Annotated in this window: 59 protein-coding genes and 10 pseudogenes (1 of these 69 running past the window's edge); 60 read left to right on the top strand and 9 right to left on the bottom strand. The window is 38.3% G+C overall.

From position 1 onward, the window contains the following. From DXA55_RS06100 to DXA55_RS06045, 12 genes and pseudogenes are all read left to right on the top strand, one after another. A protein-coding gene (locus tag DXA55_RS06100; protein ID WP_242998379.1) for a helicase-related protein crosses the window boundary here: on the top strand, window positions 1–1,950 show its 3' end. 4,512 nt of this gene lie to the left of the window's left edge; the window shows 1,950 of its 6,462 coding nt (coding positions 4,513–6,462); its start codon lies off the left edge, out of view; it ends in the stop codon at window positions 1,948–1,950. Window positions 1,951–1,963: 13 nt separating this feature from the next. After that, entirely contained in the window at window positions 1,964–2,581 is a 618-nt protein-coding gene (locus tag DXA55_RS06095; RefSeq protein ID WP_117477952.1) for a class D sortase, read from the top strand. Beyond that, the gene (locus DXA55_RS06090) at window positions 2,574–2,972 is read left to right on the top strand and encodes a hypothetical protein (RefSeq protein ID WP_117477953.1); all 399 of its coding nucleotides are present in this window, start codon (window positions 2,574–2,576) and stop codon (window positions 2,970–2,972) included. The genes DXA55_RS06095 and DXA55_RS06090 overlap by 8 nt, the downstream gene beginning before the upstream one ends. A gap of 3 nt (window positions 2,973–2,975) precedes the next feature. Further along, window positions 2,976–3,665, top strand: a complete 690-nt coding sequence (locus tag DXA55_RS06085) for a SpoVG family protein (protein ID WP_117477954.1) — start codon at window positions 2,976–2,978, stop codon at window positions 3,663–3,665. Between the two features lie 60 nt (window positions 3,666–3,725). After that, window positions 3,726–3,962: pseudogene (locus tag DXA55_RS06080) on the top strand (DUF6674 family protein); the annotation flags it as partial. Between the two features lie 303 nt (window positions 3,963–4,265). Beyond that, window positions 4,266–6,184, top strand: a pseudogene (gene tet(O), locus DXA55_RS06075) (tetracycline resistance ribosomal protection protein Tet(O)). Window positions 6,185–6,235: 51 nt separating this feature from the next. Then, window positions 6,236–6,409, top strand: a complete 174-nt coding sequence (locus DXA55_RS06070) for a cysteine-rich KTR domain-containing protein (protein ID WP_002779755.1) — start codon at window positions 6,236–6,238, stop codon at window positions 6,407–6,409. An 82-nt stretch (window positions 6,410–6,491) separates the two neighbouring features. Further along, a complete protein-coding gene (locus DXA55_RS06065; RefSeq protein WP_158550875.1) occupies window positions 6,492–6,926 on the top strand; it encodes a MarR family winged helix-turn-helix transcriptional regulator in 435 nt (144 codons plus the stop codon). 47 nt (window positions 6,927–6,973) lie between these two features. Continuing rightward, window positions 6,974–8,719 (top strand): ABC transporter ATP-binding protein, encoded by a 1,746-nt coding sequence (locus tag DXA55_RS06060; protein ID WP_117813350.1) that lies wholly within the window; start codon window positions 6,974–6,976, stop codon window positions 8,717–8,719. A gap of 18 nt (window positions 8,720–8,737) precedes the next feature. Beyond that, window positions 8,738–10,624, top strand: coding sequence for an ABC transporter ATP-binding protein (locus DXA55_RS06055; RefSeq protein ID WP_117813348.1), 1,887 nt, complete (start codon window positions 8,738–8,740; stop codon window positions 10,622–10,624). A gap of 54 nt (window positions 10,625–10,678) precedes the next feature. Next, a complete protein-coding gene (locus DXA55_RS06050; RefSeq protein WP_117529001.1) occupies window positions 10,679–11,959 on the top strand; it encodes an amidohydrolase family protein in 1,281 nt (426 codons plus the stop codon). Window positions 11,960–12,190: 231 nt separating this feature from the next. Further along, window positions 12,191–13,312, top strand: coding sequence for an IS1249 family transposase (locus tag DXA55_RS06045; protein WP_117582137.1), 1,122 nt, complete (start codon window positions 12,191–12,193; stop codon window positions 13,310–13,312). Here DXA55_RS06045 and DXA55_RS06040 read toward each other — a convergent pair. From DXA55_RS06040 to DXA55_RS06030, 3 genes are all read right to left on the bottom strand, one after another. After that, entirely contained in the window at window positions 13,274–14,035 is a 762-nt protein-coding gene (locus tag DXA55_RS06040; RefSeq protein ID WP_199412692.1) for a MerR family transcriptional regulator, read from the bottom strand. The genes DXA55_RS06045 and DXA55_RS06040 overlap by 39 nt on opposite strands. Before the next feature lie 150 nt (window positions 14,036–14,185). After that, window positions 14,186–14,386, bottom strand: coding sequence for a helix-turn-helix transcriptional regulator (locus DXA55_RS06035; RefSeq protein WP_004611564.1), 201 nt, complete (start codon window positions 14,384–14,386; stop codon window positions 14,186–14,188). Between the two features lie 84 nt (window positions 14,387–14,470). Continuing rightward, entirely contained in the window at window positions 14,471–15,205 is a 735-nt protein-coding gene (locus tag DXA55_RS06030) for a helix-turn-helix domain-containing protein (RefSeq protein WP_117482444.1), read from the bottom strand. A 238-nt stretch (window positions 15,206–15,443) separates the two neighbouring features. Here DXA55_RS06030 and dinB point away from each other — a divergent pair, with 238 nt between their 5' ends. From dinB to DXA55_RS05885, 28 genes and pseudogenes are all read left to right on the top strand, one after another. Next, on the top strand, window positions 15,444–16,691 hold the full coding sequence (gene dinB / locus DXA55_RS06025) for a DNA polymerase IV (RefSeq protein WP_117529002.1): 1,248 nt from the start codon (window positions 15,444–15,446) through the stop codon (window positions 16,689–16,691). 15 nt (window positions 16,692–16,706) lie between these two features. Beyond that, a complete protein-coding gene (locus DXA55_RS06020; protein ID WP_004611567.1) occupies window positions 16,707–16,949 on the top strand; it encodes a LexA family protein in 243 nt (80 codons plus the stop codon). 14 nt (window positions 16,950–16,963) lie between these two features. Further along, window positions 16,964–17,209 (top strand): hypothetical protein, encoded by a 246-nt coding sequence (locus DXA55_RS06015; RefSeq protein ID WP_154266625.1) that lies wholly within the window; start codon window positions 16,964–16,966, stop codon window positions 17,207–17,209. A gap of 666 nt (window positions 17,210–17,875) precedes the next feature. Continuing rightward, on the top strand, window positions 17,876–18,187 hold the full coding sequence (locus DXA55_RS06005) for a helix-turn-helix domain-containing protein (protein ID WP_158565043.1): 312 nt from the start codon (window positions 17,876–17,878) through the stop codon (window positions 18,185–18,187). A 129-nt stretch (window positions 18,188–18,316) separates the two neighbouring features. Continuing rightward, the gene (locus DXA55_RS06000) at window positions 18,317–19,186 is read left to right on the top strand and encodes a hypothetical protein (protein WP_117529004.1); all 870 of its coding nucleotides are present in this window, start codon (window positions 18,317–18,319) and stop codon (window positions 19,184–19,186) included. Between the two features lie 16 nt (window positions 19,187–19,202). Next, complete coding sequence (locus DXA55_RS17045) at window positions 19,203–19,352, top strand: hypothetical protein (RefSeq protein WP_156454676.1); 150 nt, start codon at window positions 19,203–19,205, stop codon at window positions 19,350–19,352. A 103-nt stretch (window positions 19,353–19,455) separates the two neighbouring features. After that, the gene (locus tag DXA55_RS05995) at window positions 19,456–19,809 is read left to right on the top strand and encodes a helix-turn-helix domain-containing protein (protein ID WP_118589283.1); all 354 of its coding nucleotides are present in this window, start codon (window positions 19,456–19,458) and stop codon (window positions 19,807–19,809) included. 122 nt (window positions 19,810–19,931) lie between these two features. Then, window positions 19,932–20,339, top strand: coding sequence for a recombinase family protein (locus DXA55_RS05990; RefSeq protein ID WP_117761249.1), 408 nt, complete (start codon window positions 19,932–19,934; stop codon window positions 20,337–20,339). Between the two features lie 204 nt (window positions 20,340–20,543). Further along, a complete protein-coding gene (locus tag DXA55_RS05980) occupies window positions 20,544–20,870 on the top strand; it encodes a helix-turn-helix domain-containing protein (RefSeq protein ID WP_117813344.1) in 327 nt (108 codons plus the stop codon). 11 nt (window positions 20,871–20,881) lie between these two features. Then, entirely contained in the window at window positions 20,882–21,244 is a 363-nt protein-coding gene (locus DXA55_RS05975; RefSeq protein ID WP_242998378.1) for a resolvase, read from the top strand. 19 nt (window positions 21,245–21,263) lie between these two features. After that, window positions 21,264–21,695, top strand: coding sequence for a type II toxin-antitoxin system PemK/MazF family toxin (locus tag DXA55_RS05970; protein ID WP_117813342.1), 432 nt, complete (start codon window positions 21,264–21,266; stop codon window positions 21,693–21,695). Next, window positions 21,670–21,882 carry a DUF6462 family protein gene (locus DXA55_RS05965; RefSeq protein WP_117813341.1) on the top strand — a complete coding sequence of 71 codons (213 nt, stop codon included), beginning with the start codon at window positions 21,670–21,672 and terminating at the stop codon, window positions 21,880–21,882. Before DXA55_RS05970 ends, DXA55_RS05965 begins: the two co-directional genes overlap by 26 nt. A gap of 88 nt (window positions 21,883–21,970) precedes the next feature. Then, window positions 21,971–22,141 (top strand): DUF6290 family protein, encoded by a 171-nt coding sequence (locus DXA55_RS05960; protein WP_117788085.1) that lies wholly within the window; start codon window positions 21,971–21,973, stop codon window positions 22,139–22,141. Between the two features lie 38 nt (window positions 22,142–22,179). Further along, window positions 22,180–23,415 (top strand): tyrosine-type recombinase/integrase, encoded by a 1,236-nt coding sequence (locus DXA55_RS05955; RefSeq protein ID WP_117813441.1) that lies wholly within the window; start codon window positions 22,180–22,182, stop codon window positions 23,413–23,415. Window positions 23,416–23,592: 177 nt separating this feature from the next. Then, window positions 23,593–24,075, top strand: a pseudogene (locus tag DXA55_RS05950) (lysine--tRNA ligase); the annotation flags it as partial. Window positions 24,076–24,338: 263 nt separating this feature from the next. Further along, complete coding sequence (locus DXA55_RS05945) at window positions 24,339–25,223, top strand: MerR family transcriptional regulator (RefSeq protein ID WP_117813339.1); 885 nt, start codon at window positions 24,339–24,341, stop codon at window positions 25,221–25,223. Between the two features lie 364 nt (window positions 25,224–25,587). After that, on the top strand, window positions 25,588–25,977 hold the full coding sequence (locus tag DXA55_RS18080; protein ID WP_004842237.1) for a helix-turn-helix domain-containing protein: 390 nt from the start codon (window positions 25,588–25,590) through the stop codon (window positions 25,975–25,977). Between the two features lie 202 nt (window positions 25,978–26,179). Further along, complete coding sequence (locus DXA55_RS05930) at window positions 26,180–27,832, top strand: PucR family transcriptional regulator (protein ID WP_117813337.1); 1,653 nt, start codon at window positions 26,180–26,182, stop codon at window positions 27,830–27,832. 196 nt (window positions 27,833–28,028) lie between these two features. Continuing rightward, window positions 28,029–28,580 (top strand): signal peptidase I, encoded by a 552-nt coding sequence (lepB, locus tag DXA55_RS05925; RefSeq protein ID WP_117813335.1) that lies wholly within the window; start codon window positions 28,029–28,031, stop codon window positions 28,578–28,580. 63 nt (window positions 28,581–28,643) lie between these two features. Further along, entirely contained in the window at window positions 28,644–29,786 is a 1,143-nt protein-coding gene (locus tag DXA55_RS05920; RefSeq protein WP_117813333.1) for a DUF7601 domain-containing protein, read from the top strand. A gap of 142 nt (window positions 29,787–29,928) precedes the next feature. After that, window positions 29,929–30,849, top strand: a complete 921-nt coding sequence (srtB, locus tag DXA55_RS05915; protein ID WP_117813331.1) for a class B sortase — start codon at window positions 29,929–29,931, stop codon at window positions 30,847–30,849. After that, window positions 30,846–31,526, top strand: coding sequence for a Spy0128 family protein (locus tag DXA55_RS05910; RefSeq protein WP_117813329.1), 681 nt, complete (start codon window positions 30,846–30,848; stop codon window positions 31,524–31,526). The genes srtB and DXA55_RS05910 overlap by 4 nt, the downstream gene beginning before the upstream one ends. Continuing rightward, window positions 31,516–32,691 carry a hypothetical protein gene (locus DXA55_RS05905; protein ID WP_242998376.1) on the top strand — a complete coding sequence of 392 codons (1,176 nt, stop codon included), beginning with the start codon at window positions 31,516–31,518 and terminating at the stop codon, window positions 32,689–32,691. Before DXA55_RS05910 ends, DXA55_RS05905 begins: the two co-directional genes overlap by 11 nt. Continuing rightward, window positions 32,634–34,082 carry an Rrf2 family transcriptional regulator gene (locus DXA55_RS05900; RefSeq protein WP_117813327.1) on the top strand — a complete coding sequence of 483 codons (1,449 nt, stop codon included), beginning with the start codon at window positions 32,634–32,636 and terminating at the stop codon, window positions 34,080–34,082. Before DXA55_RS05905 ends, DXA55_RS05900 begins: the two co-directional genes overlap by 58 nt. Window positions 34,083–34,209: 127 nt before the next feature. After that, window positions 34,210–40,224: a Cna B-type domain-containing protein gene (locus DXA55_RS05895; RefSeq protein ID WP_242998375.1), complete on the top strand. Its 6,015-nt coding sequence runs from the start codon at window positions 34,210–34,212 to the stop codon at window positions 40,222–40,224. 669 nt (window positions 40,225–40,893) lie between these two features. Beyond that, window positions 40,894–41,277: pseudogene (locus DXA55_RS19540) on the top strand (reverse transcriptase domain-containing protein); the annotation flags it as partial. A gap of 18 nt (window positions 41,278–41,295) precedes the next feature. Beyond that, window positions 41,296–41,790 carry a class C sortase gene (locus tag DXA55_RS19535; protein WP_372554997.1) on the top strand — a complete coding sequence of 165 codons (495 nt, stop codon included), beginning with the start codon at window positions 41,296–41,298 and terminating at the stop codon, window positions 41,788–41,790. After that, entirely contained in the window at window positions 41,775–42,029 is a 255-nt protein-coding gene (locus DXA55_RS05885; RefSeq protein WP_117813323.1) for an LPXTG cell wall anchor domain-containing protein, read from the top strand. Before DXA55_RS19535 ends, DXA55_RS05885 begins: the two co-directional genes overlap by 16 nt. A 76-nt stretch (window positions 42,030–42,105) precedes the next feature. Here DXA55_RS05885 and DXA55_RS05880 read toward each other — a convergent pair whose 3' ends face one another. Further along, window positions 42,106–42,423 (bottom strand): hypothetical protein, encoded by a 318-nt coding sequence (locus tag DXA55_RS05880; protein WP_242998374.1) that lies wholly within the window; start codon window positions 42,421–42,423, stop codon window positions 42,106–42,108. 109 nt (window positions 42,424–42,532) lie between these two features. Between DXA55_RS05880 and DXA55_RS17265 the strand changes: the two genes are divergently transcribed. Continuing rightward, window positions 42,533–42,817 carry a hypothetical protein gene (locus tag DXA55_RS17265; RefSeq protein WP_199605753.1) on the top strand — a complete coding sequence of 95 codons (285 nt, stop codon included), beginning with the start codon at window positions 42,533–42,535 and terminating at the stop codon, window positions 42,815–42,817. Between the two features lie 45 nt (window positions 42,818–42,862). Here the strand turns inward: DXA55_RS17265 and DXA55_RS05875 are convergent, their stop codons facing one another. The 4 genes and pseudogenes from DXA55_RS05875 to DXA55_RS05860 all read right to left on the bottom strand — a co-directional run bounded on the left by DXA55_RS05875 (window position 42,863) and on the right by DXA55_RS05860 (window position 43,851). Beyond that, window positions 42,863–43,141, bottom strand: a complete 279-nt coding sequence (locus DXA55_RS05875; protein WP_092072478.1) for a helix-turn-helix domain-containing protein — start codon at window positions 43,139–43,141, stop codon at window positions 42,863–42,865. 4 nt (window positions 43,142–43,145) lie between these two features. Then, window positions 43,146–43,319: pseudogene (locus tag DXA55_RS05870) on the bottom strand (dUTP diphosphatase); the annotation flags it as partial. Window positions 43,320–43,327: 8 nt separating this feature from the next. Then, a complete protein-coding gene (locus DXA55_RS05865; RefSeq protein ID WP_029471619.1) occupies window positions 43,328–43,654 on the bottom strand; it encodes a hypothetical protein in 327 nt (108 codons plus the stop codon). A 29-nt stretch (window positions 43,655–43,683) separates the two neighbouring features. After that, on the bottom strand, window positions 43,684–43,851 hold the full coding sequence (locus DXA55_RS05860) for a hypothetical protein (protein WP_242998373.1): 168 nt from the start codon (window positions 43,849–43,851) through the stop codon (window positions 43,684–43,686). 189 nt (window positions 43,852–44,040) lie between these two features. Between DXA55_RS05860 and DXA55_RS05855 the strand changes: the two genes are divergently transcribed. From DXA55_RS05855 to DXA55_RS05805, 12 genes and pseudogenes are all read left to right on the top strand, one after another. Beyond that, complete coding sequence (locus DXA55_RS05855; protein WP_117813321.1) at window positions 44,041–44,643, top strand: Type 1 glutamine amidotransferase-like domain-containing protein; 603 nt, start codon at window positions 44,041–44,043, stop codon at window positions 44,641–44,643. Between the two features lie 122 nt (window positions 44,644–44,765). Next, the gene (locus tag DXA55_RS05850; RefSeq protein ID WP_117813319.1) at window positions 44,766–45,203 is read left to right on the top strand and encodes a radical SAM mobile pair system MarR family transcriptional regulator; all 438 of its coding nucleotides are present in this window, start codon (window positions 44,766–44,768) and stop codon (window positions 45,201–45,203) included. Further along, window positions 45,200–45,889, top strand: a complete 690-nt coding sequence (locus DXA55_RS05845) for a radical SAM mobile pair protein A (protein ID WP_117813317.1) — start codon at window positions 45,200–45,202, stop codon at window positions 45,887–45,889. The genes DXA55_RS05850 and DXA55_RS05845 overlap by 4 nt, the downstream gene beginning before the upstream one ends. Further along, window positions 45,877–46,785: a radical SAM mobile pair protein B gene (locus DXA55_RS05840; protein ID WP_117813315.1), complete on the top strand. Its 909-nt coding sequence runs from the start codon at window positions 45,877–45,879 to the stop codon at window positions 46,783–46,785. The genes DXA55_RS05845 and DXA55_RS05840 overlap by 13 nt, the downstream gene beginning before the upstream one ends. Window positions 46,786–47,211: 426 nt before the next feature. After that, entirely contained in the window at window positions 47,212–47,925 is a 714-nt protein-coding gene (locus DXA55_RS05835; RefSeq protein ID WP_055225704.1) for a lantibiotic protection ABC transporter ATP-binding protein, read from the top strand. Further along, a pseudogene (locus tag DXA55_RS05830) lies at window positions 47,918–48,648 on the top strand (lantibiotic immunity ABC transporter MutE/EpiE family permease subunit). Before DXA55_RS05835 ends, DXA55_RS05830 begins: the two are co-directional and overlap by 8 nt. Before the next feature lies 1 nt (window position 48,649). Next, on the top strand, window positions 48,650–49,390 hold the full coding sequence (locus tag DXA55_RS05825) for a lantibiotic immunity ABC transporter MutG family permease subunit (protein WP_005330844.1): 741 nt from the start codon (window positions 48,650–48,652) through the stop codon (window positions 49,388–49,390). 14 nt (window positions 49,391–49,404) lie between these two features. Beyond that, window positions 49,405–50,067, top strand: a complete 663-nt coding sequence (locus DXA55_RS05820) for a response regulator transcription factor (protein WP_015512795.1) — start codon at window positions 49,405–49,407, stop codon at window positions 50,065–50,067. Continuing rightward, window positions 50,055–51,430: pseudogene (locus DXA55_RS05815) on the top strand (sensor histidine kinase). Before DXA55_RS05820 ends, DXA55_RS05815 begins: the two are co-directional and overlap by 13 nt. Window positions 51,431–51,542: 112 nt before the next feature. After that, window positions 51,543–51,638: pseudogene (locus DXA55_RS17590) on the top strand (DUF6462 family protein); the annotation flags it as partial. 308 nt (window positions 51,639–51,946) lie between these two features. Continuing rightward, window positions 51,947–52,162, top strand: coding sequence for a hypothetical protein (locus DXA55_RS05810; RefSeq protein WP_055221652.1), 216 nt, complete (start codon window positions 51,947–51,949; stop codon window positions 52,160–52,162). A gap of 22 nt (window positions 52,163–52,184) precedes the next feature. Next, window positions 52,185–52,601 carry a hypothetical protein gene (locus DXA55_RS05805; protein ID WP_055225697.1) on the top strand — a complete coding sequence of 139 codons (417 nt, stop codon included), beginning with the start codon at window positions 52,185–52,187 and terminating at the stop codon, window positions 52,599–52,601. Window positions 52,602–52,652: 51 nt separating this feature from the next. Here the strand turns inward: DXA55_RS05805 and DXA55_RS05800 are convergent, their stop codons facing one another. Beyond that, the gene (locus DXA55_RS05800) at window positions 52,653–53,168 is read right to left on the bottom strand and encodes a helix-turn-helix domain-containing protein (protein WP_055182202.1); all 516 of its coding nucleotides are present in this window, start codon (window positions 53,166–53,168) and stop codon (window positions 52,653–52,655) included. A 192-nt stretch (window positions 53,169–53,360) separates the two neighbouring features. On the opposite strand from DXA55_RS05800, the gene DXA55_RS05795 reads away from it, so the two are divergent. From DXA55_RS05795 to DXA55_RS05760, 7 genes and pseudogenes are all read left to right on the top strand, one after another. Further along, window positions 53,361–54,017 (top strand): hypothetical protein, encoded by a 657-nt coding sequence (locus tag DXA55_RS05795; protein WP_172680796.1) that lies wholly within the window; start codon window positions 53,361–53,363, stop codon window positions 54,015–54,017. A gap of 735 nt (window positions 54,018–54,752) precedes the next feature. Further along, window positions 54,753–54,962 (top strand): DUF6219 family protein, encoded by a 210-nt coding sequence (locus DXA55_RS17585; protein WP_021737557.1) that lies wholly within the window; start codon window positions 54,753–54,755, stop codon window positions 54,960–54,962. Between the two features lie 3 nt (window positions 54,963–54,965). Continuing rightward, complete coding sequence (bcp, locus tag DXA55_RS05780) at window positions 54,966–55,421, top strand: thioredoxin-dependent thiol peroxidase (RefSeq protein ID WP_021737556.1); 456 nt, start codon at window positions 54,966–54,968, stop codon at window positions 55,419–55,421. Further along, entirely contained in the window at window positions 55,421–56,170 is a 750-nt protein-coding gene (gene yaaA, locus DXA55_RS05775; protein ID WP_055267392.1) for a peroxide stress protein YaaA, read from the top strand. Before bcp ends, yaaA begins: the two co-directional genes overlap by 1 nt. A 127-nt stretch (window positions 56,171–56,297) precedes the next feature. Continuing rightward, complete coding sequence (locus DXA55_RS05770; protein WP_055225693.1) at window positions 56,298–56,705, top strand: Fur family transcriptional regulator; 408 nt, start codon at window positions 56,298–56,300, stop codon at window positions 56,703–56,705. After that, window positions 56,698–57,318, top strand: a pseudogene (locus DXA55_RS18070) (flavin reductase); the annotation flags it as partial. The gene DXA55_RS05770 and the pseudogene DXA55_RS18070, both read left to right, overlap by 8 nt. Before the next feature lie 160 nt (window positions 57,319–57,478). After that, window positions 57,479–57,671 (top strand): annotated as a pseudogene (locus DXA55_RS05760) (metallophosphoesterase); the annotation flags it as partial.

Below are 57,671 nucleotides of genomic sequence, written 5' to 3'. Positions count from 1 at the left end.
CTTGCGATTTTTTCCAAGATGAATAATGTGTCAGGTATCAGCAGTAGCGGAGCTAAGAAGTCAACGGATATGCAGCTTAAATGCCAGTATTTGTCTGAGATAAATGATGGCAGGGGTATTGTGTTTGCAACAGGTACACCAATATCCAATACCATGTGTGAGATGTATGTCATGCAGCTTTACTTACAGAAAGCGGCACTTGAAGAGATGGGGATTTATCACTTTGATTCTTGGGCAGCAAACTTTGGTGAAGTGACAACAGCACTTGAGCTTACTGTAGAGGGAAGCGGATTTCGTTTTAAGAGCAGATTTAATAAGTTTACGAATCTGCCGGAGCTTATGAATATCTTCCGTGAGGTAGCAGATGTGCAGACCGCAGACATGCTTGACCTTGATGTGCCAGCTCTCCGTGGCGGCAAGCCTATTATAGTGGAGTCGGAGCCTGACTGGTATGTGAAGCAGGTCATGGAAGACTTTGTTGTGAGGGCAGAGCGTATCAGAGGCGGTGGAGTTGATCCAAGCGTGGATAACTTTCTAAAGATTACCCATGAGGCAAGACTTCTTGGAACGGATGCCAGACTGATTGATAAGGATGCGCCGAACAATCCGGATGGAAAACTCAATAAGGTAGCGGAGAATGTATGGAAAGAATATGAGAAAGGAAATGCTGATGGTCATATAGGCTGCCAGCTTATTTTTTCGGACATCGGCACACCGGGACCAGATAAGGACTTTACCATCTACGATTATCTGAAAGAAACACTGATCCAGTATGGTATTCCGGCAGATGAGATAGCTTTTATTCATGATGCCAAGACGGATGCACAAAGGGACGCACTTTTTAAGGAGATGAGGACAGGTAAAAAGAAGGTTCTTATCGGTTCAACGGACAAGTGTGGAACAGGTGTCAATGTGCAGACACACCTTGTTGCAATGCATCATGTGGATTGCCCTTGGAAGCCTTCTTCTATTGAACAGAGGGAAGGACGAGGCATACGACAGGGTAATGAAAATGAAGAGGTGGCAATCTACAGATATGTCACCAAAGGGACATTTGATGCATACAACTGGTCGCTTGTTGAAAATAAGCAGCGATTCATCAGTCAGGTCATGACAAGCAAGGCTGTAAGCCGAAGCTGTGAGGATATCGACGAGGCAACACTTTCCTATGCAGAGATTAAAGCGGTTGCCACAGGCAATCCTTTAATCAAGGAAAAGATGGAGATTGACAATGATGTCCAGAGATTAAAGCTCTTAAAGGCATCCTATGACAATCAGAGATATGGCTTGCAGGATAACTTTATGATTAAGTATCCGAAGCTGATTAAGACAGCAACAGAAAAGCTTGCCAATGTAAGAGAGGATGTAAAGGCAAGGGATAAAGAGCTGATTGATAATCCGGAATTTGCCATTACCATAGGCAAAGTAACTTACACAGAGCGTGTGGATGGCGGAACGATGATGCTTGAAGCAATCAGTAAATGTAAGACCGGAGAGACAACTGTAATCGGTAAATTCCACGGATTTGAGCTGCTTGTGGAAAAGAACTTCCTTGGCATCAATTATATGGTGCTTCGTGGAAAGACAGAGTATAAAGCAGAGCTTTCCACAAGTCCTGTCGGCAGCATGGTGAAGCTGGAAAACCTGTTCAATGGACTCCATGAGAACATTGATTTCTTTGAAAAGAAGATTGAGCAGTACCAGAATGACCTTGAAGCATCAAAGGCAGAGTATGACAAGCCATTTGCGTACAGCAAGGAACTGGAAGAAAAGCTGGCTAGGCAGTGTAAACTGAATGCCCAGCTTGACCTTGAGAACGCAAAGGCTGTGGATGCAGACCTGAGCGGACCGGAGGAAGAAAGAGAAGCTGATGACAGAATGGAATCTGCAGCAATTGTAGCAGAGGATAAAGGTGCTTATCCAGCCGACAGAGAGGGCAGAACACGATAGGAGAGTGAATAATATGAGCATAAGAAAAGTGGTCGCAGGACTACTGATTGCAGCAGGGATTGCCATTATGGCAGTCCCTTTTTTCTGGCGGACAACCGGAGAAAAACAGACAGAACAGCTCATAAGTGAATTTGAGCAGACATTGGAGGATGATTACGATGAAGAAACAGATGTGGAGGAAGAGCAAACCTCCATTAGTAAAGAGGATGAAGCCATTCTTAAAGAAGGCGGTGTTATCGGCATCATTGAGATACCGGGCTTAGATATCAGGTATCCGGTAATGGAAGGAACCACAAGTAAAGTGCTTAATGCAGGGATTGGTCATATAGAAGAGACTGCAGGAATCGGAGAAAGTGGCAACTGTGTATTGTGCGGTCATAATGGCAGCAGATATGGCACATTTTTTACACCACTAAGTCAGATATCCATAGGTGATGAAGTAATGATAACCGACAAAAATGGGCTGAAGCATATCTATGAGGTAATAGAGACAGAGGTAGTAAATCCGTATGATAACAGCATCAAGACACAGGGTACAGAAAAAGAATTAACTCTTTTTACCTGTTCCCAGAAAGGAACCATGCGTTTTGTGGTCAGGTGCATTTATAAGGAGGCGGTGATGGATGAATAAGAGATACCGATTAGGTGAGATAGAAGAGGCAGTAGCAGAAATGGAAGAGCTAATTGACATCGAGGATGATATTGCTGAGATTGATGATGACTTTCAGATAGTCGTAAGCGGCTGGTCTGTGTATGTCGAAAGCCTGAATCTGACACTCAGACAGGGAATAGCCTGTGTATGGGATGCAGAGGAAGGATTATTTATGCCTGATTTTGATGTGACTATCGTGTATGAGGGGAACATTGAAACACAGGAGTGGCTCTATTACGAGCAGGATGGAATGGTCGTTACACTTGGCAACTGGCTTAATGGCAGATTGTCTTGTGAACAGATAGAACAGCTTTGGTGTGAGCTTATCATACCGGAGCAAAACAAAGAACAAAAAGAAAGCGAGGAATAGCATATGAAGTATTCAATTAAAGTAAACGAAGTAAGAGCAAAAGAGGGCAGCAACATCAAAGGATTTGCAACAGTAGTATTTGGTGATTCATTTAAGATTACCAATATTGCAATCCTTGAGAATAAGGATAAGGGAGAGCTTTTTGTATCAATGCCAAGATACCGCTCCAATGAGCGTGATGAAAGCAACGGTGTGATCTATAAGGATGTGTGCAATCCTATCACAGCAGAGTTTCGAGAGGAACTCTATACCAATATCCTTGATGCCTATGCAAGAATTAAGGAACCGGAGAAAGAGGAGACACAGAAGCAGGAGCGTACACAGGAAATGCCGGAGTTTTCCGTAACTGTAACACCTTATGAGAGGGAAGGTAGTAACATCAAGGGACTTGCACGCATTTATTTTGAAAACAGTTTCATCGTAAATAACATCAATATCGTGCAGGGCAAAGAGAAAATCTTTGTATCAATGCCTTCTTATAAGACAAAGCAGGTGGACGAGCAGGGCAAGCCAATCTACCAGGATGTCTGCTATCCGGTCACAAAGGATTTCAGGGAAAAACTCTATAATGAGATTATCTCTGAATATGAGAAAGCAAAGGATAAGAGCAACGAAAATGCAAGAGAGAGTGCAGAGAAACATCATGGCAATCCCGATAAAGAGAAGGACAAAGAGGCGACGCCCTTTCGATAATCAGTAATCAGAGTACAGGGGCGGCCAAGGCTGCCCCATTTACAGAATGGAGGAAACAGAATGGATATGGAAGCAGGAAAAACACTTACCAATGAGGAGGTCATAAGAGAACTTCTCGACTTATTAAAGAAAAATGCCATGAAAGAGCAGGCAAACGATGTATTTGAGATATGCAGCTATGTGGATGGACTGGAGAAAAAGATTGATTCCATGACGGAAGAACTCACCAATATGCAGAACCAGATCAAAGAAATGCAGGAAGATACTCTTGTCAATAATGCTAAAAAGGGCTTGACAAATAAAGGGTTAAGGAATATAATTAGATTCAGTTTTATACAAGGAGTTAATAAATATGCGGCAAGGTATTCTTAAATAAACTGTCAATTTGATAGTGGGAACAAAAAGTAGCAGTCCCGTTTCACTTTTAATATGGGGCTTAGTTTTTTGTACCCAGTTTAAGAATACTTTTATCATGTAATTTTATATGCCCGAAAACATATAAGTGTTTTGGGGCTATTGGAGTTATTTACCCAGTGATAGGAGTATTTATCACTGGGTATTTTTATGCCCTTTTTTGGGTGTTGATAGGAGGAAAATCACATGAAAATAATTAACTTAGGCATTCTGGCTCACGTTGACGCAGGAAAGACAACATTAACGGAAAGTTATTATATACCAGTGGTGCAATTGCAGAACTAGGGAGCGTAGATGAAGGCACAACAAGGACAGATACAATGAATTTGGAGCGTCAAAGGGGAATCACTATCCAGACAGCAGTGACATCTTTTCAGTGGGAGGATGTAAAAGTCAACATTATAGATACGCCAGGCCATATGGATTTTTTGGCGGAAGTATACCGTTCTTTATCCGTTTTAGACGGAGCAGTATTATTAGTTTCTGCAAAGGATGGCATACAGGCACAGACCCGTATACTGTTTCATGCACTACAGACAATGAAGATTCCGACAATCTTTTTCATCAATAAAATTGACCAAGAGGGGATTGATTTGCCAATGGTATATCGGGAAATGAAAGCAAAGCTTTCTTCGGAAATTATAGTGAAGCAAAAGGTTGGGCAGCATCCCCATATAAATGTAACGGACAATGACGATATGGAACAGTGGGATGCGGTAATTATGGGAAACGATGAACTATTAGAGAAATATATGTCAGGGAAACCGTTTAAAATGTCAGAACTGGAACAGGAAGAAAACAGGAGATTCCAAAACGGAACGTTATTTCCCGTTTATCACGGAAGCGCTAAAAACAATCTGGGGATTCGGCAGCTTATAGAAGTAATTGCCAGTAAATTTTATTCATCAACGCCTGAAGGTCAATCTGAACTATGCGGGCAGGTTTTTAAGATTGAATATTCAGAGAAAAGGCGGCGTTTTGTTTATGTGCGTATATATAGCGGAACATTGCATTTGAGGGATGTTATTAGAATATCTGAAAAAGAGAAAATAACAATCACAGAGATGTGTGTTCCGACAAACGGTGAAATCGTCCCGGCTGACCATGCCTGTCCGGGAGAAATTGTTATTTTAGCTGATGATACTTTGAAACTGAACGATATCCTGGGAAATGAAAAACTCCTGCCTCACAAAACACGGATTGATAATCCCATGCCATTACTTCGGACAACGGTAGAGCCGCAAAAGCCGGAGCAAAGGGAAGCCCTGTTAAATGCCCTCGCAGAGATTGCTGATACAGACCCTCTTTTGCATTTTGACATTGATACTGTTACCCATGAGATTATGTTATCTTTTTTGGGGAATGTGCAGATGGAAGTCATTTGTGCCATCCTTGAGGAAAAATATCATGTGGAGGCAGAAATAAAAGAGCCTACTGTTATATATATGGAAAGACCGCTTAGAAAAGCAGAATATACCATCCACATAGAAGTCCCGCCAAATCCTTTCTGGGCTTCTGTCGGGTTGTCCATAGAGCCGCTCCCTATTGGAAGCGGAGTGCAGTATGAAAGCAGAGTTTCACTTGGATATTTAAATCAATCGTTCCAAAATGCGGTTATGGAGGGGGTTCTTTATGGCTGCGAGCAGGGGCTGTATGGATGGAAAGTGACAGACTGTAAAATCTGTTTTGAATATGGATTGTATTATAGTCCTGTAAGTACCCCCGCAGACTTTCGGCTGCTTTCCCCTATCGTATTGGAGCAGGCTTTAAAAAAAGCAGGGACAGAACTATTAGAGCCATATCTCCACTTTGAAATTTATGCACCGCAGGAATATCTCTCACGGGCGTATCATGATGCTCCAAGGTATTGTGCAGATATTGTAAGTACTCAGATAAAGAATGACGAGGTCATTCTGAAAGGAGAAATCCCTGCTAGATGTATTCAAGAATACAGGAACGATTTAACTTATTTCACAAATGGGCAGGGAGTCTGCTTGACAGAGTTAAAAGGATACCAGCCAGCTATTGGTAAATTTATTTGCCAACCCCGCCGCCCGAATAGCCGTATAGATAAGGTTCGGCATATGTTCCACAAGTTAGCTTAACAGCTTGCAAAAGTCATATAAAATGAGATTTGAAAGGATTAGAGACTAATTATGATGAAATGCGAATGGATATTGTGTCCTGTTTGTGGGAGCAAAACCCGTAATAAAATTAGGAAGGACACTGTTTTGGAGAATTATCCCCTTTATTGTCCAAAATGCAGACAAGAAAGATTGATTAAAGTTGACAACTTGAAGATAACTGTCATCAAAGAGCCAGACGCTTAAGACGCAGAGCCGATTATTTTTGTAATATATTAGAGCATCTAGAAGAAACTATTTATCAAATTTTATGAAAAGGAATGAGCATATGTTTGGAGAAACATTGCATTGCGGTGAACTTATAAAGAGACTTAACGATGCACTTGGAAGAAAGGCTAATAATACGTTGATGTGCAATGATGTCACCCTTTCGCAGATTAAGGTCCTCGCAACTATCAGCGAGGCAGCCGATGAGACGATAACGCTAAAAGAACTTGAAAAGCATTTTGAAGTTAAACAGGCAACGATGGCAGGAATTGCTGCACGTCTGGAAAAAAATGGGATGATAGAGGGGTTTTATGATTCAAATGATAAAAGAATCAAACATGTAAAGCTCACGGCAAAAGGTGAGGAGATATGCAAGACGGCAAGAGCTTCAATGGATGAAAATGAGAGGGAACTTTTAAAGGCACTTAATGATGATGAAAAAGGACAGCTTAGAAATCTTTTGCAGAAAGTATATGACAGTATCAAGTCATGCTGACTGTAGACTTATAAGGTGAATTTAATCGAAGGGAGAATGATAAAAATATGATAAAAACATTAGCAAAATGTATGGGCAAATATAAAAAAGAATCAATTATAACGACAATATTTACTGCAGTTGAAGTTTTTTTGGAAATTCTTATTCCATTTATAACAGCCTCAATAATTGATAAAGGAATACAGGCCGGAGATATGAGAAAGGTTGGTATTTATGGTGGAATAATGCTTATTATAGCATTTTTGAGCCTTTTTTGTGGTATACAGGCAGGAAAGTATGGGGCGGCAGCATCAACAGGATTTGCGTGTAATCTGAGAGAGAAAATGTATGAAAATATACAGACATTTTCATTTTCTAATATTGATAAATTCAGTACAGCAGGTCTTGTAACACGTATGACAACTGATGTAACTAATGTACAGAATGCTTATCAGATGATAATAAGGAGTGTTGTGAGAGCACCTCTCATGATGATTTGCAGTATTACAATGTGTGTAATAATAAGTCCGAGATTAAGTATTATATTTCTTGTTGCACTTATATTTTTAGGATTTGTACTTTTCTTTATTATATATAAAGTAACACCGGTTTTTACATCAGGTTTTGAAAAATATGATGAACTCAATGCGAGCGTTCAGGAGAATATTTCAGGAATCCGTGTTGTTAAGGCATTTGTACGTGAGGAGCATGAAAATAAAAAGTTTAATAAAGCGGCAGATAATCTTTATAAAACATTTGTTAAAGCCGAGTCATTTCTTGCATTTAACAATCCGACTATGATGCTTGTTGTATATGGATGTATTGTTGCATTGTCATGGTTTGCTTCACATTTTATTGTGTCGGGTTCAATTACAACTGGTAATCTTACATCAATGTTCAGTTACGTAATGAACATGCTTATGGCACTTATGATACTTTCAATGATATTTGTAATGGTTTCAATGAGTGCGGCAAGTGCAAGGCGTATTTCAGAAGTTCTTAATGAAAAAGCGGACCTTGCCAATCCGGAAAAACCTTATGAAGAAGTGGAAGACGGAAGAATCGATTTTAATCATGTTAATTTTTCATACAGAAAAAACAGTACAGAGGATACTTTACATGATATTGATATTCATATTAATGCAGGTGAGACAATTGGTATTATTGGTGGTACAGGATGCGGAAAATCAAGTTTTGTGAGCCTTATAAGCCGTCTTTATGATGTTACTGAAGGTTCTGTATGTGTTGGCGGAAAAGATGTAAGAACTTATGATATGGATGCACTCCGTAATCAGGTGGCTGTAGTATTACAGAAAAATGTCCTGTTTTCAGGAACAATACTTGACAATCTCAGATGGGGTGATGACAATGCTTCATATGAAGATTGTGTTGAGGCATGTAAACAGGCATGTGCTGATGAATTTATCGAGAGAATGCCTAAGAAGTATGATACATGGATAGAACAGGGCGGTACTAATGTTTCAGGTGGTCAGAGACAGAGACTCTGTATTGCGAGAGCATTGCTTAAAAAACCAAAGGTTCTTATTCTTGATGATTCGACAAGTGCTGTAGATACTGCAACAGACGCAAAAATCAAACAGGCATTTGCCCAGAAAATTCCGGGAACAACAAAGCTTATAGTTTCGCAGAGAATTTCAAGTATTCAGGATGCCGACAGAATTATTGTTCTTGAAGATGGAAAAGTCAGTGGCTTTGATACACATGAGAATCTTATGGAAAATAACAAAGTTTACCGCGAAATCTGTGAAGTTCAGATGCAGGGCGGCGGCGATTTCGACGAATCGGCAGAATAGTGAGAATAGGAGGAAGACATGAAAAATAAAAATGAGAACAAAGAGAAGAATCCGCTTTTATTATTAAAAAGACTTCTTTCTTATATAGTAAAAAATTATAAATTGGCATGTTTCATGGTGGTCGTTTGCATATTGGTTTCGGCACTTACGACATTATGTGGAACTTTATTTATACAGAAACTTATTGATAATTACATTGTGCCTCTTACCCAGATGGCAGTTCCTGATTATTCACCGCTTGCACAGGCTCTTTTAAAACTTGTAGCAATATTTGCAGTGGGTGTTTTATGTTCCTACGGATATAACAGAATTATGGTAAATGTTGGTCAGGGTACTATGAAAAAGCTCCGTACAGAGATGTTTACTAACATGGAATCACTTCCAATCAGATATTTTGATACACATGCACATGGAGATATAATGTCGGTATATACAAATGATATTGATACATTAAGACAGCTTATAAGCCAGAGTATTCCACAGGTTCTTAATTCACTTATAACACTTGTATCAACATTTGTAAGTATGATAGTTCTTGATATACCACTTACAATTGTATCTGTTATTATGGTTGCAATTATGCTTTTTGTGACATCAAAGCTTTCCGCTGCATCTGGCAGATATTTCATTGAACAGCAGAAAGATATCGGTAAAGTAAATGCTTATATTGAGGAAATGATGGAAGGGCAGAAGGTTGTTAAGGTATTCTGTCATGAGCAGGAAAGTCTTGAACAGTTTAAGCAGATTAATAACAAGTTAAGAGAAAGTGCCAACAATGCTAATAAAATTGCAAATAGTACAATGCCTATCAATGAAAATATAGGAAATATAAGTTATGTTTTGTGTGCACTTGTAGGTGGTGTGCTTGCATTAAGCGGCTTTTCAGGACTTACAATTGGTACACTTGTAGCATTTCTTTCATTAAACAAGAGTTTCGCACAGCCTGTAACAGAGATAAGCCAGCAGGTAAGCAGTATTGTAATGGCTATGGCAGGTGCCGGCAGGGTATTTGACCTTTGTGATGAAGTACCAGAGACAGATGAAGGTGATGTTGAACTTGTAAATATATGTTATGATTCAAATGGTGAAATCCATGAAACTGAAGAACTGACAGAGATGTGGGCATGGAAAAAACCAAATGCTGCAAACAAAGATGAAATGTATACAAGACTTCAGGGTGATGTTACATTTGATGGAGTTGATTTTGGATATAATCCTGACAAAATCGTGCTTCACGATATAAAAATGTTCGCAAAACCTGGTCAGAAGCTTGCGTTTGTAGGTTCTACCGGTGCCGGAAAGACAACAATTACCAACCTTATTAACAGGTTTTATGATATACAGGATGGTAAAATCCGTTATGATGGAATTAATATTAATCATATTAAAAAAGACGATTTACGCCGAAGCCTGGGCATTGTTTTACAGGATACCAACCTTTTTACAGGCACGATTATGGACAATATCAGATATGGAAGACTCAATGCAGCTGATGAAGAATGTATAGCTGCCGCAAAGCTTGCTAATGCTGATGGATTTATAAAAAGACTTCCTGATGGTTATAACACAGTGCTTACCGGCGGTGGTGCGAACCTTAGTCAGGGACAGCGTCAGCTTCTTGCAATAGCGAGGGCGGCAGTTGCAGATCCTCCTGTTCTTATTCTTGATGAGGCGACTTCTTCTATTGATACACGTACAGAAAAACTTGTACAGCGTGGTATGGATGCACTTATGACAGGAAGAACTTCATTTGTTATCGCTCATCGTCTTTCTACGGTACGGAATGCAGACTGTATTATGGTTATGGAACAGGGAAGAATTATTGAGCGTGGTACACATGACCAGCTTATGGAAGAAAAAGGCAGATACTATCAGCTTTACACAGGAAAGTCAATCAGTGCGTAAGATTTTGATTAATTGGTATTAAATAAACATTTCAAAAACACGGGGCATAAAAATATGAAATATGCTTATATTAACGGAAAAATACTTGACGGAACCAAAGATATGCAGGTAAAAGAGGGCTTCGTCATACTTACGGACAATGATAAAATTGAGGATATTGTCAAGGCAGGCACGGATTTGAATGGATATGAAAAAGTTGATTTAAAACGCAGATATATTATGCCCGGTCTTATAAATATGCATGTTCACCTTGCAGGTAATGGCAAGCCGCAGAAAAAACAGCGTGATAATGAGAAACTTGTAAAAATACTTATGGGAAATGCACTTATGCGTTCAATTGCATACGGTATGGTTGCCGGATTTGCAAAAACAGAGCTTATGAGCGGTGTGACAACAATAAGAACGGTTGGCGGACTTGGAAGTTTTGATACAAAATTAAGAGATGAGATTAATGCAGGAACAAAGATGGGACCTAGAATACTTGCCGCTAATGAAGGGATTTCCGTGCCTGGCGGACATATGGCTGGCTCTGTTGCTGTTGCGGCGGACAGTATAGATACAGCCTTAAAACATCTGGAGCAATCGGAAAAAGAAAAGGTTGATTTGATAAAGCTTATGATTACTGGCGGCGTAATGGACGCAAAAGAAAAAGGTGTTCCGGGTGAACTGAAAATGTCTCCGGAAATGGTAAAGGTAGTCTGTGACAAGGCACATGAAAATGGCTATTTAGTTGCTGCACATGTCGAATCTCCGCAGGGGGTGCGTGTTGCTCTTGAAAATGGTGTTGACTCAATTGAACACGGTGCAAAAATTGATGATGATACAATTAAGTTATTCAAGGAAAGAAAAGCATTTCTTTGCACAACAATTTCGCCTGCACTTCCGTATGCATTGTTTGATCGTTCGATTACCAACGCAACTGAAGTTGAACAGTTTAACGGAAATGTTGTGTTTGAGGGAATAATTGCATGTGCGAAAGCGGCACTTGAAAATGATATACCTGTCGTTCTTGGCAATGATGTCGGATGTCCGTGGATTACACAGTATGATTTCTGGAGAGAATTGTATTATTTCCACAAATATACGGGCGTTTCCAATGCGTTTGCACTGTATACGGCAACCGCAAGAGCTGCCGAAATGGCGGGAATCGGTGATATTACCGGTACGCTCGAAAAAGATAAATGTGCAGATATGATTGTAACCGAGGAAAACCCACTCGATGACCTCAGAGCATTACGACATGTAAAAATGGTTGTCGCAAGAGGAACGATTATGGAAAATCCTAAAGTTAAAATAAATAAGCGTGTCGAGACTGAACTTGATAAATTCCTATAAAAAAACCCCGCTGCGGCGGGGCTTTTTTATTCATATAGACCTATAGGACAAAATGTGTTGATAGAAACCGCCTTCAGCCCTTGAATTTCAAGGCTGGGGGCGGTTCAATCTTTTTTGAAACAACTTTGAGGGTGGACAAAACGTGTTGATAAAAACACCTGCATCCCTTGCAAATAAAGGGAAAAACAAGGTTTAATCTTCCTTGAAACAGCAACAACGGAGGAAGATTAAATGAATCAAGTAAATTGTCCTGTATGTGGAAATAAATGTATTAAAGCTGGAAAGACAAAAGCAGGGTCACAACGTTGGCTTTGCAGGAAATGCAATTCATCAGTTACACACAAAATAGACAACTCTGCCAAAGAACTGCAAATCTTCTTGGATTGGTTGTTTGGAAAGGAATCCCAGTCATCAATGCCCGGAGATGGAAGAACATTCAGACGCAAAACCGCTAAATATTGGAATATATGGCCTATGCCGCCTAAAGTCGAGGACAGCAGGGATGTCTTGTATCTTGATGGTATTTATCTGGGAAGAAAAGCGTGCATTTTAATCTGTTGTGATGATAAATATGTCCTTGGCTGGTATTTATGCAGATATGAATATGCCGCTGCATGGACGGCTTTAATGAAACGTATAGCGGAACCTAGAATGGTTGTATCTGACGGTGGAACAGGGTTTGCAAAGGCACTCAAAAAAGTATGGCCGGGTGCAAAACACCAAAGATGCGTTTTCCATGTATTCTGCCAGGTAAGGCGTTACACGACATCAAGACCTAATTCAATGGCAGGTAAAGAGCTATATAACATGGCAAAAGAACTCTTGAAAATAAACACAAAAGAAGAAGCGGATTTATGGATAAAAAGATTTATTGAATGGATAAATAAGTATGAGGATTTCCTGAATGAAATGACAGTTGATGAAAATGGAAACAGGCGTCCTACACATGAACGGATACTGAAAGCAGAAAAGTCATTAATTAAACTTATCAGGGAAAACACGCTGTTTACTTATCTGGACAAAGAATTAAGGGACAAATTTAACACACCTTCTACCAATAACAGAATTGAAGGCAGTGTCAATTCCAGACTTAGGGAAATGCTTAGAAATCATAGAGGATTATCTGTTGAAAGAAGAATAAAAGCGGTTTACTGGTGGTGCTATATGCACTCGCCTGAACCGCTTTCATTGTCTGAAATAATAAATGTTATGCCAACCGATAAAAGCATTGCGGCAATATATCAAAAAATGAATGAAAAGAATAAACTTGAAAAAAGTCTTTCTAGTTGGGGCGATGCCATTGTATGGAGTGATTTACATAATTATGACAGAACGTTTGTTGAATGGGATTAACCCATCAACACGTTTTGTCCTATAACCCATAAAACACATATAATTTGTCAAATACTCTGTTATAATTTCTCCATAATAATTGTTCATCTGCAATTTCGCATAGATAAAAGGTTTTAATAAATAACGGATTATGATACATATAACAGGACAAATAAAAATCCAGTTTTTATTAACTAGGGATGTTGCCACTCCTTTACTCCATTGTACTGGAATTTCTGTCGGCAACTTAGAATAAGACAAAGCCCCAATAATCAAGCATAGTGCGGTAATCATAGTCCAGGTAAGCATACTTCCCCATATATACAAAAAGCTGACTGAATCCAGTTTGAAAACAGTTCGATTATCTTTCCAATAGTCATGAAAATCTGTTACATACTGTTCTACCTGTAATTTTTCATAACTAATACTTCCTTCATCCAGCATTTTTTCGCACATGAGTTTCGCCTTATTCAAATCAGTAATCTGATTTTTTAATACTTCCTTTTGCTTCTCAAGCATTTCCTGCAATGTTACTTTTTCGGATATAATATTTCGTATATCTTCAATAGAAATTCCCAATGTACGTAGATATGCAATCTTCTTTATATTTTCCACATCATTTTTAGAATAATCTCTATAACCATTACTTTCATTTCTCGAAGGCTCAATAAGTTTTTCCTTTTCATAAAAACGGATATTAGAACGGGATAAACCTGTTCGCTCTTCTACGTCTTTTATAGTCATATTATGCCCTCCTTTCGAGCAACTCTATTTTACTTAATAATAAGCTATAAACAAGGTTTACAGTCAAGCATTTATCAAAAAAACTATAGTTGTTGATAAGGACATGAAAAGCTGTCCAAAATAGAAGGTGAACCGGATTGCTGCTCCGACTCAATCTTCCACATGGAATACATCTTCCACCAGCATATTAAAGTACTTTGATATCCGCAGCATAAATTCGGCAGATGGGGTGCTGTCCCCACGCTCTATCCTGCCGACAGTTTTGGTGCTGTATCCAATAGCAGCGGCAAGGTCATCCTGGTAAATGCCTCGCTGTTCACGTATTTCTCTTATATTATTGGTAACCGCCATAAAAATCCCTTCTTTCAGTTCTATAGATATTTTCTTATTGTCAATTATGCAAAATAATGTGTCCGATAAAAATGACTTGCAATTTTATCGGCAATGTCCTGTAATAGCACAAGCATCAGATTTTCCAAGAACTTTTCCAAATATGTCTAAGCGGTCATTTTCACTAACCTTGATAGGTGCATACTTTTCATTGAGTGAGATAAGGAAAATTCCTTCTTTATCGTTTTGTAATTTCTTAATATAGGCTTCTCCGTTTAGAGCGAAGATGCCGATTTCTCCATTAGCAACAGATTCCTGCTGTAATATCCATGCAATCTGACCATCGTGGAATTCTGGTTCCATACTGTCACCACTAATACGGACACCGAAAGTAGTATCTTCTGGCAGGATAGATTCATCTATGCGTACAGTCTCTTTCGGTCCATCTACAAGGAAGTTACCGGTTCCGGCTGATACAGCATTTTCAAAAATATCAATGCTACGGAATGGAATTATCTTAGCAGTCTGCTTTTCATACATTCCGGATGCGTGGAGCAGATTGATATAATCCATAGCTTTTTCCCTGCCTTCATCAGTTAGTGATGAGAAAGGATCGGCAGGATTTACTCCAAAATATGCCTCATACATGTTAGTAATACCAAGGATTCTACACACTTTGTAAAATATGGTAACGCTTGGTTCAGCAAGATTTCTCTCCCAGTTGGATATGGCTTTATAGGAAATGGTAATGCCTTCCTTTGCCAGTTCATCAGCGAGATCCTGTTGGAGCAAGCCTTTCTTTTTTCTATATGTTGAAATGATTTCTCCGATTGAGTACATACATACGCCTCTTTTCTTTCATTTTGTTGATTTCAAATGTCTCTTTTCACTCCATAGTATATAGCAATAGTGCCAATTATTCAAGTTAAAAATCCAATATAATGAGAAAAAGGACACATGTGTCCGTTGACGGTCGATTATTCTTGGGGTTATACTATGCCCTGTAAGGAACATTACTCATATACTTGGACTAAAGGTTATGGTAGTGACAGATTAAATGCAGCAGGAGGTTATGCAGATGGGAGACAGGGTAATACTTCATTCAGATATCAACTGTTGCTATGCTTCGATTGAGCATCTGCATCATCCGGAGCTTGCAGGAAAGCCACTGGCAGTAGGCGGTGACCCGGAGGCAAGACATGGGATTGTCTTAACAGCCGACTATATTGCCAAGAAGTACGGTGTGAAAACAGGAATGGCACTCTGGCAGGCAAAGCAGGTCTGTCCTGACATAACGTTTGTTTCACCAAGAATGGACTTATATCTTCGATTCTCAAGAATGGCACATGAGATATATGCAGAATATACGGACAGGCAGGAGCCATATGGAATTGATGAGTGCTGGCTTGATGTGACAGGGAGCAGCTCCCTTAAAGGGGATGGATTGCTCATTGCACAGGAAATCAGCAGGAGAATGAAGTCAGAGCTTGGCATCACAGTAAGTGTTGGTGTTTCTTTCAATAAGATATTTGCAAAGCTTGGTTCAGACTATAAGAAACCTGATGCAATCACAACTATGTATAAGAGTGAGTTTAAGCAGAAGGCATGGTCACTTCCGGTGGCAGATCTTCTATACGTTGGCAAAAGTACGAACAGAAAGCTTGCATTATTTGGTATTAAAACCATAGGTGATCTTGCAAGAGCAGATGAAGATGTGCTTAACAGTCACCTTGGAAAGATGGGCAGTATCTTATGGTCATTTGCGAATGGCTATGATGATTCACCTGTCAAGCTAGAGAATACCCACGCTCCAATCAAATCGGTGGGAAACAGCACAACGACTCCAAAGGATTTAGTATGTGATGAGGATGTAAAGATTGTTCTTTATATTCTGGCTGAGAGTGTTGCAGCAAGACTTCGTGAGAATGGATTCCGGTGCAGAGTGGTTGAGATAAGTGTCAGGGATAATGAGTTATTCTCTTTTATTCGTCAGAAAAAGATTGACCATGCAACGAATATCACCGGAGAGATAGCTGCATATGCTTATCAGATATTTAAGGAAAACTATAACTGGAGCAAGCCGATCCGCAGTGTTGGTGTCCGAGGTGCAGACTTAGTAACAGATAATTATTGGGAACAGATTGATTTGTTCTCAAGTGTGGAGAAGCGTGAAAAGCAGATGAAGATGGATTCAGCGGTGGATGAGATACGCAGAAGATTTGGATTTTACAGTATCCAGAGGGGACTCATGTACCGGGACAGGATTCTGTCGGCAGTCAATGCAAAAGAAGAACACACAGTACATCCACATGGGTATTTTGGATAAAGAGGGAGGCGGAACATGAGCGAAGCAGCAAGAATTGATCTGGTAGACAGAGCACCATTGACGGAGAAGCAGCAGAATGTGTATGAAAGCATTATGCAATATCAGCGTGTGAATGGTTATGCTCCTACTATCAGGGAGATATGCAAGATGGTAGGGGTGGCATCGACTTCAAGTGTTTATGCACATCTGAAAATATTAGAAGAAAAAGGCTATATAGCAAGGAAGATGGATGCTTCCAGAGCAATAGCAATCTTGTAAGGAAGGTGATTACATTGAGCAATAAGGTATATGTTGATGTACTTGCAGAGTTTTCAAAGGACGGACTGCTCATTCCCAAAGAGATAACATGGGAAGATGGCAGAAAGTATGAGATTACACGAGTAAAAGACAAGCGCAGAGCAGCCAGTACAAGGGCTGGCGGCGTTGGAGAGCGTTATACCTGTGTGGTAGATGGAAAGGAAATATTCCTTTTCTATGAAGATAACAATATGTGGTTTATGGAAAGAGCCGGAGCCTGATGTGATTGTGTGCTGACAGCACAATTCATATCAGTTGGCTTTAGATCAGCAAAGCCGGGGAATGTGCAGACATTCATCGGAACTCCCGGCAACAGGCTTGCAAAGGTGATTTCCCTTTCCTTTACGAGTACAGAATTGTAGATTGATGATTTTGTATGAATAAGGAGCGAACTGAATTGAACAAAGAGTTAAAAGTTATAGATTTTTATTGTAAGAAGTGCAAAAAGAGTATGAAAGTTTCATACATGGTTACAGGTAACAGAAATTATCCGGTACTGCCGAGAGTAATGATGAAATGTCACCATTGTGGCAGAGTAATGACCTTGAAGAATTTCAAGGAAGGTGAACTGTTAGATAAAGTAGAGCAGGATAAGTATTATATCTGATACATACAGTCAGACATCAGATGGTGCGGCAGATATTTGGTCGCAACAGGACAAGACAATTAAATTAGTGGTCATCATGATATGGGAGACACTTGCAATAAGCGTAAGCTGATGATACGCAAAGGTGCCATCCTAAGGACGCATGAAAAATTAGAAACCAGTTTGAGGACTGGGACTGTTTTTCATGTGTCCTTTTTTATTTGCTGAAAATTACATATCTAGGGAGTTATTGTCCGTCCTCAAACGAGTTAACGGTAACAAGTTTTAAAGGATGGACAATATGAACAAGGAAATAAGAGAATATGATAAGAATGTACAATTTGAAATAGGGCAGAGAATACAGGAAATGCGACTAGACAAAAATATGAAAAGCATTGAGTTGGCAACGGAATTGGGAATAACAAGGAACCAAATGTCACGGATTGAAAATGGTAGAGCAAATTGCACTATACAGCAGTTATATATAATGTCACAGATATTTGAGCACAGTATGGATTATATCATATCGGGCAAAAGGGGCAGACAGGAAAATAAGATAACATTTGCCCAGAGAGAGGCAATTGATAAAATGTTGAGGGCATTTGATAAATAAACAGTACTTTGCATAAATATCTTTTCATGCAAAAAATAGAAAGTTTTTGCTTTGATATGCAAATGTTGTGCAAAGATTTGACTACACGCAAAATCTATGGTATCCTTTGTGAAAGGAGGAAGCAAATTAATGAAAAGAGATTTATCAATTCTATCAGAATATGTAAGAATAAGTACTCCGGATAAGGATAGATTGGCAGAATTAGTTGTGAGAGCAAAAGGTCCAGAGCTTAGTATGTCACAGTTCGCAAAAAAGTGTGAGGTTAATCCGTCTACGCTTTCAAGAATTGTAAACAAAAAAACAACGGGCAAAAATTCAGATGCTTTAATATTTAATATTGCGGAGAATGCAGATCCAAATAGTGGAGTTACCTTTGAAATGCTTATGTCTGCTCATGGCATGAAAAAGCGTAATTTAAATGGAAAAGTGGATACAGAAGAATACAGAGCATTTGAAAAAAATGCAGCTGACTTAGTACTGTCGGAGATTATGAAGAGGGGGTATAAAGTTCAGGTCCCAATGACACCTCAGGTTTACAATGCTTTAAATTATCATTATAGACCTGATTGGGAAATTGCTACTGATGCCGTTACTTCTGATAACACTATGGGACAATGGCTATTTGAGTTTTGGACAATGCTCGGTACGGAACAGCAAGCCATTCGTAAACAGACAATAAAACTAAGACAGAAATTATTGATGGTTTTAGGACTATATTATATGGATGAAGTCAAAGCAGATAAATTATCGTTTGTGGTTTTTAATAGAAAATTCTATAAATTACTTAAAGATACCTTGGAGGGGATTTGTGTAAAACCATGGATTACAATTATGCTATTTGATATGGAGCAAGCACAATTTATAGAAGAATTCACTTTTTTATCGCCTGATGGAAGTGTTCGTGATAGTAATATGAAAATTTCTATGAATGAAGAATGCGATGATTATACAGACGATTTGTTTGAAGATATAAATGGTCGTAATCAATTTATGGATTAGTCTATAGGAGGTGCTTATGGAAGAAGATAAAACAGTTTTATTATTTCGTCAGATACAGGCAGCAACTAAAAATGGTCATGATGCAGAAGTGCGCAGAGATAAAGATGGAAATTTTGTGGTTTATTCCGTAAAAAAACAGCGGGCAGATAAAATACAAGTTAAATAATACATCAGCTGAATTGGCAGTTGATAAGGGCAAAAGGGAGCCGATATCGTTCAATATTTGAATGATAGAGGCTCCTTATTTTTTTGTAAGGGAGGTGAGCAGAGTGATCCAAGAGATAAAAGAATATGATTCTGATACTTGTTCGAAAATTGGTATACGAATTCAAGATATACGAGAATCAAGACATATGAAAGCTATAGAGTTGGCAAGCTATCTTGGTATTGGTAAGAACCAAATGTCTCGAATTGAAAGTGGAAAAGCAAATTGTACAATACCACAATTGTATTGTATTGCACAAATCTTGGATTGCTCTGCTGATTTTTTGTTGTTTGGAGAAGAACACATGAATTATTCGCCGGAGATGGTGGAATTAGTAAACAATTTAAAAATGGTGACTGGAAGAATAGAGGGAGAAATTAAAAATAGTCTTTTAAAGACTACAAATCAGAAAAGATAGTCTTTAGAGTGGGCGCATAGGTTTTCTTAATAGAGTACCATAAACATGTGCTAAGGAACAGCACACCACGAGAGTGGAGGCGCCAAAACTCTCCAATACGAAATCGTAAAGGAGATAACAAAATGAATAAAAGAGATTTTAACGTAGTGGGAAACGAAGGTACAGATAATCAGGAGCTTGCTAAGGGAATTGCATTTATAAAGTCCCGCAGAGCAGAACTCAATGTAGTCCAGATGGTCGAGAATATGCGTGATCAGGCAATGCCTAACGGAGTAATAATTAACGATGCATATTGTGACCGCTCGATAACAAGAGACTATGACAGAGAAGCACTGAATGCTTTCTTTGCAACACTTAAAGAGGAAGATTTTGAGGTTGTAGTAGTCAGAAGCCTGAATGAGATCACCGATGACATTTATGATTTGGAAGAATTTGTTAAGACCATCACAGATATGGGCATATGGCTCTATTCTCTTGAAGTCGGTCCGGTGCCAATTATTGTATCTCATGCAGAGGACTTTGGATGCTAACGGAGTTCTTTGGTAGAGCGACAACAGAAAATCATTCCGGTCGGGACAAACAAGTCCCGGCTGTGAAGGATTGCAGATTTACACAGACTGCATTCGGAACAGTTGTACATGATTCAAGTGGGAAGTGGCTTGGTCAGTATGAGACAGAAGATGCAGCTGTAGAGATGTTAAGAGAAATGGCAAAGGTCGATGGAGGATATAGCGATGAAATATGATGGTTATGTAGTTGGACCGATACTCCGTAAGCTGCGTGAAGATAGAGGGTATTCCTTGACACGGTTATCAGAAGTAACAGGATTAAGCGTTTCCACATTGATTCAGATGGAACAGGGTGGAAGAAATCTCAGTATGAAAAGTCTTTATGTGTTAATGGAACTTTATAAAGTTGATGCAAATACAATTCTTGGGATAAATAAACGGGAGGATTGTAAATCCATCGATACAAGGCTTGCCAAAATGGAAAAAGAGAAGCGAGCGTATTTTACAGCTTCCTTTCTCTTTATGCTGGAAAATGCGGAAGCGATAGTTTAGGAGATGAATGTATGGCAAATAAAAACAAAGTAATTCGTAAGACAATAGAATGCATAGAGTATTTATCAGTCGAAGCACCACTTAGGAAAGTAGATTATCTGGAAGATAAGCAGAGCAAATATATCCATGAGTATGTGAAAAACAAGGAGTATTGCATTGTTGGAACAATGAGAAGACATGGATTTTCTCAAAGAGATGTTGACAGGCAATGGAGCGATATTGTGGATAAAATCCGAAGAAAAAAGGTTGATGGTGTAGTAATTGCCAATATGGCAGCAGTATCAGTCAATCTTCTGGATGCGTATGTGAAGGTTTGTGAAGTTGTAGAGGCTGGAGGCATAATCGTCACAGTGATGAGGGTAGACTTGGACTGAATATTAAGGAGGCGTTCTGATGAAAAGAAGATATGAGAAATATAGAAAATATGATGTTGTATATGTCGATTTTGGAAATAATCCGCATGGAGTTCAAAGCGGTATCAGACCGGGAGTAATAGTTTCGTGTGATAGAAGTAACCATGAGTATGCACCACAGGTATGCATTGTCCCATTAAGCACGAAACTCAAAGACAATCCTGTGCATGTGAAACTTAATCCAGAAGATGTAAAGGGATATAAACTGAAAGCGAAGTCGGATTTTATACCAGAAGACATGCAGACTGTTTCTAAAGGGAAGATCAGAGGAAAAACAGGTTATATTCCGAAGAATTCACCGGTGCGTGATGATATAGACAGAAGTTTGATATTACAGTTGGATCTTTTATCTGCAGCAAGAAAAATGATTATGGAGGAAGTAGAAAATGGATGCGAAAACGAGGAAAACTAATAATAAAAGATTTGTCCGTTATTCAGAAGGTGCTGAGATGTATTCAATGGGAAAGACAAAATTTCAGGAATTAGCTAAGGATGCGAAAGCCTGTTATAAGGTCAATCAGTTGGTACTGGTGAATTTAGACATTTTGGACGCTTATCTGGAGACATTCCGTATAACAGATGAAGATTTCTATAAGTAAATTCAAAGATATATGGAGAAACTTGCACGAATACACTTGACTTATTGGCAGACAAAAAGTATAATATCTATATGAGGAGGTGCATAGGATGGCAAAGATGGGAAGACCTAAGAGTGAAAAGCCGTTAGATAAAAGAGTTACTATAAGGCTTAACGAAGAGGAATTTACTATTTTAGTCGAGTATGCGCAGAATCATGATATTACAGTAACGCAAGCTGTTAAGTCATGTATTCAGGAGAAAATCCTGAATAGGTGTTAGGTGCAAAGGACTCCTTCGTATTAGAAAGGAGGAGTACATTGGCAACAAGAAAGGATGGAAAAGGAAGAGCCTTGAGAAAAGGCGAACACTATCGAAAAAGTGATGGGAGATATTCCTATTCATATAACGATGTGTTTGGAAATCGAAAATTCATATACTCAAATAATCTTGCAAAATTAAGAGAACGTGAAGAACAGTTAGTAAGGGATCAGCTGGATGGATTAGATGTATATGTAGCAGGAAGTGCAGATTTGAATTTTGTATTTGACCGCTATATTTCAACTAAATCTGAGCTGAGAAGCACTACTCGTTCAAACTATCTTTACACATGGAATCATTTCATTAGAGATGGATTCGGTAAGAAGAAAATTGGAGATATAAAATATTCAGATGTTTTGTATTTCTACAACTATCTTATAACTGAGAAGAAATTGCAGATTAGTTCGATAGAAAGTATAAATACGGTGTTACATCCTACGTTTCAGTTGGCTGTTAGGGATGATATAATAAGAAAAAATCCTACCGATGGAGCGTATGCTGAAATAAAGAAGCGAAATGGCGGAACTAAAAAAACAAGGCACGCTTTAAGCGTAGAGCAGCAGAGGTCATTTATGAATTATGTTGCTGATAGTCCTATCTTTTACACATGGTATCCGTTATTTGCATTTCTATTAGGAACTGGATGTCGAATTGGAGAAGCAATTGGCTTGAGATGGGATGATGTAAATCTTGAGAATCGAATGATTGATATTAATCATAGTTTGACATATTATCCAAGGCGAGAAAAAACTTATGTATGTGAGTTTCGAGTATCATTGCCCAAAACCGAGGCAGGAAAAAGAGTCATTCCGATGATGGAACCTATATATAATGTTTTAAAATCGGAATACGAAAGACAGCAAGAAGAAGGCTTCTGCGATACAGTAGTTGATGGCATGACAAACTTCATCTTTACTAACCGATTTGGTAATCCACATAATCCGGCATCAATCAATAGAGCTATTAAGAGAATCGTGGATGCTCATAATGCTGAAGAGGAAGTAGAAGCAAAGAAGGAAAAGCGTAAGCCTATTATGTTACCAAGATTTTCGTGTCATATATTTAGACATACTTTTGCTTCAAGAATATGTGAGAATGAAACGAATGTAAAAATTATTCAGCAGTTAATGGGACACGCAGATGTATCGACAACCATGAATATCTACGCAGAAGTAAATGCAGAAAGTACCAGAGAATCTATTGAAAATCTGGCAAAAAATTTAGATGTTTTTTAGAAGAGAGTCCATATTAAATGGGACTTTCAGGTAGGACAACAAAATAGGATGGATGACAACAATCTGACAACAAAAAGACGTAAAAAGTTGCATAAATCCGAACAAAAATGAACTTATTAAAAAATGAATTATAAATGGATGCAAATCAGTTTGGAGAAATATAAAGTGCAAACAAATGTTCTCCCGACAATGAAGTCCTTAGATGGTGTAAATAAGAAAAATGATGTAAATAATACAGCTTCTGAAGCACCTGAAAAAAATGTAAAAACTGAGTCTGAAAAGATTGATTTTTCTAAGGTAAAGGTAGAGCCTTTATTTGAGGAATTTGTTGATTTTGATACATTCAGTAAGTCAGATTTCCGTGCAGTAAAGGTTAAAGAGTGTGTTGCAGTACCGAAGTCAAAGAAACTGTTACAGTTTACTCTTGATGACGGAACAGGCACAGACAGAACCATTTTAAGCGGTATTCATAGCTTTTATGAGCCTGAAGAACTGGTTGGAAAGACGCTTATCGCTATCACAAATCTTCCACCGAGAGCTATGATGGGCATTGACTCTTGCGGTATGCTCCTCAGTGCTATCCACGAAGAAGAAGGCGAAGAAAAGCTCCATCTTCTGATGGTTGATGACCATATTCCAGCAGGTGCAAAGCTCTATTAAGATGATGTAAAGATGTACCGTTTTACCGAATAGACGGGACGTACTTCATTTGATAAAAAACTAAAAAAACAGCGATTTACATCAAACTTACATCAATTGATGCAGAAATCGGTGCAAGCAAGAAAAAATCGCATAATTGGCAGAATGAATGGGCAGTCCTGAAATCGGGATTGCCCATTTTTAGAAGAAAGACGAAAAACTCTTGACCTGCACGCAGCGTATACGCTTATACTATCAACATAAATCATAAGGAGGTGCATCGGATGTTATTAAATGAAATTATAAATGAGGTTGGAATGACAAAGCGTGCAGTTAAGTATTATGAAGAAAAAGGATTGCTGTCAGTGGATAAAGATAACAATGGTTATCGTAACTATACTGCACAAGATGTTGAAACTTTAAAAAAGATTTCAGTATATAGAAAACTCGGTATTAGTATTAAAGACATACAGAGCCTTTTGGAAACTGGCGACAAAAGTATTCTTCTTCGTATTTATCAAGAAAAAGTGCAGGAAAAAGTTTTAAAAGACTCAGAACTTGAAGCTTTGAAGCAATTTATAGATGATGGTGACGCGGACAAAGCAAATGAGGCACTTGATTATCAAACCGTTGAAAATGCAATTGAGTCTTTGCTACCGGGAAAAGAATGGGGAGATTATTTTAAAAGTCATTTCAAACCATTTCTTAATGTAAGGTTGAAGACTCTGGAACAGAAGCAGGCACTACAGAATATATTAGAATATTGCGATGAAACGACATTGAAAGTTCCTTTTATTATGGGAATAGGTGCGAAGATGATAGGTGGGATTGCACAAGAAACCAGAAGCGCAGATGAGATGATAGCCTATTATCGTGATATGAGTGAAAGTGAATATGAAAGACTAAAAGAAAAAGTATGGATAGGTGCTAAAATGAAAAACGGTATAATGAAATACCATCCAGCATTTATTGCACAGAGAAAAATGCAGAAAGAGTTACAAAATAAAGGATATAACGATATATTCATTCCTAATTTAATGGTTCTGTCTCCAACGTATGCAGAATATAAGAAAGCGTCAGATAATGTGAACGATAGAATGTGTAGAGAACTTGGACTGTATTATGATAGCAATTATAACTTAGTTATTAAAAAAGATAATTCTAAGTAAAAGTTAAACTACCCTTTGGGAGAGGAGAAATCCTTTTCTCAAAGGGCTTTTTCTATTTATACGGATATTCGCAAACTACAAGATAAAGCCAAAACTTCATATATACTGACAATATCAACAGAAGCCGGAGAGAGGAGCTGATCGTGGTGTAAGATAAAATTCCCATCCTGATAGGTAACTGCATAGATAAAGTTATCTATCAGGATTTTTTGAGTTATAATATCATTTTTTAACAACATGTATTTGACAGATTTCCTCGTAGAAAGTATCATAAATATATGCAACAACTGAATATCGTGGACTGTCCAGCTATATTTTTTTACTTGAATAGTCTTGCGTACAAGAGTATATAATCAATAAATAAATGTCTAATAAATCTTCTGGTCAACAGGTACAATATTGGTATCATAGACTAGAAGAGAGGTGTATATACTTGTGTGTGGAAGAGTATATTCCGTTAAGAATTGCGGAACTATGCCGGAAGCGAGGATATACAAAATATAGGTTAGCTCAGCTTACAGGAATAACGCAGACGGCTCTGGGAAATATGCTGAATCAGAAGAGTATGCCGACGATGGCTAATCTGGAAAAAATATGTGATGCATTTGAAATTACAATCGCACAATTTTTTTCAGATGATGAAAGCAGATTGGATCTGACAAAAGAGCAAAAAGAAATACTTGAGATTTGGGATGGCTTGGATGAGAAGGAAAGAGAAATTTTTATGACTTTTATCCGCAGCCTGAAGAAGTAATGGACAGTTCGACAAAGATGCGAGCTGTCTTTTTTATTTGAATCTATATAAAATATGCATTTTATACGCATGAAGAAATTGACAGAAAATTTCGGGGGGGGGGTATAATTACACTGTATACTTATGCCACTTTTGAAAACACAACATCAGATGCTGGTACAACCAAAGTAGACAACAAAAGACGAATTTGACGAGGTGCTGAATGGCTTATACGGTAAAACAATTATTAGAATCGAAACAATTTCCTGATATGAGATTAGTGACATGTAAAGAAAATCTGAATCAGGAAATTAAAGGTATACGAATTATCGAAATAGAAGATATGGAAAGATATCTGACTGGAGGAGAGCTTCTTCTTACAAATATGAAAGTGTATTTCGGAGAAACGGACAGAGAGTTTCGGAAACATTTGAATGAACTGGAGAAGAAACAGGTCAGTGGATTTATTATAAAGCAGCATCCGGACATGGTACAGAAAGTCAATTATTATGATATTTTATTAAAGTTTTGTTCGGAACGTAATATTCCAGTGATAGAAATTTCGGAAGATGAGTATTATTGGGGTATTATAAAATATGTTATTCTGCAGATCTATGATGAAAATATCGCACGGTTGATTTATTTCAAATTGACACACGACAATATTTCTAACATGTTATTGGATGGAGAGGATTTTGAAGATCCAACTAAAAATATTTTGTTTCTATTGTCTTCCATGATTGATAATCCGGTAGCGTTATATTATAGTAACTTAACTTGCTGTGCGTCCACAACGCAGGATCTGTCTGATTTTGTATTTGAGAAAAATGTTGAGAAATATAAACCGGATATTGTTACCAGATTTGAATACAAAAAACAGAGAAAAGAGCATACGCAATATATTACAAAAATACATGTGTTAGGCCGAACAGAAATTTATTTGGTAGTCACGGAAGTGAATATGCCATTAACAATACTGGACTATATGGCATTGGAAAATGCTGTTATTACTTTACAGTATAGTTTTATGGAAACATATGCTAAAAATGAGATAGAAAAAAAATATCAACGAGATATTGAATATAGCTTGCTTAATGGTTTATTAACGGGCGATGAATTGAGTAAAGCTGCAAGAATGCTAAAATTGAAAGATACAGCTCAATATTGTGTGGTAAGTTTTCATACGATTTCAAGCAATAGCGAAGATTATTATACAAAAGAAGAATTAGAAGAAATCGGAGTGATAGAAGGCGAGATTCAGAGATTACTTCCGGATGAACATATTTACCGGAATCTGAATCAGATTGTGTGTATTCATGAAATTAAGCCTGGGGAAACACAAGCAGGATTCCGGGAAGAAATGGAAAAATTATATCAGACAGTACAGAAGCAGATTTTTCACAGAAATAAGGCAACGGATTTTCAGATTGGTATTGGAAGTATTGTTAATGGATATGGAGATTTGAAAAAATCTTTTAAGGATTCAAAGAAAATCATAGACTATATGGATATGCTCAGATATCTCTATGGTGATAAGAATATATCGGTAGCCGATTTTTCTAAGCTCGGTTTTTTCCAGATTTTTGAAAAAATCAAAAATCGTGATGAACTGATGGAATATGTGCCAGAGTCACTTGTGAAATTATATTGGTATGATAAAGAACATGATGGAGAACTGATTGAAACGTTGCAGGCGTATCTGGACTGTGATAAGAGTGCGAATAAAGCAGCTGAAAAACTCTATGTAAATTATCGTACTCTTTCAGGGCGATTGAAAAAAATAAAAGATATTTCCGGCATTGATTTCAAGAATTCTGCTGAGATGCTGGCTGTTAGAAATGGAATCGTTTTATTCAAAATGGCAGAAACACTGTAATTCAAAGAGAAACTATATCTCTATGGTATGGTTTCTTTTTTTTGCGAAAAACCGATAACTACAAATTTTTTGTAGCAAAACGTGAAAATATCTTCCTATTCTCTGTATTATTTTTGCAAAAAACAAGTGCTATACTTTAACCAGTACATAAAAGGATACCTTGATTATCTAAGTTGATATGAAGCAGGAATGAAACATGAAAAAGAAACAGGTTGAGAAAGAACAGAATAATGAGAAACAGCTTCCCAGACAGGAAACGACACTGGGAGAAGATATCTTTCAACTGTTATTGAAGATTGTTCTTATCATTTTGGCGGTCATCCTTGTTTTTACATTTATGTACGGGATGGCGAGAATCAATGACGTATCTATGAAACCAGCAATAAAAGATGGTGATCTGGTCATGTATTATCGACTGGACAAGCGTTTTGTGTCCGGTGATATTGCAGTATTTAAGAAAGATGGCAGAACAACCACAGGCAGGGTTGTAGCAGTAGCAGGTGATACCGTGGATATTACAAAAGACGGTTTGATGATTAACGGTGCTACGCAGATTTCACAGGATATATACTTTGATACTACACAGTTTCAAAATGGAGTTGACTTCCCAATCACCGTTGGAGAAGGTCAGATATTTGTACTGGGTGATAACAGACCGGAAGCGTCAGATGGCAGAATTTATGGTTGTATCAATGTCAAAGACGTCAAAGGAAAAGCGATTGCGGTTATTCGGACCAGAGGACTCTAATCCCCTCCTCCGTTAATCAAATAGAAAACAAACAATATTATTATCTACAAGGGAGGAATCACTATGGGCATGAATAAAATGTTCAAAAAAGTGCTCGCAGTTGTTGCTGCTGGTGCCATGACGATGGGAATGGCAATGCCAACATTTGCGGCAGATGAGGGCAAGACAACGGAGGCTTGGATTACTAAGACCTACAATACAGAGGTCGGAAAGGCTGAATCATTTAGCTTTACAGCAACACAGAAAACAGGTGATGGTTTAATAAGTACAACAGCTGACGTTAAAATGCCAACAATTTCGTTTACAGCTGATCAAACGGGAACGAATTCTGAAAGAGGTCAGATTACATTTCCGAAATATCCAGAAGCAGGAAAGTATGAGTATACTGTAACAGAGACACAGACAGTAAATCCAGCAGTAGTCAACGATGAGCATAAAAAAATGATCATGTCAAACGCTGAGTATACAATGGATGTATATGTTACAGATGGTGCAACTGGTACAGAAATTTCTAATATCGTTGTAAATAAAGTGAAAAATGATGAAGGCCAGTCAGAAGCTGGTAAAGTAGATATTGGAAATACCGGTACTAATAGTTTCAACTTTACTAACACTTATGTACAGGAAGCTGGTAAAGATCCAGATCCTTCAAATCCAGATCCGACATATAATGATAATGGCTCTTTGAAGGTATCTAAAGCAGTTGTTAATGCAAATGGCACGACAACAACTCCTGATGCAGAGTTCGAATTTACAGCAACGTTTGCATTCCCGACTGGAACAGATGCAAGCACACTTGGCGGAATCAAAGATGCTAATGGAGGTGATTTTACACTTGTTGAGGGCGGAACATACAAATTCCATTTGAAAGCAAATGAAAGCATGAAGCTCACTGGTGTTCCAGTAGGAACAACAATTACTGTAAAAGAGTCTGCAGCTAAAAACTATAAAGGTAGTGCTGAAATCACTATCAATGGTAATAAGCTGACTTCTGTTGCTGAAACATCATACAACAGAGAACTTATAGCAGTAAATAGTCAGAAATTAGGTCAGAAACAGAATACCGTTGATGTAACCAATACATACAACGATGTACCTGTAACTGGTATCATCATGAACACTCTTCCATACGTTCTGATGATTGCACTTTGCGGTGTAGCACTGATCGCTTTTGTAGGATTCAAACGCAGAAGATTACAGAAATAATAAAATATAGCAACCAGGAAAGAGGATGTGTGCGGCGTTGCTCCGCCGCATCCCTTTTTGCTAATTTTGCGAGCAAATTGGTCAGATGAACCAGTTTTGATAAATATAAAAGAAACAGAAATGGTGAAAGGAACTTGTACATATGCTTCGGATGAAGAAAGTGCTGAAAGGAATTATCAGAGGATTAGACCATATTGTAAACTTCACAGCCTTATCACTGATTCTTGCAGCTATGTTTCTCTCCGGTTATATGTTGTGGGATTCCCATCAGGTATATCAGACTGCAGATGCAAAAAATTATGAAGCATATATTCCTACTGAAAAGAGTACGAAATCTTTTGAAGAATTACAGAAAATCAATCCGGATGTGATTGGATGGATACGAGTGAATGACACAAATATCAATTATCCATTGGTGCAGACGGACAATGATGATACTTATATGAATACAGATGCGGAAGGAAACTATTCCTTAAGCGGAGCAATCTTTTTACATTGTGCAAATAAGCCGGATTTTTCGGATTTTGATAATATTATATATGGCCACCATATGGAAAAACACATGATGTTTGGAGATATCGGTGAATTTACAAAAGAACAGTATTTCAACGAACATCCATATGGAAATCTGTTCTTTGACGGAAAAGATCATGGAATCGAATTCTATGCATTGATGCAGGTAGATGCCTATAATGAAACGATTTTCAATGTGTGTCTGGACACACCAGAAGCGAAACAGGAGTATCTGCAGGAAATCGAGAACAATGTTTTATATAAAAGAGATATGAATATAACGGAAGATGATCATCTGGTTTTACTGACCACCTGTACATCGGATATGACAAATGGAAGAAATATCTTGGTGGGACGCTTAACAGATCAGATATATCCGGAAAAAGAAAAAGCCAAAAACGTAGGTACAGGAATTGATGAACTGAAAAATGCAGTAGGAAAAGTGCCAGTTATTGTATGGTTTATCCTGATTGTCCTTGTACTGATTCTGATAGCAAGACAGATAGAAAAGAAAAGAAACAAGAAGAAAGAAGGAGAGGGAGAAGCATGAGAACAGCACGTTTAACAAAAATAGCCATGGTTATATTCCTGTCCATGATATTCTTTCTGGGTGTTCAAAAACCAGTACTGGCAGCTGGCAAAAACACAACAGTGAAAATACCAGTGGAACAGATATTTGAAGTAAACAATTCTGCAGATGCTGACAAAACAGGCTCTTATGTTTTAATAGCAGATCAGATACAAAATCCAATGCCGGAGGGAAGCAATAGAAGAACATTTACCTGGAATATGAGTGGTAATTCTTCTACAGAGCTGATTATGAATGTCGGACAGGCAGGAGAATATCATTACAAGCTGTACCAGGCAACAGAGAATAAAGAAAATTATACATATGATTCAAAAACCTATGATGTAACGATTGAAGGATTCTTTGATTCCAATAATGAACTGATGGCGGTAACAGTGGTCAAAAATGAAAATGGAGATAAAGTATCGAAGGTTTCATTCAAAAACTCGTATACCGGTCAAACTGGTAAAAATCAAAACCCGGTTCCATCTTCCCCAAGATCAAAGGATATTATTCATAATGGTTCGCCGGTAAAGACAGGCGATGATAGTCCGGTTGCAGGCTATTTGTTCTTATTCTTTGGCTCAGTTATCTGCCTTTGCGGATTACTCATGGAGAAGCAGAAGAACAGGAAGGAAGATGCGAAAAATGAGGCATAAGAATTGGAAAACATATTTGAAAATAGCATGTTCCTGGCTTCTAATCTTTTCTATTTGTTTTATGAATCTGGAAACCGTAAGTGCATCAGAAGATGAAACATCAGTGGTTACAGAGCAGGAAGAAACACAAGATACAGAAGCATTTACAAGTGAGACAGATGCACAACAGACAGAAACCGAGCAAACTTCGGAGCAATTTACATCAGAAACAGAAACTGAGACATCGGCAGAAACTGAGGAACAGATTCCGGACAGCATAGAAGTGGAGAAGCTGGAGAAAGAAATACAGGAAGCAACTTCAAATGGTCAGGTACCGACCACAAAATTGGTGGAATATGTAGATGAATCCGGCAATGCGATTGAAGGAGCACCAGAGACCATTGAGCTTGGAAAAATATCAGATCATTCAGAGTTAAATATTTCTGACAAAGATTATGAATTTAAGAGTGCAAAAGTAAATGATGCAGACTGTTCCTTTATAGGAGTATATAAAGATACGGTTTATTGGAGTTCCGATAATATCAATGCCAATAAGTTTGCAGATGGACAAAAACTGACTATGACTTATGCATTGAAAGAAAAGGAAAAAGAGTCAGAAATATCGAAGACAGAAGACCTGGAGCAAGAAAAAGATACTACAGAAACTAAAGAATCTGAAACAGAAATATCAGAGAAGTCTTCAGAGCAGATTATTGACAATGAAAAATCTACAGAACAGGCAAGTGATGAGCAGCTTCCAGATACGATATCTGTACAGAGTTTTAATATCGCAATGCAGAGAAGTGTTACGAATGGTAATGAACAGACGACTAATCGTGTGGAATATGTAGATGTCAATGGAAATCCAATTACAGGAGCACCTTCTGTCATTCAATTTGGAGCAATTGCGGATCATAAAGAGCTATCTATAGAAGGCCGACATTTCGAGTTTAAGAGTGCAAAAGTAGATGGAAAAAACTGTGTATACATCGGAAAATATAATGGCACCATTTACTATAGTACGGATGGTGTGATTGCAATTAAACTGGATGATACTCAGAAACTAACGATGATGTACCAGGAGTATCATCTGGTCAGCATAAAGAAAAGAGAGAGAGGTGAGCACCTATGCAGCTTACCAATACAACGGATTATGCAATCAGGATTGTCTGTTATTTGGCAATAAAAAAGCACAGGGTTACAACGGCAAAATTAGCTTCTGAATTAAAGATTCCGGAGAGCTATATTCCCAAAATCACAAAGCAGTTAAAAAAAGAGAAGATTATTTCAGCTTCTGAAGGTATCAGTGGAGGATATGCCCTTGCCAAAAATCCAGAAAAGATTTCTTTATTTGATGTCATATCATGTATGGAATCAACAATGGCAATCAGTCGCTGTCTTGAAAAGGATGGATTTTGCTCCAGAAACTATACGGATTGCTGTAAAGTACATCAAGTCTTATTGGACTTACAGAACACTTACAATAACCGATTAGAAAATGTGAAAATCTCTGATATTATCAGACCGGGGAAAGATGAATATTTTGGGCGATTTTATATCATTCTGAAAGTTAATTTAGCGGAAAACAGTTATGAATGTATCTATTCTCATAACAGGGGGATTTATGATGATGTAAAAAATGCAGGAACATATGATGATTTTCTGAAAGTATATTGTGAAAAATATGTATGTGAAAAAGATTGTGAAAAACTGCAGGAATTTTTGAAAAGCGATTCGTTGACAGAGCATTTGAAAAAGGGCTGTTCAGAAGAAGATATTGTTTATCAAAGAAGAAGCGAGAAAAACTCAGAGACTTATGTTTGGATGGAAGTAAAAAGATTTGTGGATGAAAATGAGAAAACTGCTGTTATTACATTCCATAATGCAAAAGTTATTCCTAACACAATTGTAAATATGGAACGGGAATTAAGACAAAAAGCACAGGATGAGACAAAACAGTATTGGAAAATGGTTTCGCTTCTGGCTGCAGTGTTGAATCACAATAATCTTATAGAAACAGAACATCAGGATGATATCTGTTTTTATACAAAACAAGTGTATCTTCAACTACAGAAAAACTATCCGGAGTATGGGATTACAGAGGAAGAAATAGAAAATGTCTCTCATCTGGCTCCAATTCATGACATTGGAAAAATCCGTGTGCCGATAGAGATATTGAACAAAAACGGTAAATTAACAGCTGATGAGATGGAAATTGTAAAGCAGCATCCTCTTACAGGGGCAGAGATGACATTGCGGTTTCCACAAGGAACTACGACAGAAAAACTTAATAAGTATAGCTATGAAGTATGCAGATATCACCATGAAAGATATGATGGATCTGGTTACCCGGATGGACTAAAAGGTGATGAAATACCACTTTGTGCTCAGGTAGTAGGCCTTGTGGATGCTTATGATGCATTGGTCAGTGTACGCCCCTATAAAAGAAAATTAAAGCATGAAGAAGCCATAAGAATGATTGCCAACGGTGAATGTGGTGTATTTTCAAAAAAACTATTGCAGTGCTTTATAGCAGCGGCAATGCAGAAGGAATGGATAAAAAAGGCAGATAGTTGAGAAAAGGAAAATATGTTTTTAGGAGGAATTTGTGTGAAGAGGAAAAAGAGATGGCTAAGATGGATAGCCTGGACACTTTTATTGGTTTTGTGCATGAATAGCGCAGGAACGACAGTTTGGCAGCTCAGTGGAAGAAGAGAATATTCCAAATATAAATAGTACTCAAGAGGGTGAAATGCGCACAGAAGATTTTATTCCGGAGGAAAGTACATCATTGTCGGAAGAGACGTCGAAAGAAGAAAATACTTCGCCATCAGAAGAGACTCCTGGAGAGAAAATCACCCCGCCATTAGAAGAGACTCCTGGAGAGAAAATCACCCCGCCATTAGAAGAGATTCCGGAGGAAGAAATTACTCCATCCCAGGGAGAGCTTTCAGAAGAAGAAAAAGCCTTCGAGGAGCAGATTGCACAAGAGGAATCACCGAAACTTCAGGAGATTTCCGAAGGATTTGATATTGATTTCTATGTCATTATTGATGGAAACAAGGTAAAGCTTCAGCATAATGACATTACCGGCATTGCAACATGGAAAGACGGAAGAACTACCTACTATGGTGTTTCCATTGAGGACCTGCTCCTGATATATGAAGAATTTGGATTTGTGAAAAATGGTGAGAATCAGAATCCAGATGCAAATAATAAGTTTGTATCTGCATACCGGGGAAAAAGCGGGATAGAATACGGAAAAGTTTATACAGACACAGAATCCGGAAAGACCTATGTTTCTTACAATTATGGACAGAATAAACAAGGGGAAGCGATAGATGTTTACTACCTTCCAAATGGAAAAGGCTTTGCATTAAATTTAAAAGATTCTGTAAAAAAGGACAACTCGTTTTATTCCGTAGAGGTAAAGGGAGAAGGGCAGGATCGGATTCGTTATGCATTAACAGGAACTGTAGTGGAAGAAGCTGTGGCTGATTTTAATCCCCAATTGTCGGACCAGACAGACCAGATCGAATGGACCTGTATGGGAACAGATGATAAGGTGATAGATGGTATACGGGAATCAGGGAACCAGACGAGGTTCACAATCGGAAAGATCACACAGTCTTATGTGATCCAGAGAGCGGATCAGACAGCCTTTGACATTCAGTTTTATATATATGCAGACAATGAGGTTCGAAAGCTGCCGGCTGATTCTCTGAAAAAGGTGTATAAATGGAACCGTCAGGGCAGATGCTATTTATCTGTCAGTGATCTTGCTGAGATTTATAGAGAGTTCGGCTTGAATGCAGAGGAAACACAGTCCGGAAATTATTTTCCATATACAGTCCGTGGTGAGAAGACATTAGCACAGGCGACAGTGGTAACTTATAAAGGACAGCAATATGTATCTTATAACCTGGACAAGCAGGAAGCAACTGTACCAACAGACGTTTATTATATGCCAAAAGGAGCATCTGATGGCGAAAAAATTCCGGATAATAATTCAGACCAGATTAAGCAGAATAAGAACAGTTTCTATTCGGTTACAGTGATCAATCCGGATGGAAATCGAACTGTGAGTTACTATAAGAAAGATTCTGCGGTCACAATTTCCGTTGATCCTGGAGATACGAAGGAAAGCGACTGGCTTTGTGCCAGTGAGGATGAAAATAAAACAATTTCTCCGGTGAAACAGGGCGATAAACTAACCTTTTCTATTGGAAAGATAGAGCAACCATATACGGTTGCATGCAACACTTTTGCACCAGCAACCTTGAACATTAAATTCTATACTTTTGTAAATAATGAGAGATATAATGTTCTAAACGAAGAAATTCCTGTTATAAAAGATACTACAACAAAGCCGGGAACAGTTTATTATTATATTTCTAATGATGAGTTAAAAAAGCATTTTGAAAAATTTCATTACGATGGTTCTATTCAAAATGAAGCAAAAGAGCGTTTTTATTATTCCAAGAGAGATTACGATACAATCCATAATGCAGGGAAATACACGATAGAAGGTCATGAATGTATTTATATAGGAAAGTCCGGAGAGCCGATGGATGTGTATTACCTGCCAAATGGAGAAAAAATTGATACCATGAGTGCAAAGACCTTATTCGAACACGACGATCATAGATATAACGGTTTTTACAGTGTGACAGTACAGGATGAAGATGGACAGGTTTACAGCGAAACAGCTTTGCGTGATCTTCCGGCAATTGATTTTGTTGCAAGAAAGTCAACACTTACAAGAACAGTTAGTACAAAGCCGCGTGTAGAAGAACAAACGCAGGATATAAACTGGGAATGCAGAAAGGAAGATGGTACTCTTTCAGAAGTTACATGGAGTAAAAATGAAGCAAAGCATACCATGAGCTTTACTATTCAGCCAGATGATGCAGTACGTCCATATGTGATTGTTCCTGATAATACAGAAAAACCGGCAGCAACAAAAGAAGCAAATATTAGTTTTTATGTATTTATCGATGGACATTATAAGCTGATAAAAAATATTAATGCTGAGCAGCATTACATAATCAAAGCAAACAGTGGCCGAGCCAGTCGTTATTATTTGCGAGCCACACCAGATGATACGATTTCTAAAATTTACAGTGAGTTTGGTTTCACTCCGAGCAAGCTGGAGCCCGGCGCAGATCAGAAAGAGAAGATTCTGTTTGGTTATGCGACAGACAGCCGTGTGTTTGTACAGCATCCTTATAAGGACAACGATGGTACATGGTATATTCCTGTCCTGAAAAACGGGAAAGATGTATCTGTCTATTATTTCTCACAGCCAAACCCACTGAATCCAGACAGAATCGAAAATTATTTTGATCGTTTGACAGGACTTTCTTCTCAGGTTGGGCTGGCAGGAAGACATTTCAGTGTAGAGGGAAGTTTTCATCTGATTGAAGTGTTGGATCCACTGAACCTGACCAAAAGAGAGGCGATTAAGAGACAGTATGTAGGCCATGGGGAAGCATATACTGTGGAAGTACCAAAGAGGGCAAGTTTAGAAGGTGAGTATTATGGCAAGGAGATTGTCTGGAGTTGTACATCTAATGACAGGGACGAAAATGAGGTTCTTCCGGAACCGTCCGGAGATGATAAGGTAAAATTTGAAATTCCGAATGTTAACTCATCTTATGAGGTGATCGCAGACAAACCGCTGGAGTCTGGGGCAGTCAGGGTTATCTATAATACAACTCGTTATATGAAGAAACTTCCTAAGGAAGCTAAGTTGACCCCTCAGGTTGAGAATAAGACAAGACATACAGATGATTATGAGAATGAAATAGAAGCTGGAAAACATAACGTTAAGTCACCATATCCTCTGGTTTATGATCATGAAGATAATGACAGCAAAGAGTTGGAACAGTATGAATTCGATCATTGGGATTACAGAAACAAAGACGGAAAGTGGCAGGAATGCGGTGCAGGGGATTCTATTTCTGATCTTATAAATAATAATGCAAGACAGCCAATCACCCTCTATGCAGCGTGGCGTAAGGTGAGTAACCAAAATCGAAAACAGGTACAGTTTTATATCTGTAAGTCAGCGATGCCGGAAGATGGTTCGGTAGCATTACCAACCACGAATGTAGACGATTATACAAGTGCGGTTGCCGTGGCAAACTGTAATGTGAAGGCAAGTATATTGCATGATGTTCCAGTTCTTGGAAATAAGAATCCATCTACGTGGGAACAGTATGCGGATGGAAATAAGAGAGTGCAAGAACTTTTGCAGGGAACTAAACCAGATGAGGGATATATTGGAAATGGAGACTATATCTACAAGATAGATAGAATTCCTTCCGATGAAGAGGTATTCCAGACAATTCGTGAAAGCGGACGTATGATTCGTATCGGAGACAGGGAGATTCCGCCATCGAAATTAGATACCGAATTCTTCACCATTTATTGGTATTCTTTCAAAAGTGAAATGTCCGATGGGTGGCATATTGACGGACGTATTGTAGCAAAAAATGGTTACCTGACAGTAAAGAAAGATTTTGTCGGAATGCCGGAAGCAATAGAGGAAGTCAAGAAAGATTATTATATCCAGGTAGATATGGATGAAAAGCTTTTAGATGGAAAACCTCAGCCACCTGCATTTCATGAGCATATGAAACTTGTGCTTCCTTCAGAAGATAGCCAGAAACCGGATGCAGAAGCTCCGCAAGCGGAGGATGCTCCAATAGAAGTTGTAGGTACATGGACAGATGATACACATACAAGCTGTACGTGGATCGTTAAGGCGGACTCATTCTGGAAATACACATTAAAAGAGTACAACTATAAGCCAAAAGATTCGAATGTGAAATTTTCAGGTTGGTACAATGTTCGCAATTCTCATGAACAAGGAGATAATGTAAATTCATGGGAAGCATATCCAGAAAGTGGAATTAAATTCACAGGACGTGGAATTGGACGCGGTGGTGAAACTCTTACTATTGAATTGGAGAATCGTTATCAGAAAGAGGGAATACTCACACTGAACAAATTTGATGAGTCTACCGGACAAGGAATGGAGAAGATCAATTTTGCTGTCAGTAAGAACGGTGTTGAGGAGGAAACGGTAACAACTGATAAATACGGAATCGCACAACTTCACATTCCGTTACAAGATGAAAACAAACAGAACAGAACAGCAACTGAGACGTATTTGTTGCGAGAGACAAACTTACCGACGGGATATGTAGACACAGGAGATATACAGATCACAGTTGAGATTGCCAATGGAGCATTCAAAATCACTGATGCAAAACTGGTGGATAGGGAGGCTAACGAAAATCAGGAGGCTGTTAAGGCACCAGTTGATGGTAAGATAGACGGAAAATCTGTTCTGCTTCAGCGAGGAGATACCAGCCTTAATATCCGAAATTTTGCTAAAACAGGCACTCTGCATATCAAAAAGACATGGGAAAATCCAAATGATGCACTGACGGAAAAACAGGTGAAAATCAGATTGTATCAGAATGGAATTTCTACAGGACAGGAATTCCTGCTGAATGAAGAGAACGGATGGGAACACACAGTCGACAATGTTCCACTATTCCAGGACAGAAATCCGGTGGAATATAAGGTGGAAGAAATTGAGATAGGAAAGACACATTATTCTTTGGAATACGGGGATGGTTTCCTATATTATGAAGTTATTTATCCAGAGATTCAGTATTTCGATTCAAATGGACAACAAATATTCCCGAAGGATGAGAATGAGTTCAAGGATGTTTCCAAGATGGAACTGGAAGTGCAGAATCTGCATTTCAATCTTGCTGAACGAAGTTTCTTAAAGACGGATGATCTTCCAAGAAACCGACTTGCTGGTGCAGGTTTTCTGTTCTACAAAGTACCGTATGATGATGTTACGAAAAAATATGCGGATGATACAGGATATACAGTAGATTATGACAATACACAGAGCAAGGACGATATCGTTCTGAAAAAGGATGGAAAAACGTGTACGACGTATCGTTCCTTAGAAACAGATGAAAATGGAATGCTTCAATTACCGGAGGACTTTGAGAACGGACGATACTGGATGGTAGAATCTGTTACTCCAAACAAAAAGGACAAAGCAGATAAAACCAAAACACAGTATCAGGATAACTTTAATTTATATATGGTCGATGTAGAATCCGATATTTTATTCCTATATGAGAAATCACCGATGACAAATACCTGGAGAGCTGTTTCGGACAGACATATCGTCAATCATCCGCAAAAAGGCGGGGTGACGGTTGAGATTACAAAGGAAGTCACTGGTCCACTTGGAAACCGCAAGAAGCCATTTGATATGGAATTTCTCTATTGGGAAGATGGTCAAAAGCTGCGTAGCAAGACAATTAGAACTTCTTTGAAACATGGAGATAAAGTTACATTAAAAAATGTAGATATATCTTCGGATATCATAATAACAGAAACTGTTGATACATCAAAATACGCTGTTTCGATTTCTAAAAAAGAAGAGAATGATAAGTATTCAAATCCAGTGCAGGCAACATCGAATGGAAATACAGCTGTCATGAAACAGCGGATTGAGGCTGCACGAGGAGACGTGATTGAGTTAAAAATCACAAACGAAAACACACAATTAATACCGGAAACAGGGGTTCGTCTGGAAACAAGCAGGCATGTATGGTTACTATTTGCCATAAGTATTATCATGATTCTGTTTTTCAGAAGAAGACGGAAAATAAGATAAACACTGCTATGGAACAAAACTTGCAAAAATACATCAGACATTTTACATGTTTGTTGCATTGGAATAAAAAAATAAACCACTATAATAATGGTATGCTCCCCTGGTATGCTCCCCGTCAAGAGGACAATAAAAAATAATAAATTTTTGTATCGTCAGCCATGCTATGGCTGGCGATATTTTAGTTTGCGCGCCATGGGCGCGCTCTAACGGGTGAAAGTCCCGAACACGCCTAGGCGACAAGGAAGTGTATAGCTGAACAGCAAGGGTGTCTATCGTAAGGTAGAATCTGAAGGAAGCTGTAAGCAAACTCTTGGTCCGACGGACAGAAATCACATATGAGGCTAGGTTCCGCTTGGTAAGTCTGCTAAATAAGACAAAGCCGTAAAGTTGCCGTTTGTAGGAACCGAGTAAATGTGGCGGATATATGAGAGGAAAGAGCGTGCACCTTAAGCGTGGAGGTCTCACAGAGGTTTCATTAGCCTAGTAACAACGAACTGTGAGAAGTCAGCCGAGCCCATAGTAGCGAAGAAGTCTCTGTAATGGAGATGGAGCGAAGGGGCGAACAATCAATAAGTTTGAGTATGTCTCGTATTGCAGAAATGACAACATCTGCCGTAATCAATCGGGAAAAGGGTGGTCAAATCAAGCGAGACGGAAAGGAAAGAACGCATGGACACAAGTAGTCTAATGAAGCAGATACTATCCAGCGATAATCTCAACAGAGCATATCTGCAAGTCGTACGAAATAAAGGTGCCGAGGGAGTGGACGGAATGAAGTACACAGAACTTAAAGAACATCTTGTAAAGGACGGCGAAATTATCAAGGAACAGTTGAGGACAAGAAAATATAAACCTCAACCAGTACGAAGAGTGGAGATACCAAAGCCAGACGGTGGTGTCAGAAACCTGGGAGTACCAACAGTAACAGACAGATTCATACAACAAGCCATTGCACAGGTCTTAACACCAATCTATGAGGAACAGTTCCATGACCATAGCTACGGATTCAGACCGAATAGATGTGCACAGCAAGCAATCCTGACAGCACTTGATCATGGAACAAGTGAAGCTGTGTTACAGGCAGGTGTCGGACATTTTTGGGGTACATCTCTTCCAGTTGGTGGAGAAAGTACACATACAGTTCTGACCGGACATAGAGGTCTTCCGACAAAAACACTATTTACCAATATAGATAAACTGGAAGTAGGGGATATTTTTTACATTAAAGTCTTAGATGAAACCTTGGCATATCAGATTGATCAGATATTAACGGTTTTGCCACAAGAGACAGATAGCTTGTCCATTGAACCAGGTAAGGATTATGCAACACTTGTTACGTGTACACCATTTGCAATCAACACACACAGACTTTTGGTTCGAGGAGAGAGAATACCTTATGAAGAGGCAACAAAGCAAGAGCCTGATACAAATATAAAACCAGAGTTATCTTTTACTGCTAAAGTGCTGATTGTAACAATTATAGTGATTTTTATAGGGCTGATGATAGCTGTAATTTATAGTATACGAGATAGAAAAAGGAGGAAAGCAAGGTGCGAAAGAAGATAAGAAGTATTCACATTATTTTATTCGTTATGCTTTTTCTTGTCGGTAATTTTATAGATATTTCAACAATCCATGCTGAAGCAGGAAGCAGAACAGGAAAACCAGATAAGCCAAATACTATTCAGAAAATAATAAATACGGTAAAAACCGGAGATACAACAAATATAGTTGCATGGTTTTTAATAGCGATTGTTAGTCTTGGTTTGATTGTAGGATTATATAAAAAGAGAAAAATGAAGTAGCCATTATTTAAAGAAAACTGATCCATTGCGGTGGAATCAGTTTTCTTGTGTTATACGGTTTAAAACGTTTCTGATATTAGTGTTGAAGTGGTGGTGCAACGGTACGATTGATATCGTTGTTTGATATATGAGGAGCATTGAGTAGTACTGTGAAATTCTGCTGGATGATATCTAGTGTTTTCTGTTTTTTCTGCAATTCCTGTTTTTCTCGGACAGTAGCAGCTTGTTCAGATTCAAGATGTTCAATCCGCTTCTGAATTTTATTAGAGCTTGGGATTTTGGTAATACCGAGATCTTGCAGCTCTTTTTTTAGTGAATCGTGGAGCTGGTATTCTGCCTGATGCTTGGTACGGTAAGCTTTTGGATTTTTTGCAGATTTGCAATCTTCAATCACTTTACGGCAGAGCCGGTAAGAATCGCAGTGTTTTTGAATGACTTTCTGTGTACTCAGCTCACTGGTGATTTGAGCTATTCTCTGATCAGTCGCTTTAACAGAAGAAGCAATGAATCCGGAAGAAGATATAACTAATACTATTATGTATAAGGGTAATAGAAATTTTCTGATGCAATTTTTAGTAACAAGTTGCAAAAAAATGAAGGTGTATTATGTTGGTGACTCCCAGAATCGGGAAATGATTTTAGATAAATTCAGATTAGCTCTTTTAAATGAAGAGTATATTATTTCCACGGATATTCAGGAAATATTAGGACGTGGTTCTGTCTTGTCATTCCGGCAATCATTGCTGTATAAATTTTCTAAATCAAAGTTAGAGAAAATGTCTGCATAAAACAAATTCGTTTTACGCAGACGTTTTTTAGCTAGCGGGGAAAAATCAACCCAACTCTGCCCCAAGTTCATACCTCCAATACTCCGCGGCCTCATACTCTCTGGGTTCTGAGAGTACCGGTACGGTAAAGAGTTCAACCGGAACACCGAGTGTTGATGCGAAGAGTTTCATAAGATCCTCTTTCGGTGTTCGGACATCGCTTTCGTACTGAGCAATCCGGACATCGGCACAGCTGTCGGGAAAGCCAACAGCCATGCCAAGTTCTTTCTGAGTAAGATGATTTTTCTGTCTTAAGTGTTTTAATTTTCTTCCAAATGTAATCATAGTATTATTCTCCTGTACTTCCAAATGCCCCAGTTCCTCGTCCTTCACCAAGGTCCAGGACAAAGTCTGCGATCACGACTGGTGTGATTACCAGCTGACCGACGCGTGTGTCTTTATGAATGGTCTGAGAAGATGTGCTCACGTTACTGATAATGGCATGGATCTCACCACGGTAAGATAGCTGTTTCAATGTGATCCATAGGCCTGTTCCTCCTTTACCAGAGCTTTTAAAAGAATCAGATAATTGATGCAGTCTGTGATCTTTTCATCCCACTGTTCCATGTCAAAATGTAACAGAGTGGAATAACACATATCGTAAAGGGATACGACATGTTTCGACATCATACCGGCCAGTGCTGCTTTTGGATCGCAGTTTTGTAAAGCGGCAGCAATCTTGAATGCACTGAGGCGGTCAATATTGTCACCGGTATATTCTTTCTTTTTATGTGCCAGGATATCAGCACATTTCCTCATTTGAAGTTCAAATACAACATTAAATTCTTCTTGTGTCATGTAATAGTTCCTCCTTCGTTTTGTGATAGTTATCGTTCGAGATCTTTGGTTTTTGATCTCGCTGCTTCTGGAATCTGCATCTGAAGAATGGCATCAACATTCTGATCGGCAGTATCCAGATCTTTTAATTTTTCTTTCAAGCTGCTTATTGCTTCTTCTTCGGAAGCTATCTGCTGTTGCAGTTTTTCTTTTTGCAAAACACAAAACTCTGGATGAAATGCTGCAAGAGTGGAAAGGGGCAAGCCAGTTTATTATTGTCATGGATACTTGGTTCGAAAGATTGATGACAGAATAATAGATGCTGTGATAGAATGAAGAAAACGATTTGAAGTGCAAATCGAAGTTTGGAGAATTGAGAAAATCTGAATTTATAAAGGAGAATATTGATGAAACTATTTTTATGTTCGCATTTTTCAAGTGTAGGAAGTCTGATAAAGGAAGAAATTGAAAATAAGAAAGTCGCATTTATTCCAACAGCTTCGCTGCGTGAAGGCTACACCGGTTATGTCGGCTCGGCTCGAAAATTATTCAAAAAGTTGGGAGCAATCGTAACTGAAATTGATATTTCAACGGAGGCTTATTCAACGATACAGTCTGTTTTTGAAGATGCAGATGTGATATATTTTACCGGCGGAAATTCTTTTTTTCTTATGGACCGGCTCCGTAAAACGGGAACTGATGGGCTGCTGAAAAAGGAATTGGCAAATGGAAAATTGATGATCGGCGAGTCGGCAGGCGCAATTATATGCGCTCCAAGCATCCAATATATCCAGCAAATGGATGAAAAGCCGGAGGACTACTCACAAGAAGATGATGCAGGGCTTGCTTTGATTGATTTCTATGTTCTTCCGCATTATCTTACAGCACCATTTAAGAAAGTTACCGAGAAAATAATGACTGAGTTTTCGGATTTGAATCTATGCCCAATTAACAACTGTCAGGGAATTGTAATTGACGGTGACGGTTCAAAGGTTATTTGCAAAGACTAATTTGAAAATTCAAGTTTGGAGAATTGAAAAAAACGGAATTTACCTATTAAGATATATAAACTGTTGACAATAAAGCTCCTATATAGTATGTTTTTAATAAACTACTATATAGGAGCTTTTGCATGGAAATGAATGGAGGATTTCTTGTTACCAAAATAAAACAGCTTGGAGACCGGATTTTCGAGAAGATTCTCAGTGAAAAGAATATTGATGCATTTAATGGAGCCCAGGGGCGTATTCTTTATGTGCTGTGGCAGAAGGATGGTATTTCAATCAGGTCACTCTCGACTAAATGCGGATTAGCGATAACATCTCTTACTACGATGCTGGAAAGAATGGAAAATCAAGGGCTGATAAGCCGTGTTCAGTCTGAAACGGACAAAAGGAAAACGCTCCTATTTCTGACTGAGAAAGCACATGCCTTAAAGGGCGAGTACGATTCTGTATCTGATGAGATGGGCAGTATTTACTACAAAGGTTTTTCAGAGAAAGAAATTACCCGGTTTGAGGAATGCCTCGACCGCATCAGAAAGAATCTTGAGGAGTGGCAGAAGTCATGAGTATTTGTATCAAAGATCAGATTCAGAACATGAATATCGTCATTGGCTGCACAGTGGGGTGTACATATTGCTATGCCCGCAACAACGTGAAACGCTGGCATATGATTGATGATTTCGCTGACCCTGAATTCTTTCCGGGTAAGCTCAAGATGATGGAAAAGAAACGTCCGCAGAACTTTCTTCTTACTGGGATGAGCGATTTCTCTGGATGGAAGCCGGAATGGAGAGACGAGGTATTTGCAAAGATCCGTGAAAATCCACAGCATCAGTTCCTGTTCCTTAGCAAGCGACCTGATTTGCTGGATTTTGATACCGATCTGGAAAACGCATGGTTTGGCGTTACGGTGACGAGGAAAGCAGAACGGTGGCGTATCGACGCCCTTCGGAAAAACGTCAGAGCAAAACATTACCATGTTACCTTTGAGCCGTTATTCGATGATCCCGGCACAGTTGACCTTTCCGGAATCAATTGGATCGTTGTCGGCACCATGACCGGAGCTCAGAGTAGGAAGATTCATACGGAGCCGGAATGGGCATGGTCTCTGACGGACCAGGCACATAAGCTCGGCATTCCGGTGTTTATGAAGGAAGATCTTGTCCCTATCATAGGGGATGAAAATATGATTCAGGAAATGCCGGAAGAATTTAATAAAGTGTTAGAGGTACAGAAATCATGGAAGAAGTAATAAATGGAATCCTCATTCGTGAGGTGGAAACAAAGAACATCATGACTAAGTCTAGTCTGCCGGTAGGCGGTTACTCGGTCAATCCCTATGTGGGCTGTACACATGCCTGCAAGTATTGCTATGCCTCTTTTATGAAGCGCTTTACCGGGCACAAGGAGGAATGGGGCACTTTCCTTGATGTGAAGCATTGGCCGGAAATTAAAAATCCGAAGAAATATGTCGGACAGCGGGTGGTCATCGGTTCTGTGACAGATGGCTACAATCCACAGGAGGAGCAATTCGGGAATACCAGAAAACTTCTGGAGCAGCTGATCGGCAGTGACGCAGATATTCTGATCTGCACAAAGTCGGATCTTGTGGTACGGGATATTGATTTGTTGAAGAAGCTTGGACGTGTAACCGTTTCATGGTCGATCAACACACTAGATGAAAATTTCAAGAACGATATGGATTCTGCTTCGAGCATTGAGCACCGTATCGCTGCTATGAAGCAGGTATATGAGGCAGGTATCCGTACAGTCTGTTTCGTATCCCCGGTATTTCCCGGTATCACGAATTTTGAAGTAATCTTTGAGCGGGTAAAGGATCAGTGCGATCTGTTCTGGCTCGAAAATCTCAATCTTCGCGGCGGTTTCAAAAAGACAATTATGGATTATATCGCCGGAAAATATCCTGATCTTGTACCACTTTACGACGAGATCTATAACAAGCATAACCGCAGCTACTTTGAAGCACTTGAAGTAAAAGCTGAGGAAATGGCTAAGAAGTATGATTGTGCCTTTGTGGATAATGAAATGCCTTATGGCAGAGTCCCGCAGGGGCATCCGGTGATTGTAGATTATTTCTATCATGAGGAAATCCGTGGGACAGAGAATACCGGAAAAAGAAATCGTTAACTTCAAGTTTGTAGGGCAGATAAGCTGTTTATTTGAGTAGAAAAAAGAATTACAATTAATAACGCGGTGCGGGATTTTGATATCCAGTACCGGCGTTATTGATTCTACAGGGGCTTGGGGGTGTAGCCACCAAATATACTATTCGTTTTCTGCTTCGGCAAGTTTGTTAAGGATCCACTCCCGATTGATAACAATGTCCTCATCATCGCGGAGATCCTTGAAATCATTGCAGTGTGAAGAAGCAAATTCATACATATTGTCAATGTCAACTGCACCAGTGATCTTACCCTTATTAATGATGGTTTATTCCATACGAGAATAAAAATAGAGTAGACGAATTATTTAGCAATCTTCATCAAATCTTTATTTTTTTCTGTTAGGTTATATTTCAGTAAGAAATGAAATATGGAAGGAAGGATAGTAAAGATGGAAATGATGTTGCAGACACAAAATTTGTGTAAATATTTTAGAAAGCAGAAAGCGGTAAATAATGTTTCACTTAATATAGAAAAGAAACAGATTTATGGACTGCTTGGACCGAATGGTGCGGGAAAATCTACCACATTGAAAATGTTGACTGGTATGATGAAACCAACTGCAGGAAAGATTTACTTTGATGGAAAACTTTGGGATAGGAAAGATTTATCAAAAATAGGAGCGTTAATTGAGAATCCGCCTATTTATGAAAATCTTTCCGCCAGAGAGAATTTGAAGGTAAGACAATTATTGCTTGGTACAGATGAAAACAGAATTGATGAGGTCTTGCAGATTGTATCACTTACAAACACCGGAAAGAAGAAAGCAGGACAGTTTTCTTTGGGAATGAAGCAAAGACTAGGCATTGCAATGGCATTGCTTGGAGAACCGGAACTTTTGATATTGGATGAACCTACGAATGGATTAGATCCAATAGGCATCGAGGAATTACGAGAGCTGATCCGGTCTTTTCCGGAACAGGGAATCACTGTAATTCTCTCCAGTCATATTCTCTCAGAGGTACAGTTACTTGCAGATAAAGTCGGGATTATTTCAGGTGGAATCTTAGGATACGAAGGAGCATTAAAGCAGGGAGATAATCTTGAAGATTTGTTTATGAATGTGGTAAGAAAAAACCAGAAAGCAGGTGAAATCCATGGTTAATATTATAAAAGCAGAACATCAAAAAGCCAAAAGAACCATGCGAAAAAAGTTTATCTGGGGATTTCCTCTTCTTACATTTGTCATGGCATTTATATTTACTCTTGGGATGACAAATGCTTATGCAGAAAGTGTTTGGAACTGGTGGTATACACTTTTGCTGCCGGGGATGATTGCTCTATTTTGTTATCTTTCTGTGGCGCAGGAGAAAAAGATAAAATACTATCATTTAATGACTATTCCCACAGATAGAAGAAAATTGTTGCTGGGGAAAATTATTTATATTGGGTACATGATTTTGTTTTCTAATGTGATTGTGTTTGCAGGAGCAACGCTTGGAGGCTTTCTTCTAACGACACATGTTCCAGTTGGAGGAGCGTTGATTGCAGTATTGTTTCTGACGGTTTCTGAGTTATGGGAGATTCCGGTAGCTTTATTTTTAAGTGAACGATTTGGAATGATTGTAAACCTGTTCGTCTGCCTGTTTATTACCGTCAGCGGTGTGGTAATATCACAAACCAGAATCTGGTATGTACTTGTTTCTGCAATCCCTATGCGAATGATGTGCCGTTGCTTCATGTTTTACCAAATGGACTTGCCGCAGAAGCAGGGAATCCTCTTTTGGATACGGGAGTCATTGTTCCGGGAATGTGTCTCTCAATCATCTGGTTTGTTTTTGTAACGGTTCTGTTTTTGAAATGGTTTGAGAGAAGAGAGGTGAAATAAGATGATTGGAAGATCTCTTAATGCAGACTTGCGAAAGATGAAAGGAACATCTGTGATTCTGGCACACTTACTGATTCCGATTATAACCAGCGTTATATTTTTAATATATTACTTTTTTTCACCATGGAATGAAAATATGAAAGTGATTGCATTTTATCAGGCAATAGGAGCAGGACTTCCGGTACTTATTGGAATTTTTACAGCAAGTGTGATGGAACAGGAACAAAATGCAGGTGATTTTCAAAATCTGTTGTCTTTACCGGATAAACCTGCAGCATTTTTATCGAAACTGTTGATGCTACTGGTTTTGTGTCTGTGCTCTATCCTATTGACAGCAATCATATTCGGAATTGGATTTGGAAGAATCGCATCAAGCGATATCGAAATCATGAAAGGATGTATATTTGCAGCATTGCTGCTGTGGGGAAGCAGTGTTCCACTTTATCTGTGGCAGCTGATTCTGGCTTTTCAGTTTGGAAAAGGGGTATCCATTGGAGCAGGGATTATATCAGGACTAATTAGTGCATTGATGCTTACCGGACTTGGAGATTATGTGTGGAAATATGTATTTGTCTGCTGGACGGGTAGAGTACCATATACTTATCTGCAATCTGTATTGGGAGAAACTAGTGTAGGTGAATGGTTGTCATTCATACCAGGTTGCTTAATATTTACAGGGATTAGTATGGTATACTATTTTTGGTGGGTAAACCACTGGGAAGGAAACAGAATATCGGAATAGAATCGAGGGAAACTATGGCAAAAATACTGGCAGTTGATGATGAACCGGCAATTTTGGAAATGATAGAAAGCATTTTGAATAAGGATGGACATCTGGTTACCAAAGTAAGTAATCCACTAAAAATTAATATGGAAGAATTACATCGTTATGACCTGATTTTACTGGACATTATGATGCCTGGAATTGATGGCTTCGAATTATGCAAAAGAATCAGGGCACTTGTGGATTGTCCGATTTTGTTTCTTACGGCAAAAACGGAGGAAAACAGTCTGGTAAACGGACTTTCTTTAGGAGCAGATGATTATATTTCAAAGCCATTTGGAGTGATGGAACTTCGGGCAAGGATCAATGCACATCTTAGAAGAGAGCACAGGGAACATTCTGTCCGGATGGTTTTAGGGAGAGTCTGCATTCAGATGTCTCAAAAGAAACTGTTGATGGATGATAAAGAACTTCCGTTTACGAAAGCAGAGTACGAAATCTGTGAATTTCTGGCTAAAAACAGAGGACAGGTTTTCTCAAAGGAACAGATATTGGAAGCGGTCTTTGGCTTTGACAATGAGAGTAATGACAGTACTATAATCACGCATATCAAAAATATAAGAGCAAAATTTGCGGATTATGATTATATGCCGATAAAAACAGTCTGGGGGATTGGATATAAATGGGAAGAGTAAAGAGAAGCAATGCACTCAGCAGGATTTTTATGAGATATGTACTGGTCATGCTTGGATCATTAGTTGGTTTGGTGATTGTTGCTTATCTGCTGCTGTGCCTTTTGATTAGTGTGGGCTGTATTTATCCGGCAAATTATGCAGAGCAAAAGATTAATGAAGCATATGATACGATTCTACGTGCAGATAAAGTGACTGCTGAGATGATTCCCGCACTTTGTGATTATGTAATCTTTTCAGAGAATGGAGAGAAAATAGGTGGAGATCTGTCAGAACAATACGAACAGATAGCATGGAATGTTGCAAAGTACGGAAACGCATCCGGGAAATATTTTTATAAAGTAATTGTAAGGGAAAATGAATATGTTGTATTGCAATATCGCCTGACACCTCAATATCATTCAGCTTTTTTGAGGGAGCATTTTATAGGACCACAGAATGTGATGAGTATTATGTCAGTGATTGGAGCGGTAGCGATTATCATCATTCCGTCCATACGTTTTGGAAAAAGAATCAAAAAGCAGATGCAGCCTGTATTAGACGCAATCAGACAAATAAAGGATCAAAATCTGGAATATGAGACATCCTGTTCCGGTATCAAAGAGTTTGATGACTGTTTATCGGCAATCGATGATATGCGAGATGCATTGCGAGAATCTTTAGAAAAGCAGTGGAAAACAGAGCAGGAAAAGAAACAACAGATGTCTGCTTTGGCGCATGATATTAAAACACCTCTTACGATTGTACGGGGAAATGCAGAACTACTTTCAGAGACTGAACTGACCACAGAACAGAAGAATAATATCACTTATGTTTTGAACGGCACAACACAGATACAAAGTTATGTAAAACAGTTGATAGATGTCACAAAATCATGGAATTGCAGTGATGTTACCTATACAACGGTGAGGTTAGAAGATTTTTTCGCAGATATAAAGGAACAGGCACTCGGACTGGTAGAAATCTATCACCAGAAAATAGATTGGAAGGCGGGACAAAGTGATAAAAAGGTAACGATTGCTTATGATCCAATGTTCCGAGCCGTAATGAATGTGATTCAGAATGCAGTGGAGCATACAAAAGAAAATGGAATCATTTATATTGACGCAAAGGAGCAGGATGGCCGGCTGACATTCATTGTGGAGGATAGCGGATCAGGATTTACAAAAGAAGCATTATTGCATGGCACAGAGCAGTTTTTTATGGATGACACAAGTAGAAATGGCGAAGCCCATTATGGGATGGGACTATTTTTGCAAAAACTGTGGCTGAAAAATATGGTGGAGGTATTAAACTTTCGAATTCTGAAAATACAGGTGGGGCGAGGGTAGAAATATTTTTCCTGAGTAGTCAGGAAACAAGCTAAATGAAAAGTCTAATCCCCCAGCATAGCTGGGGGATTAGACTTTTCATTTATACGGATATTCGCAAACTACAAGATAAAGCCAAAACTTCATATACTCTAACAGTTAGCGAAAGATGCCAGAGCAGTATACCATGTCAAACGAATTGTGTTAGTTAATTTGGATCTTATTGATGAATATCTGGAAGCATTCCGTGATGAAGAATTTTGATGAAAGAACAGGAGGAACAACTATTCCTCGAAAATTGAGAATTACATATGTTCAATTCTTTGTATTAGGTATATATTTTGAAAAGTTATCCGGTTATACTGACAATATCAAAAGGCAGAACTGTTAGAATGAGGTGAGCAGATGGATACAGCACAGAGAATAAGGATAATTCGGATGATTGAAAAAATAGAGAAGAACCCAGAATTCAGTAGTAAAATCGGTGTGAGAAATACATCTGAGTTTATATCAAGTAAACAATCAAAAAAATGAATGATTCAAATCATAACAGGAGTCAGAAGGAGTAGAATATGTTATCGTTATTATTTGCTATATGCATGATTTGGTTTATTGGAAAATTTTTTATATTTGGTGTAAAAGCATCCTGGGGAATCTTAAAGCTGCTCTGTACAGTTGTATTTTTCCCGGTGATTTTGATAGGAATGGTTGTTGGCGGATTGATTTATATTGCACTTCCATTGTTGATCATCGGCGGAATCATTGCACTTATATCATCTAACTCATAAAAATACGAGGAGGGAAGAAATTATGGGATATGATATAGAAAAAGAGAAACGAGAAGCGATTGAAGCAGGACAACGTGCGTTAAGTAGTCTTCGGACAGCAAAAGAGAACCTGAACAGTGCAAAGAATTGGGGCTTGGTGGATATGTTTGGCGGTGGATTCTTTTCTACGATGTTGAAACACTCCAAGATGGATCAGGCAAGACAAAATATGGAACAGGCGAAATATGATCTTCGTAATTTCAGTAGGGAATTAAATGATGTGAACGTGGCTTGTAATTTAAACATCAATACTGGAGACTTCTTATCCTTTGCAGATTATTTTTTTGATGGATTTGTTGTGGATTGGATGGTGCAGGATCGAATCAATAATGCCAGACATCAGGTGGAAGAAGCTATCCGCAGAACGGAATACATCATAAACCAGTTACAGCATATGTAAAGGAAAGAGGCAGTGAACCATAAATAGGTTCGCTGCCTTGTTTTTTCATACTTATTTCTGTTTCTTTTTTTCTTCTCTGAGCAATTCGATGTTTAGTCCCTGCTCTCCGGCTGTTTTATCAACCCAGAGATTCAGAGAATCTATTGCCAGAGAAATTTCATCCAGTTTGTTGCTGATAAAAGCAAAATCCTTGATCTCATCATCACTGATCTTACCGTCACGGGCAATCTGGATCAGACGTGTGGTAAGAGGATTAATCTCATTCAGACTGGCAATGGTTTCCAGGATTATATTGGACAAGTCAGAAACTTCGACTTCCGGGACATAACGGTGACCGATTTCGCATTTATGAGAGCAGTAATAATTGCAGAGATCTGGTCGCCCGTAAGCGTCTGCCATCTGGATAATATCATAAGGTGTAGGTTCCTGCATTTCATATTCAAATTTTTCAATTTTAGAATCAGAAACAGCAGTCATTTTTTCGCTGGCTTCTAATCTGGTAAGACCGGCTTCTTCCCGGCAAATCTGATAAATTGTTTTATTTTCTCTTGTAGATTGTTTCCCCATGAGAATAACCTCCCCGTATATCGCCGAACATGAGAATTATCAGGTGTTAAGTCCACATGCTGTGCGTGTATTTTCTTTATAGATTTTATTATACTTGAAGCATCAGTAAACAACAAGTGCATTGTTGATACGGAATTATGAAAGGAAGAAAAAACATGAGGAAAACTAGAAGTGATTGTAGAGTAGGAACATTTGAAAAGAAGCATGGTCTTCCACCGGGGACTATTAGAAACAAAAATGGAAGAGATACCAGAAGTGACAAAAAAATTGGCACCATTCGCAAAGAAGCAAAGTAGGAACATAATCATGGAAAAGAAAATAAGAAAAAGATATCATTCAGAAGAAGCTGTAAAAAAAGCGTTAAAAATTGAATCATTTCGAAATTTAACAAAGGATAAAGTGATGGAGTTTACATCTATGATTCCATATATGGAAAAGGAAGTGGCGCTTGAAATAATAAAGCAGTTCCCAGTATATGTAGAGTTTGTGGAATCAGCAATAGAAAATTATACACAGTTATGCAAAACAATTTTAGAAACAAATAAAGAAGAATATGAACAAGCAGTTCATGCACATCAGTATGTTCTTGAGACCTTCGCAAATCAGCTGGAACAAGAAAACTTAACAGAGGAGGAAAGAAGGGAATTTTCTGAAAAAATGATGGAAGAAGCTGATAAAATAACGGAATTATATTTACAGCAGCAGAAATTTCATGAGCGAGTGTTCAAGACGATTGGGGGAGTTGTAACATTAGCTTTGGGAGTGACGGTAACAATGTTAGGTTTAAAAGCAATTGGTAGCGATGAAGATTTACCTCAACTAGATGATGAGAATCAGAATGTTGCATAATAGCTTTATCTATAATTGAAAACAACAGGATGGAAAGGCTCAGGAAAAAGTATTCTGGGCCTTTTGTCTTAGAAGGATAGCAGTATAAAAGAGCAGGGATTTTTATACCCCACCTATTGATATACACTGTAACCATCAAAGAAGATTAAATCATAAAATTCAAAGAAATGGAGGAGTTGGCAATGAAAGGTTTTAACACTGGTGATGGTTACATGGGATTGGAGACTGTGAGAAAAAGTCTGTAACACTTTTTCTATGCGAACCCTACAAAAATATTAGAAGAATAACGTATGCAAAACTTCCTGTTTGCCAACTTGCCCTTTGAGAGAGGAAAAATCCTTTTCTCAAAGGGCTTTTTTGTTTATACGGATATTCGCAAACTTACAAGATAAAGCTAAAATTTCATATACTCTAAGCACAAGGAGGTTGAGGTTTATGAGCCAAACAGCACAGTGTCTAAGGCATATAAGCCACGAACCTGGTATACATTCTGCCAAATGGGAACAATGACGCAGGGTATCTGTAAATTAAAAAATAATGAAAAGAAGAATAAAAAAATACAACACGAAAGGATGCGTCAAGGTAATGCAAGAATTATCGTGATACATCCTTTTGTATTTGGATTGAGTATTTTTCTTTCCCTGCTTGTCAAAAGTAATGGATGGAATGTATAATATTGTTAATGATCCAGAGATATTTATTTTGGAAACAGCTTAATCAATTTGGAGGTATAAAATGAAAGCACATAAGTATTGGTCAATCGGAGCGTTAATTACTATGATTGGAACTTTTTATACTGGATATAAAGGATCCAAATCAGGTCATAGGTATTTTGCGTGTAGCACTCTTATATGTATGATCATGTCTATGTATACGGGACATAAAATGATTTCAGGTAATAAAAGAACAAGAAAACAGGTGGAAAATACAAAAGCGGAGGAATAGTAAATGTTAGAGTTAGGAAAAAAAGCACCGGACTTTGAATTGCCGGATCAGAATGGAGAAATGCATAAATTAAGCGATTATGCAGGAAAAAAAGTGATCTTATATTTTTATCCAAAGGATAATACACCAGGATGTACGAAGCAGGCATGTGGCTTTTCTGAGCGTTATCCACAGTTTACTGAGAAGGGAGCTGTTATTCTCGGAGTAAGCAAGGACTCTGTAGCGTCTCACAAGAGATTTGAAGAAAAATACGGACTGGCATTTACGCTATTAGCAGATCCGGAGCGTAAAGTTATTGAAGCATATGATGTCTGGAAAGAAAAGAAAAATTATGGAAAAGTATCTATGGGTGTAGTAAGAACTACATATCTTATTGATGAGCAGGGAATCATTATAAAGGCAAATGATAAAGTCAAGGCGGCAGATGATCCTGAAAATATGCTTAAGGAATTGGCATAATGAAGATTATTTTATCACCTGCAAAAAAGATGATTGTAGATACCGATAACTTAGCACCGGTTGAACTGCCTGTCTATATTGATAAGACAGCAGAAGTATTAAACTGGATGAAAAGCAAATCAAAAGAAGAACTGAAAGCTATCTGGAAATGTAATGACAAGATTGCAGAGCAGAACTTTAACAGATTGGAAAATATGGATCTTTATAACAGGCTTACTCCGGCTGTTTTAGCATATGAAGGGATTGCATTTCAATATATGGCACCATCTGTGTTTGAAATCCAGCAGTTTGAGTATTTGCAAAATCATTTAAGAATCTTGTCCGCGTTTTATGGCATTTTAAAACCAATGGATGGTGTGACTCCTTATCGTCTTGAAATGCAGGCAAAGGTTGGAATTGGAGATGCAAAAAATCTGTATGAGTACTGGGGAGAATTGTTATACCGCTCAATAATCGATGACAGGAGGATTATCATTAATCTTGCATCAAAAGAATACTCAAAATGTATAGAAAAGTATCTGACATCACAGGACAGATATATTACGATTGTATTTTGTGAGTTATCCGGAGATAAATTGGTAACAAAAGGTACCTATGCCAAGATGGCTCGTGGTGAAATGGTCAGATTCATAGCGGAAAATAATATTGAAAATCCGGTGGAGATTCAGAAATTTGACAGACTCGGATATTCGTTTAGGTCTGATTTATCTTCAGATTCAGAATATGTATTTGAACGCAAAATAAAATAGTTATTCAGGTAAAAGATGCTCAGTTTGGCAGCTTTTATAATAATGAGAATTATTACTATTTTTATTGACAACAGGATGATGGTGGTATATAATCCTTATTAAGAACTAATCCTAATAAGGAGGACGAATGACAAGTAGGAGAAATACCATTCAAAAAGATCTCGTAAGAAATACCGTATACGAAATGAGAAGACACGTTACGGCAAATGAAGTGTATGAATTTATAAAAGAAGCATATCCAACAATTGGAAAAGGAACGGTATATAGAAATCTTGATATATTGGTAGAGGAAGGTGCATTAAGAAAGGTTGAAGTTCCGAATGGACCGAACCGATTTGATTTTACATTGAAAAATCATTACCATGTAAGATGTATAAAGTGCGGTGAAATTTTTGATGTGGATATGGATCAAATACCGGATTTGCTGGAAAGAATTCATAACACTCATGGAATTGAATTTGTGGATTATGATATTTCATTTAAAGGCATTTGCCCGAAATGCAGGGAGAAGGTAAAGGAGGAACAGCATGGATAGGAAAGCAATGTATAAGTTGAGTTATGGACTGTTTATATTGACCGCTAAAGAAGCAGAAAAAGATAACGGATGCATCATTAATACAGCCATTCAGGCAGCTTCGGAACCAAACCAGTTAAGTATCTGTGTAAATAAGGCAAATTATACGCATGATATGATTCAAAGAACCGGAAAATTTACTGTATCAGTCTTAAGTCAGAAGGCACAATTTGAATTGTTTAAACATTTTGGCTTCCAATCAGGAAGAGATACCAATAAGTTTGAAGCCTTTGAGCAGTGTGCTAGGGGCACAAATGGTATTTATTATATTACAGAAGGTACAAATGCATACATTTCTGTGACAGTTACTAAAACAGAGGACTTGGGTTCACATACGATGTTTATCGGTGAGATAACCGATATGGAAGTTTTAAGCAATGTTCCTTCAGTAACATATGATTATTATCAGAATAATATTAAGCCTAAGCCACAGGAGGTTGGAAAAACAGAGGACAGTCAGACAATATGGCGTTGCAGAATTTGCGGATATGAATATGTAGGCGAGGAATTACCAGATGACTTTATATGTCCTTTGTGCAAGCACCCGGCATCAGATTTTGAAAAAGTAGTAAAGAAAACGGAGGTAAAAGAGATGGCAGCAAACAAATATGCAGGAACACAGACAGAGAAGAATTTACAGGAGGCATTTGCAGGGGAATCACAGGCAAGAAATAAGTATACCTATTTTGCTTCTGTAGCGAAAAAGGAAGGTTAGTATAAGAAGGTATGATGGTATGAAGATATTAGTAATTCCTGATGTTCATCTTAAACCGCAGATGTTTAAACAGGCTACAGCTCTTATGCATCAGGGAATTGCCGATCGAGCGGTATGTCTGATGGACATCCCTGATGATTGGGACAAGCAATATAATGTCGGACTTTATGAAGAAACTTATGATGAGGCTATTCGGTTTGCAAAAGCATTTC

The organism is Blautia sp. OF03-13 (genome assembly GCF_003460685.1).
Taxonomy (GTDB): Bacteria; Bacillota; Clostridia; order Lachnospirales; family Lachnospiraceae; genus Fusicatenibacter; species Fusicatenibacter saccharivorans.
The sequence above is the reverse complement of the archived record's forward strand: the minus strand, read 5'-3'. Positions and strand labels throughout refer to the sequence as shown.

Excerpts from the sequence above, each read along its gene's own strand:
- DXA55_RS06095 (WP_117477952.1), top strand. The coding sequence starts at position 1,964 with ATGAGCATAAGAAAAGTGGTCGCAGGACTACTGATTGCAGCAGGGATT.
- DXA55_RS06090 (WP_117477953.1), top strand. The coding sequence starts at position 2,574 with ATGAATAAGAGATACCGATTAGGTGAGATAGAAGAGGCAGTAGCAGAA.
- DXA55_RS06085 (WP_117477954.1), top strand. The coding sequence starts at position 2,976 with ATGAAGTATTCAATTAAAGTAAACGAAGTAAGAGCAAAAGAGGGCAGC.
- DXA55_RS06070 (WP_002779755.1), top strand. The coding sequence starts at position 6,236 with ATGATGAAATGCGAATGGATATTGTGTCCTGTTTGTGGGAGCAAAACC.
- DXA55_RS06065 (WP_158550875.1), top strand. The coding sequence starts at position 6,492 with ATGTTTGGAGAAACATTGCATTGCGGTGAACTTATAAAGAGACTTAAC.
- DXA55_RS06060 (WP_117813350.1), top strand. The coding sequence starts at position 6,974 with ATGATAAAAACATTAGCAAAATGTATGGGCAAATATAAAAAAGAATCA.
- DXA55_RS06055 (WP_117813348.1), top strand. The coding sequence starts at position 8,738 with ATGAAAAATAAAAATGAGAACAAAGAGAAGAATCCGCTTTTATTATTA.
- DXA55_RS06050 (WP_117529001.1), top strand. The coding sequence starts at position 10,679 with ATGAAATATGCTTATATTAACGGAAAAATACTTGACGGAACCAAAGAT.
- DXA55_RS06045 (WP_117582137.1), top strand. The coding sequence starts at position 12,191 with ATGAATCAAGTAAATTGTCCTGTATGTGGAAATAAATGTATTAAAGCT.
- DXA55_RS06040 (WP_199412692.1), bottom strand. The coding sequence starts at position 14,035 with ATGACTATAAAAGACGTAGAAGAGCGAACAGGTTTATCCCGTTCTAAT.
- DXA55_RS06035 (WP_004611564.1), bottom strand. The coding sequence starts at position 14,386 with ATGGCGGTTACCAATAATATAAGAGAAATACGTGAACAGCGAGGCATT.
- DXA55_RS06030 (WP_117482444.1), bottom strand. The coding sequence starts at position 15,205 with ATGTACTCAATCGGAGAAATCATTTCAACATATAGAAAAAAGAAAGGC.
- dinB (WP_117529002.1), top strand. The coding sequence starts at position 15,444 with ATGGGAGACAGGGTAATACTTCATTCAGATATCAACTGTTGCTATGCT.
- DXA55_RS06020 (WP_004611567.1), top strand. The coding sequence starts at position 16,707 with ATGAGCGAAGCAGCAAGAATTGATCTGGTAGACAGAGCACCATTGACG.
- DXA55_RS06005 (WP_158565043.1), top strand. The coding sequence starts at position 17,876 with ATGAACAAGGAAATAAGAGAATATGATAAGAATGTACAATTTGAAATA.
- DXA55_RS06000 (WP_117529004.1), top strand. The coding sequence starts at position 18,317 with ATGAAAAGAGATTTATCAATTCTATCAGAATATGTAAGAATAAGTACT.
- DXA55_RS17045 (WP_156454676.1), top strand. The coding sequence starts at position 19,203 with ATGGAAGAAGATAAAACAGTTTTATTATTTCGTCAGATACAGGCAGCA.
- DXA55_RS05990 (WP_117761249.1), top strand. The coding sequence starts at position 19,932 with ATGAATAAAAGAGATTTTAACGTAGTGGGAAACGAAGGTACAGATAAT.
- DXA55_RS05980 (WP_117813344.1), top strand. The coding sequence starts at position 20,544 with ATGAAATATGATGGTTATGTAGTTGGACCGATACTCCGTAAGCTGCGT.
- DXA55_RS05975 (WP_242998378.1), top strand. The coding sequence starts at position 20,882 with ATGGCAAATAAAAACAAAGTAATTCGTAAGACAATAGAATGCATAGAG.
- DXA55_RS05970 (WP_117813342.1), top strand. The coding sequence starts at position 21,264 with ATGAAAAGAAGATATGAGAAATATAGAAAATATGATGTTGTATATGTC.
- DXA55_RS05965 (WP_117813341.1), top strand. The coding sequence starts at position 21,670 with ATGGATGCGAAAACGAGGAAAACTAATAATAAAAGATTTGTCCGTTAT.
- DXA55_RS05960 (WP_117788085.1), top strand. The coding sequence starts at position 21,971 with ATGGCAAAGATGGGAAGACCTAAGAGTGAAAAGCCGTTAGATAAAAGA.
- DXA55_RS05945 (WP_117813339.1), top strand. The coding sequence starts at position 24,339 with ATGTTATTAAATGAAATTATAAATGAGGTTGGAATGACAAAGCGTGCA.
- DXA55_RS18080 (WP_004842237.1), top strand. The coding sequence starts at position 25,588 with ATGTCTAATAAATCTTCTGGTCAACAGGTACAATATTGGTATCATAGA.
- DXA55_RS05930 (WP_117813337.1), top strand. The coding sequence starts at position 26,180 with ATGGCTTATACGGTAAAACAATTATTAGAATCGAAACAATTTCCTGAT.
- lepB (WP_117813335.1), top strand. The coding sequence starts at position 28,029 with ATGAAAAAGAAACAGGTTGAGAAAGAACAGAATAATGAGAAACAGCTT.
- DXA55_RS05920 (WP_117813333.1), top strand. The coding sequence starts at position 28,644 with ATGGGCATGAATAAAATGTTCAAAAAAGTGCTCGCAGTTGTTGCTGCT.
- srtB (WP_117813331.1), top strand. The coding sequence starts at position 29,929 with ATGCTTCGGATGAAGAAAGTGCTGAAAGGAATTATCAGAGGATTAGAC.
- DXA55_RS05910 (WP_117813329.1), top strand. The coding sequence starts at position 30,846 with ATGAGAACAGCACGTTTAACAAAAATAGCCATGGTTATATTCCTGTCC.
- DXA55_RS05905 (WP_242998376.1), top strand. The coding sequence starts at position 31,516 with ATGAGGCATAAGAATTGGAAAACATATTTGAAAATAGCATGTTCCTGG.
- DXA55_RS05900 (WP_117813327.1), top strand. The coding sequence starts at position 32,634 with ATGCAGCTTACCAATACAACGGATTATGCAATCAGGATTGTCTGTTAT.
- DXA55_RS17265 (WP_199605753.1), top strand. The coding sequence starts at position 42,533 with ATGAATCCGGAAGAAGATATAACTAATACTATTATGTATAAGGGTAAT.
- DXA55_RS05875 (WP_092072478.1), bottom strand. The coding sequence starts at position 43,141 with ATGATTACATTTGGAAGAAAATTAAAACACTTAAGACAGAAAAATCAT.
- DXA55_RS05865 (WP_029471619.1), bottom strand. The coding sequence starts at position 43,654 with ATGACACAAGAAGAATTTAATGTTGTATTTGAACTTCAAATGAGGAAA.
- DXA55_RS05855 (WP_117813321.1), top strand. The coding sequence starts at position 44,041 with ATGAAACTATTTTTATGTTCGCATTTTTCAAGTGTAGGAAGTCTGATA.
- DXA55_RS05850 (WP_117813319.1), top strand. The coding sequence starts at position 44,766 with ATGGAAATGAATGGAGGATTTCTTGTTACCAAAATAAAACAGCTTGGA.
- DXA55_RS05845 (WP_117813317.1), top strand. The coding sequence starts at position 45,200 with ATGAGTATTTGTATCAAAGATCAGATTCAGAACATGAATATCGTCATT.
- DXA55_RS05840 (WP_117813315.1), top strand. The coding sequence starts at position 45,877 with ATGGAAGAAGTAATAAATGGAATCCTCATTCGTGAGGTGGAAACAAAG.
- DXA55_RS05835 (WP_055225704.1), top strand. The coding sequence starts at position 47,212 with ATGGAAATGATGTTGCAGACACAAAATTTGTGTAAATATTTTAGAAAG.
- DXA55_RS05825 (WP_005330844.1), top strand. The coding sequence starts at position 48,650 with ATGATTGGAAGATCTCTTAATGCAGACTTGCGAAAGATGAAAGGAACA.
- DXA55_RS05820 (WP_015512795.1), top strand. The coding sequence starts at position 49,405 with ATGGCAAAAATACTGGCAGTTGATGATGAACCGGCAATTTTGGAAATG.
- DXA55_RS05810 (WP_055221652.1), top strand. The coding sequence starts at position 51,947 with ATGTTATCGTTATTATTTGCTATATGCATGATTTGGTTTATTGGAAAA.
- DXA55_RS05805 (WP_055225697.1), top strand. The coding sequence starts at position 52,185 with ATGGGATATGATATAGAAAAAGAGAAACGAGAAGCGATTGAAGCAGGA.
- DXA55_RS05800 (WP_055182202.1), bottom strand. The coding sequence starts at position 53,168 with ATGGGGAAACAATCTACAAGAGAAAATAAAACAATTTATCAGATTTGC.
- DXA55_RS17585 (WP_021737557.1), top strand. The coding sequence starts at position 54,753 with ATGAAAGCACATAAGTATTGGTCAATCGGAGCGTTAATTACTATGATT.
- bcp (WP_021737556.1), top strand. The coding sequence starts at position 54,966 with ATGTTAGAGTTAGGAAAAAAAGCACCGGACTTTGAATTGCCGGATCAG.
- yaaA (WP_055267392.1), top strand. The coding sequence starts at position 55,421 with ATGAAGATTATTTTATCACCTGCAAAAAAGATGATTGTAGATACCGAT.
- DXA55_RS05770 (WP_055225693.1), top strand. The coding sequence starts at position 56,298 with ATGACAAGTAGGAGAAATACCATTCAAAAAGATCTCGTAAGAAATACC.